Raw genomic sequence first — 56,189 nt, 5'->3', positions numbered from 1 at the left:
GAGAATGGCCGCTGTCAAACAGATGACTGCGGCCATTTTGGCAGAAAGCGTAAAATCCCCGGGATCTGGCCTAAAAACCGCCCACTGAAATCAGGCGCGTTTTTCGCCGATTGTCGCGATACCCAGCACATCCAGTACTTTTGCTTCGATATGCTCGGCATTCATTCCGGCCTCGGCATACATATCCGCCGGGTTGGCCTGATCGATGAACGTGTCAGGCAAAACCATCGAGCGATACCTGAGGCCGAGGTCGAACACCCCTTCGTCCGAAAGCAGTTGCGCAACGTGGCTGCCGAACCCGCCGACTGCGCCTTCTTCGATGGTTATCAGGGCCTCGTGATCCTCAGCCAGCGACAGGATCAGGTCCCGATCCAGCGGTTTGGCAAAGCGGGCATCGGCAATGGTCGGCGAAATCCCCTTGGCTGTCAGGGATTCTGCAGCCTTCTCTACCTCGGCCAGGCGCGTGCCAAATGACAGCAACGCCACGCGCGCGCCCTTCCGGATCATGCGTCCCTTGCCGATTTCCAGAACCTCGCCGCGTTCCGGCAGTTCAACGCCAACACCTTCGCCACGCGGATAGCGGAACGCGATGGGGCCGTCGTCATGGGCTGCGGCAGTCGCAACCATATGCATCAGTTCTGCCTCGTCAGCGGCGGCCATCACCACCATGCCTGGCAGATTGGCCAGGTAAGCGATGTCAAACGAACCGGCATGTGTCGCGCCATCCGCGCCCACCAGCCCGGCGCGGTCGATTGCAAATCGCACCGGCAGCCGCTGGATGGCAACATCGTGAACAACCTGATCATACCCACGCTGCAAAAAGGTCGAGTACATCGCGCAGAACGGTTTCATCCCGCCTGCAGCCAGTGCGGCGGCAAATGTTACCCCGTGCTGTTCGGCAATCGCCACGTCAAAACAGCGCGATGGGTAGCGTTCGGCAAACAGGTTCAGGCCCGTACCATCCGGCATTGCCGCTGTGACCGCGACGATCTTGTCGTCACGCGCAGCCTCTTCCACAAGCGTTTTGCCGAAAACCGAAGTGTAGGACGGCGCGTTGGATGGTGCCTTTTTTTGTTCGCCCGTCACCACGTCGAATTTCGCCGTCGCGTGCCCCCTGTCGCGGGCCTGTTCGGCCGGGGCGAAACCTTTGCCCTTCTTGGTCAACACATGGATCAGGATCGGCCCGGTTGCCCGCGCCTTGACGGTGCGCAGCACCGGCAGCAACTGGTCCATGTCATGCCCGTCGATCGGTCCCACATAGGAAAAGCCCAGTTCTTCGAACAGCGTGCCCCCTACGGCCATCCCCTTCAGCATCTCCTTGGCGCGCTTTGCGCCTTCACGGAACGGTTCCGGCAGCAGCGAGACCGCGCCTTTGGCGGCAGCTTTCAGATCATGGAAAGGTTCTTCGGCGTAAATTCGCGACAGATAGTTGGAGAGCGCACCAACCGGTGGCGCAATGCTCATCTCATTGTCGTTCAGAATGACGATCAGGCGTTTCTTCAGATGGCCGGCGTTGTTCATCGCCTCAAAGGCCATGCCCGCCGACATCGACCCGTCGCCGATCACGGCAATCGCGTCACCCAGACCTTCGGGTGTTACTCCGCCCAGATCGCGCGCCACGGCAAAGCCCAGCGCCGCACTGATCGATGTACTGGAATGCGCCGCGCCAAAGGGGTCATATGGGCTTTCGCTGCGCTTGGTGAACCCGCTCAGGCCATCTTTCTGGCGCAGGGTCCGGATTCGGTCGCGGCGTTCGGTCAAAATCTTGTGCGGATAGCACTGATGGCCGACGTCCCAGATGATCTTGTCGCGCGGTGTTTCGAAAACCGCATGCAACGCCGTGGTTAGTTCGACCACGCCCAATCCCGCACCCAGATGCCCGCCGGTGACGGAAACCGCCGAAATCGTCTCGGCCCGCAGCTCCTGCGCCACCTGATGCAACTGCGCGTCCGAGAACCGCCTGAGGTCCGCAGGGCGGTTCACAAGGTCCAGCAGGGGCGTATTCGGGCGGTCAGACATTTGGCGCGTTCCTGGCTTAGCTGTCCCGGGCAATAACGAAGCGGGCGGCGTCCTTCAAGGTTTCTGCCTGCGGACCATACCCATCCAGCGCGGCACAGGCCTGATTTGCCAGGTCCACGGCACGAGCCTTGGCCGCGTCCAGACCCAGCAGCGAGACAAAGGTCGCCTTTCCGGCCGCCGCATCCTTTTGCAGGCGCTTACCGGCTTTTTCGGCGTCACCTTCTACATCCAAGATGTCATCAGCAATCTGGAAGGCAAGTCCAAGGGCACGGGCATATTGGCGCATCGGCTCTGGGTCGATCTGCGCCAGGCGCGCACCCGCACAGGCGGACCATTCGATCAGTGCGCCGGTTTTGCCCGCCTGCAGGCGCGTGATTTCATCCAGTGTCAGCGGCGTTTCCGCCGTTTCCGCCGCAATATCCAGCGCCTGACCCAGAACCATCCCCTGCGCGCCACTCGCCTTGGCCAATGTCACGGCAAGTTCCGCGCGCACCTCGGCGGTTCCAACCTCAGGCCGGGTGCACAAGTCAAAGGCCAGTGTCTGCAGGGCATCGCCGGTCAAAAGGGCAGTGCCTTCGTCCCATTTCACGTGCACTGTCGGGCGACCTCGGCGCATATCATCGTTGTCCATGCAAGGCAGATCGTCATGGACGAGTGAATAAGCGTGCAACGCCTCGATCCCGGTTGCGGGCCAGATCGCCTGCGCGGCGTCAATTCCATGTAACCGTGCGCTTTCCAGTACCAGGAACCCGCGCAGGCGCTTTCCGCCCTCGGTGGCATAGGCCATCGCGCGGGTCACATCCAGATCGTCCAGCGCCCCCAGCACCAGATCGAACTGGTGCTGAATCCGCGCGGCATCCTGCGCCAGAATGTCCTGAAACATCTACAGACCTTCGACAGAGGTCGTCCCGGTCGGCTGCCCGTCGGCGTCCAGAGTGATCGCAGCCACCTTTTCCTCGGCCCGCTTCAGCTCGTCCTCGCAGCGCTTCTTCAGCTGCGCGCCACGCTCATACAGCGCGATGGATTGGTCCAGCGCCACGTCGCCGCGCTCCAGCTGGCCGACCACGGCCTCAAGCTCTTTCATCGCCTGTTCGAAAGTCATCTGCTCAACTGGGGTATCGGTCATCGTGCTGCCTTCATCAGTTCTTCCACATGGGCGCGTGTCGCCTCGGCCAGTGCGTTCAGATCATATCCGCCTTCCAGAGTCGAGACGATGCGGCCGCCGCAAACCTCATCGGCGATCCTGCACAGTTCGGCCGTGATCCAGGCGAAGTCGCCGGTCGACCAATTGAGATTGGCCAGGGGATCGTTCTGATGCGCGTCGAACCCGGCCGAGATAATGATCAGTTCCGGCTTGAATGCACGCAAACGCGGAAAGGCCTGCGTTTCGTAGGCCCTGCGCATTTCAGGGCCACCCGTACCGGGCGCCAGCGGAATATTCAGGATTGTCTCGAAGGCGCCGGTCTCATCCGGACGACCCGATCCGGGCCACAATGGCATCTGTTGGCTGGTGATCAGCAACGCGCGCCGCTCGTCCCAAAGCAAATCCTGCGTACCGTTGCCGTGATGTACATCAAAATCCACCACCGCCACCCGGCCAAGACCATGATGGTCCAGCGCATGTTTGGCCGCCAGCGCAGCGTTGCCGAACAGGCAGAACCCCATGGCCGTGTCAGTTTCGGCATGATGCCCGGGAGGTCGGATGGCGCAGAAGGCATTGCCGGCGTCTCCCTCCAAAACCATGTCCACGGCCCGAACAACCGCACCGGCGGCGCGATAGGCAGCGTCGATCGAACCCGGAGACAGAAACGTGTCCCCGTCAATCTGGGCAAACCCGTCGACGGGGCGCATTTTGCGCAGGTCGCTGATGTAGCTTTGCGGGTGTATGCGCAAAAGATCGTCATCCGCCGCCAAGGGGGCGGTCACCCGATTCAGGTCCAGGGGTTCAAGCGCATGCAGAATATGCTCCAGCCGTGCGACACGTTCGGGGTGCCCGTCGGGTGTTACATGCCCAAGGCAATCCGCGTGGGTCAAAAGGGCTGTTTTCATGGGGATCCCTTCTTCATCTGGCTAAAAATATCCTCGCCGAAGGCTTGAAGTCGCCGCGCAGCGGCACCTCTCAGTCCGGCGCCAGCATGTACCCGGCCCCGCGCACTGTCTGAAGATAGCGCGGTTGCTTCGGGTCCTGTTCGATCTTGCGGCGCAGGCGGGTGATCTGCACATCCACCGCCCGCTCCTGTGCCTGGCCTTTGTCCCGGCCCAAATCCTCGACAAGTTTGGCGCGGCTGATCGGTTCACCCGGCTGGGCCGAAAAAATCTTCATCAACTGGCTTTCCGTCGCCGTCAAGCGTACCGGGTTCTCGCCCTGCCACATCTCTCCGCGCTCGATATCGTACCGAATGGGTCCAAGATGCAAAATCTTGGTTGCGCTGTCCTGTGCAGGCGTGTCTGGCATCCGCCTCAGGATCGCATTGATCCGCAGCAGCAGTTCCTTGGGCTCAAAGGGTTTGGACAGGTAGTCGTCCGCGCCCGCTTCCAGCCCGGAAATCCGGTGCTCGGTCTCACCCTTTGCCGTCAACAGCAGGATCGGTGTCGCATGAGTTTCGCGCAGAGACCGCGTCAGGCTGACGCCGTCCTCGCCGGGCATCATCACATCCAGCACGATCAGGTCAAAGTCCAGTCCGGACAGCACCCGCCGGGCGTGCGCCGCATCCCGGGCCGCTGTGACCAGAAATCCGTTACGCATCAGGAATTTCTTGAGGAGATCACGAATGCGCTCGTCATCATCGACGATCAGCAGATGGGCGTCCATTTCGCTCATGAAGTCGTATCCCGCAATTTCGTATATGCATGACGCATATCAGCATCCATCATCGCTTCAAGCACTTTGCGAAAACCCGAGACCGCCTCGGGTCCGGCTTCCTTGTAAGCCGCGCGCATCCGAACGCGCTGCGCCTCGGACAGCGTCGCCTCCAGTGCCCTGCCATTCTCTGTCAGAAATAGGTGTCGTTCCCGTTTGTCCACTGTTCCGACCCGGCTTTCCACCAAGCCGTCTTCGATCAAAGTGCGTAAGACCCTGTTCAGAGACTGTTTTGTCACCCCCAGAATGGCCAGCAGATTATTGACCGTTGTCCCCGGCGCGCGGTTGATGAAATGGATGGCCCTGTGATGCGCACGGCCATAGGCCATCTGCGCCAGAATGCGATCCGGATCGGCGGTAAAGCCGCGATACGCAAAGAACATCGCCTCGATCCCCTGCCGCAACTGCTCGTCAGTCAGAAACAGCAGGCTTTCTCCACCAAAGACCTGAGCCGGGCGGGTGTCGGACATATTGCGCCTCATTCGTTACTCGGGTTGACTTTATGTCAGTGATATTGACATTCCAAGTGCACACAGGAATCGATTCCCAGTTTTTGCGCAATTTCATGTCCATTTCAGGCAAAACTTGCGCAACAATCGGAAACAATTACCGGCTCAGGAGGTTCGCATGGCGGGATATGACGATCGTGACGGTGTCATCTGGTTGGATGGCAAACTTGTACCCTGGCGCGAGGCCAATGTGCATATTCTGACCCACGCGATGCATTATGCCTCGTCCGTATTCGAAGGCGAACGGGCGTATAACGGCAAAATTTTCAAAAGTCGCGAGCATTCCGAGCGTCTGATCGCCTCGGCCGAGGCGCTGGACATGCCCATGCCTTATGACGTTGATCAGATCGAAGCCGCCAAGGAAGAGGCGCTGAAAGCCAGCGGTCTTCAGGATGCCTATGTACGCGCACTGGTCTGGCGCGGTTCGGGTGACGATATGGGTGTGGCTTCGGCCAGAAACCCGGTGCGGATGGCTGTCGCGGTCTGGCCCTGGGGCGCATATTATGGTGACGCCAAGATGCAGGGCGCCAAGCTGGACATCGCCGAATGGAAGCGGCCCAGCCCGGAAACCATTCCGGTTCACGCCAAGGCAGCGGGCCTCTACATGATCTGCACGATCTCGAAACACAAAGCCGAAGCCAAAGGCTGCTCGGACGCCCTGTTCATGGATTGGCGCGGGTTTGTGGCCGAGGCAACCGGCGCCAACGTGTTCTTCGTCAAGGATGGCGAGGTCCACACTCCGTTGGCCGACTGCTTCCTGAACGGCATCACCCGCCAAACGGTCATTCAGATGCTGAAGGACAAAGGCATCACCGTGCATGAGCGGCGGATCAAACCGGAAGAGATGGCCGATTTCGAGCAATGCTGGCTGACCGGCACCGCTGCTGAGGTCACCCCGGTTGGGCAGATCGGCGACTATACGTTCGAAGTTGGCGATCTTACCCGTGAAATCGCGGCAGACTACGAAGCCCTCGTCCGCGCCTAATCCCGAGCCCGAGAACCATTGAAACCCTCGCTTTTGGCGGGGGTTTTTCTTTGCAGGTTGTCCGGATTTCCTTGCTGAACGTTCAGCCGGATGGACGATTGCGCAAGGACGTGTACAGTGCTGTCATGTTGGACCTGCTCAGCGATATCCTCACGCGCCTGTCCCTGCGCGGGACGTTCTATTTCCGGACATCCTTTACGCCCCCCTTTGGCATTCAGGTTCCGGCCTTTGAAAACGTGGCCCGTTTCCATTTCGTGCAACGCGGGGAATTGAAGGTTCATGTGTCTTCAACCGGAGACACATTGCGTCTCAAACAAGGGGATCTGATCCTAGTTCCGCATGGTGCGGCCCATGCGTTGTTGTGCAACGAGGTCAGACCATTCCATGCGCTGCCACTGGAGCAGGTGCTGCAGCAGTCCGGCTATCAGGGTGACGGTGTTCTGGTCTATGGGGGCGAGGACAAGGATCGCGACACGCAGCTGATCTGCGGGCATTTCTCTTTCACCGGGCCACCGGGGCGACGCGGAACAGGACATATGCTAATTGATCGGCTGCCGCCCTACATTCTGATCGAAAATTACGGCGAAGAGGCGGGCGCCTGGATCGAGGCTACCCTGCGCATGATCGGGTCAGAAGTGAGCGGGGCCCGGATCGGGGGCGACCTGATCGCGCTGAAACTGTCCGAGGTCCTGTTTGCACAGGCAATCCGTGCCTATCTGGAACACCAAAGCCCCAGTAACGCCGCTCTGGCGGGATTTGCCGACCAGCGGGTTTCGCGCGCGCTTACCGCGTTTCACCACGCCCCCGCACAGGAGTGGAGCGTGGAGACACTGGCCCGCGAGGCAGGAATGTCGCGCACGGCATTCGCACAGTTGTTTGCCGAGAAGATGGGAACGACACCCATGCAATATCTGACCAACTGGCGCATGCAGATTGCCTGCCATGGCCTGACCGAAAGCCGATGGAACGTCGCTGATGCCGCCGCCGAAGTGGGTTACGCCTCCGAGGCTGCGTTTTCCCGCGTTTTCAAAAAACAGATCGGCCTGTCTCCCGCGGCCTATCGGGCGATGAACTAATACCTCGATCTGCTGAACGATCTGCAAAGAACTGCGAACGCCAAGAGCTAATACGTCCTGACTTGCACCCTTATCTTGGGGCTACTCCAAGCAAGGAAAGGAAACATCATGTCTCTTCGTTTCGTAACGCGCACCGTGCACGCCTATCTTGATTACCCGGTCGCCCTGGCCCTCATGATCCTGCCTTTTGTTCTGGGATTGGGTCAATCAAACCCGATCGCCTTGTGGCTGTCCGTCACAACGGGCGTCGCCGCATTTGTTCTGACCGTTCTGACCGATCATCACCTTGGGATCTGGCGGGTCCTGCCCTACAAGCTCCATCTCACGGTGGACCTGATTGTCGGGACCACCTTTCTGCTGGCACCCAGCCTTTTTGGTTTCACCGGGCTGGACGCGGTCTTTTACTGGCTGAACGGTGCGGCCGTGGTTGTTGTCATTTCACTCAGCGCACCCGAACAAGGCGTCACCGCCTGAGCGCAAATTCAGACTTGAGTATTCCGACTAAAACAGTCAGATTATTAAGAAGCGCCGGATGCATCTGTTTCGGCATCAGGTTTCGGGGCGGTCTGCGAGCTTAGCGCAGCACAAGGTGACGGCACGCCACCGCCCCGAAAACGACTATGAGAGGTTTGGGATGTGTCGCCCGTTTGATGAACTCATGTCCAAACACGAGGCCGCGACCTCCTGCGGGTGTGGCTGCAATGAAGATTATGCCGCCTATCTCGATCAGAACGGGCCAATCAGTAAAGATACAGACACCCGAGTTTCCGAAGAAGAGTCAGCCCGTCTACGCGAGTCAGTGCGCCGTGTGTTTGAAGCCCGAGCCGCGCGAAGCGGCCCGGCGAGTGATTGACCAAACCGACCCGATATCAGAAATCGACGCCGCGCTGGGCTTTGATACCGGCCTGAAACGGGTGTTTTTCCACGTTCATTTCGGTGACCAGATCGGCATAGTCCCGCAGCGCTTGAGGCGCGTCGCGACCTGTCAGAAAGACGCTGGTACGCTCTGACCGGTTCTTCAGCCCGTCGATCACCTGTTCGACCGAAAGGTACTCGTAGCGCAATGCGATGTTGATCTCGTCCAGCACGACCAGATCATAATCTCCGCTGCTCATCAGCTTGCACGCTTTGTCGAAAGCGGCGTTTGCGGCGGCGATATCGCGTTCCTTATCCTGTGTATCCCATGTAAAACCTTCGCCCATGGTGTGCCACGTCACCAGATCGCGCTCTTCGAAAAAGCGCCGTTCACCGGTTTTCCATTTGCCCTTGATGAACTGTACGACGGCAACCTGCTGACCCCAGCCCAGCGCCCTGATCACGACACCGAATGCGGCCGAGGATTTGCCTTTGCCCTTGCCTGTGTTGATCAGAACCAGGCCGCGTTCGGGATCGACCGCCTCGGAAACCTTCTTACGGTGCTCAGCCTGCACCTTTTGCATCTTTTCCTTGTGATCCTGTGCGTCACTCATCGGGAAACCTCGTTGTTTGTCGCGCCCAAACTAGGGAAAGATGGCGAAAGGTAAAGTCACGCTTTGGGGTCCGTGACAGATCTGGCCTTGCCGCGCTCCAGCCCCAACTGATGCTCGCGCCAGATCACCACCGCATTGCCGGCGATGACCAGAACTGCCCCAAGCAGAATGGCCAGCGTGGGCAGCTCATCGAACCAGAAATAGCCGATGCCGATAGCAAACAGCATGGTCGTGTAGTCATATGGGGCCAGCATCGAGGCCTGGCCAAACCGGTACGAGGACGTCACAAGGATTTGCGCGACCCCCCCGGTCAGTCCCATCGCAATCAGTATCGCCAGCTGCTCCCATGTCGGCACGGCCCAGCCCCAGAATACCGTCAGCCCGGACAGGGCGGTCGCCGTAACCGAAAAGTAGAAAACGATCGCAGCCGGATGGTCGACCTGAACCAATTGCCGAATATGAATCTGCACAAAGGCCCGCGCGATTGTCGCGCCCAGCACGCAAAGCGCACCAATTGTGGCTGCCAGTTCCAGGTCGGTGCTGCCAAGCCGCGGCCACAGCATGATCAGAACACCCAAAAGGCCCAGAACGACGGCACCAATACGGATCAAACGGATACGTTCGCCCAACATGACCGCTGCGAGAACGAGGGTGAAGATCGGGGTCGCGTAGCCAATGGCAGTCACTTCGGGCAGCGGCAGCAGGCTGAGCCCGGTGAAAGTCAAACCCATTGCGGTCGTGCCCAGAACACCGCGCCAGAAATGACCCATCGGCTTTTTGACCACGAAGCCCTGCGCCAGTTCCCCACGCGATACCAGCCAGATGATGATGACCGGAATGGCAAAGAGCGACCGAAAAAAAACCAGCTCACCCGGAGGAAAATCTTCGGACAATGCCTTGACCAGCGCCGACATCGAGGTAAACAGAAAAAGGGCGCTGAGTTTCAGCGCCACGGCCAGTACGGGTCGATGCGATGTTAAGGGTTTTGCCATCGGCGCGACCCTGCGCCTTTGCGGCGCAAAGATCAACGGCTGGAATCAGCGGTCTGTCCAGCTTGGCGGCAAGGTGCTGCCGATCTCTTCTGCGAATTCTTCAAGAAAACGGATCATCCGGCCGATCCGCTGCTGCGCGATCTGTTTTCCGGTCTCGGTCAGCATGTCATTCGGCAGGCTGAGAAGCTTGACTTTCCAATGGTCGACCGAGAAGTGCAGGTCATCCAGAGGCCGGTGTTCTGCAAACGGGTCGGCCGGGTCATAAAGCGACCGCCCCAACGCGCCCGAAACGGAAAAGTTGCGGGCTACGCCGATCGCGCCCAACGCATCCAGCCGGTCGGCATCCCGCAGAATACGGGCCTCATCCGTTTCAGGCGTGATGTTGGCCGAAAAGCTGTGGGATTCAATTGCGTGCTGAATGGCGCGGATCTGATCCGGGCGATAGCCCAATTCCCTCAGAACAGTCTCTGATTCCGTCGCGGACCGGCGCGAGGCCAGATGCCGGCAAGGGTCATCTTTTGGCAGGTTCACCAGATCATGCAGATAGCTTGCGGCCAGAAGCACGGCCATATCCGTTTCGCGATCCGCGATGGCCTGCGCATTCACCCAGACCCGGTCTAGGTGGGCCAGATCATGGGCAGGGTCGGTCTCCATCCGCTGCGCAACGATGCCGCGCAGGCGTGTCCGCAGATCAGCCGATCCGTCCACGGTTCTCTCCGATCTGGCCGCGGTGCAGCAGCAGGTGGTCTAGGATCACGCAAGCCATCATCGCCTCGCCTACCGGGACAGCGCGAATGCCGACGCAGGGGTCATGGCGGCCTTTGGTGATGATTTCGGTCTCTTCCCCGGATTTGGTGATCGTTTTGCGAGTGGTCAGGATGGACGAGGTCGGCTTGACCGCGAAACGGACCACAATGTCCTGTCCGGTCGAGATACCGCCGAGAATACCGCCCGCGTGGTTCGAACTGTATTGCGGGCCGTTCTGGCCCATGAAGATCTCATCGGCATTGGCCTCTCCGGTCAGTTCCGCCGCGGCCATACCCTCGCCGATCTCGACGCCCTTGACCGCATTGATCGACATCATCGCGGCGGCCAGATCAGTGTCTAACTTGGCGTAAACCGGCGCACCAAGACCGGCAGGAACGCCGCGCGCCACCACTTCTACCACGGCACCAACCGAGTTTCCGGATTTGCGCAGATCGTCCAGAAAAGCCGCCCAACCCTCGGCCGCATGCGCATCCGGGGTCCAGAACGGATTCTGTTCGATCTGGGACCAGTCGAAATTGTCGCGGTCGATCTTATGCTGTCCGATCTGCGTCATGTAACCGGTGATCTGAACATTGGGGGCAATCTGTTTGATCGCCTCACGCGCCAGACCTCCGGCCGCAACACGAGAGGCCGTTTCGCGCGCCGAACTGCGCCCGCCACCGCGATAATCGCGGATGCCATACTTCTGCCAGTAGGTGATATCGGCGTGGCCCGGGCGGAACTTGTCCATGATATCGCCGTAATCTTTCGAGCGCTGATCGGTGTTTTCGATCATCAGCTGCACGGGGGTCCCGGTGGTCTGGCCTTCGAACACACCCGAGAGGATTTTCACCTGATCCGGTTCACGCCGCTGAGTGGTGAACTTGTTCTGCCCCGGTTTGCGCTTGTCCAGCCAGTGCTGGATCATCGCCTCGTCAATCGCGACGCCCGGCGGGCAGCCATCGACGGTCGCACCCAAGGCGGGTCCGTGGCTTTCACCCCAGGTGGTGACGCGGAAAAGATGGCCAAAGCTGTTCATCGACATGAGGCGTGCTCCTTTGCGCGATGTGATTAGCGGTCGCGGGGCCCGGCCTCAAGCGGATTTGCTGATTGGCCCCGGGTGGCGCTGCCCGATGGGCAGCGCGTTTTGAGTATTTTTGAAAAGATGAAGTTCAGGCGACTTGCGCAATCTCTGCACGGGATTCGGTGATCTTGAGAGCGGCCTGTGCGGCTTCGCGCCCTTTTTGAACGAAATGCGCACGATAGATGGCGTTGTGGTGGTCGGTTTCCTGATACTGGTGCGGCGTGAGCGAGACCGACAGGACCGGAACGCCCGTGTCCATTCCGGCGCGCATCAGCCCGTCGACCACGGCCTGTGCCACGAAATCATGCCGGTAGATGCCACCATCCACGACAAAGGCGGCGCAGGCAACAGCGGCGTAGCGCCCGGTTTGGGCCAGATCGCGGGCCAGCAGAGGCATCTCGAACGCGCCCGGCACGTCGAAAACATCGACCTGATCGGCAGGGATCAGTTCCAGAAACCCGTCGAGCGCCCGGTCAACGATGTCCGAATGCCAGTTGGCTTTGACGAATGCATAGCGGGTGTGTGTCATCAAGATCTCCTTTCGGTTTGGTTGCCAACTGGCTGTCACGAGAACCGGTTCCCACTTTTCGCTGCCAGCCCGGCATGACACGTCACCCAAGGCGATCACGAGCCGCCGCGCCGTTTGGCGGCGCGCCAGCACGTTCTCTTTCATCCGGACTGTAACCGTCGGCTCTGGCCTCTCACCAGATCTGCTGACACCCCGGTCGCCGGGGCCGCTCGCGGGCTTGCGGGTCGTGACCCGCATACCGCCGGTGGGGAATTCCGCCCCGCCCTGAGAACGCGCGGACCTTGCCAAGGTGCGGGCGGTTCTGCAAGAGATTTCGCAGGAGGATAGACATGCACCCGAACCCTGCCTTCCGCGCTGAAGACACTGCGCGCCATATCGCCTTTGCCCGAGAACGGGCGTTCGGGGTTCTGGCCCTTTCTACAGATCAGGCGCCGTTGCTCAGCCATGTGCCTTTCTTAATCGGCGAAGATGGGGCCGTTGCCGACCTGCATCTGGTGCGATCGAACCCGATTGTGCACGCACTGAAACAGCCGCGTGTTGCCCGGATCGCCGTGTCCGGGCCGGACGGGTACATCTCACCCGATTGGTACGGGGCCGAGGACCAGGTGCCGACATGGAACTATGTCGCCGTGCACCTGACAGGCCGGATCAGGGTACTGCCACATTCTGAATTGCGGGATTTGCTGGATCGCCAATCCGCTTTCTACGAAGAGCGCCTGCGGCCCAAGCCGCGATGGACCGCCGGAAAGATGAGTTCGGGCGCGTTGGAGCGCATGATGCGGATGATTGTCCCGTGCAGAATGCAGGTGGACGACATTCAGGGAACCTGGAAGCTGAATCAGAACAAAACCGACAAGATGCGGCATTCTGCGGCCGATTACGTTGAAGCGGATGGTTATGGCAGCGAGACCGGATTGCTGGCCACATTGATGCGGGGAACATGACCAGCCGGATCGGTCATTCGCTGAAGGTCGCCAGATAGGCCGCGATATCGTCGGCGCCCTTTTTCAGCCTGACGCTCATGTTCGGACGCGCGGTTTCGTCATTAAGATACTCCCTGATAAAGCCAATCGGATCTTGGGAGTAGGCAGAAATGTTCTCTTCGGTCCAAACCAGCCCTTCCTCGCCCGCCCGTATCATGTCGTCGGTAAACATGCCAATTGGCAGACGCTCGCTGCCATAGCGATAATCATTTTCGGCTCCGGCAACGCGACCTACGACACCAAAGAGATTCGGACCGGTTATGCCGCCTTTGACCAAAACCTCGCCATCTTTGATGATTGCGTGGCAAGAAGAACAGCGGTTGTAGAGTTTTTCGCCTTTTTCCGGATCGCCGGCGGCAGTGGCCTGAGATGCAGCGGCCAGCGCCAGGGTCACGACGGTTGCAAAGAGCTTTGACATAGAGAACGTCCTGTTGCGGGTGAGGTTTCCCCCGCCCTTCCGGGATTCCCGTTAAAAGTGCAACCGAAAACATTCACATCTATGCCGTTGAAAAATATCTATTTTCGACTCAAAAAATACGTGACGGTGGAGGCCCATAAAGTGGAAATTTGTGCGGCGAAATCTGGTCAGGAGTATGCAGACCGGGGACCTTGTGGCACGTCCAGTGTCAGCATCAGGACAGGTTCCCCGTTTCGATATGTGACCCCGAATCACGTTGCGCCCGATCTGCGGTGATCGGCAAATTTCCCTGCTTAACCCCACTGGTATCTTGAAAAAATGCCCCTTCGTTGTGACATGAATGCCCAGATGCGGCGTAGTGCGCGCCTATGACCGCTGGACGAACCGTTTTCTCCCGGATAGATAGCCGCGATGAGACGCCGTATTTGATGCGGTGCTGATGCATGTTTGCCCGGTCCACCCGGGCGTCGGAATCGGAGAAAACCTCGTGTCCCACGCAGAAGACCACGAAGGCACCCGCAGAGATTTCCTCTACTACGTCGCTGGCGGCGCAGGTGTCGTTGCAACGGGGGCGGCCGTCTGGCCCCTGGTCAACCAAATGAACCCATCGGCAGACGTTCAGGCGCTGTCCTCGATCCGCGTGGATGTCAGCGGGGTTGAGCCGGGTACGCAGCTGACAGTCAAGTGGCTGGGCAAGCCCGTGTTCATCCGTCACCGCACCGGTGCCGAGATCCAGGAAGCGCAGGAGCAGGACGCCGAAGGCGTTGACGCTCTGCCGGATCCGCTGGCCCGCAACTTCAACCTGAACGCTGATGCGCCGGCAACCGACGCCAACCGCGTCATGCCTTCGCCCGAAGGCGAAGCACCGGGCGCATGGATCGTTCAGATGGGCGTCTGCACCCATCTGGGTTGCGTACCTTTGGGTGATGCCGGCGATTTTGGCGGCTGGTTCTGCCCCTGCCACGGTTCGCACTATGACCTTGCCGGTCGTATCCGCAAAGGCCCCGCGCCTGAAAACCTGCCCGTTCCGCCTGCGGAGTGGACGGATAACTCCACCATCAGACTCGGCTAAGGGAGACCCAGATGTCCGGAATTCCCCACGATCACTATGAGCCGAAGACAAACGGCGAAAAGTGGCTGAACAGCCGCCTGCCCATCGTCGGCCTGCTGTATGACACCCTCATGATCCCGACCCCCAAGAACCTGAACTGGTGGTGGATCTGGGGCATCGTTCTGGCGTTCTGCCTGGCGCTGCAAATCGTCACCGGCATCATCCTGGTGATGCACTATACTCCGCATGTCGATCTGGCCTTTGCCAGCGTCGAACACATCATGCGCAACGTGAATGGCGGCTACTTTATCCGCTATCTGCACATGAACGGCGCGTCGCTGTTCTTTGTTGCGGTCTACATTCACATGTTCCGCGGCCTGTTCTATGGCTCGTACAAAGCCCCGCGTGAGATCACGTGGATCATCGGTATGCTGATCTACCTGATGATGATGGGCACTGCCTTCATGGGTTACGTTCTGCCCTGGGGTCAGATGTCCTTCTGGGGTGCGACCGTGATCACCGGCCTGTTTGGCGCGATCCCGTTCATTGGCGATGCGATCCAGACCTGGCTGCTGGGCGGACCCGCCGTGGACAACGCCACGCTGAACCGCTTCTTCTCGCTGCACTACCTGCTGCCATTCATCATCGCGGCGCTGGTCATCGTTCACATCTGGGCCTTCCACACCACCGGAAACAACAACCCCACGGGTGTTGAGGTGCGTCGTGGCTCGAAGGCCGAGGCAGAGAAAGACACGCTGCCGTTCTGGCCCTACTTCGTGATCAAGGACCTGTTTGCGCTGGCCGTGATCCTGGTAATCTTCTGGGCGATTGTCGGTTTCATGCCGAACTACCTGGGCCACCCGGACAACTACATCGAAGCCAACCCGTTGGTTACGCCTGCGCACATCGTTCCCGAATGGTACTTCCTGCCGTTCTACGCGATCCTGCGTGCGTTCACTGGTGAGGTCTGGGTTGTTCAGTTCGCCAGCTTCATCACAGGCGGTATCGTCGACGCCAAGTTCTTTGGTGTGATTGCGATGTTCGGTGCGATCCTGGCAATGGCTCTGGCACCCTGGCTGGACACGTCGACCGTGCGTTCGGGCAAGTACCGCCCGATGTTCAAATGGTGGTTCTACCTGCTGATCATCGACTTCTTCGCCCTGATGTGGCTGGGTGCGATGCCCGCGGAAGAGCCTTACGCAACCTTCTCGCTGATCGCGTCCGCCTACTGGTTCGCCTATTTCTTCGTGATCCTGCCGATCCTGGGTGTTATCGAAAAACCCGAAGCGCAGCCGGAAACCATCGAAGAAGACTTCAACGCGCATTATGGCAAGGCTGACGCCGACGCCACGCCGGCCGAGTAAGAAGAGGGACCGGAAACATGTTCAAGAAACTTGCAATCGGTGCCGCGTTTGCCATCGCCCTTACCCCTGCTGCGTCCTTCGCGGCAGGCGGCGGCGAGCAGCACATCGAAGACTTCGACTTCTCGTTCGAAGGCCCCTTTGGCACCTGGGATCAAAACCAGCTGCAGCGTGGTCTTCAGGTCTACACTGAAGTCTGTGCGGCCTGCCACGGCCTGAGATACGTACCCCTGCGCGACCTTGAGGCGCTGGGATATTCGGAAGAAGAAGTCATCGCCTATGCGGCTGGCAACTTTGAAGTGTTCGATCCCGAGCTTGACGATTTCCGTCCGGCAATCCCGACTGACCACTTCCCGGCCAATGACGGCGTTGGCGCACCGGACCTGAGCCTGATGGCCAAGGCCCGTGCCGGCTTCCACGGCCCTTACGGGTTGGGCATCAACCAGCTGTTCAAAGGCATGGGTGGTGCGGAATACATCGCCTCGCTGCTGGATGGCTATACCGGTAAGGAAAAGGAAGAGGCAGGTGCGGTTCTGTACGAAAACACCGCCTTCCCGGGTGGCTGGATTTCGATGGCACCGCCGCTGGCCGAAGATCAGGTGGAATTCGCCGATGGCCACCCTGCCACCGTCGAAGCCATGTCCGAGGACATCGCCGCCTTCCTGATGTGGACCGCCGAACCGAAGATGATGGATCGCAAGAATGCCGGTTTCGTTGGCGTTCTGTTCCTGTCGGTGCTGTCGGTTCTGCTGTATCTGGTCAACAAGCGCCTTTGGGCACCCCACAAAGGCAAGAAGCTGCACTAAGCACTGACCCGCAAAGAACGAAGAAACCCCCGCGCCATTGGCAGCGGGGGTTTTTTGTTGTGATCGGAGGGAAGGGGCCAGCCCCTTCTTGGCCTGCGGCCAATTCAACCCCGGGATATTTCTGGCCAGATGAAAAGCGGATCAGGCTGTCAGTTGAGTGTCCGTGTTGCCCCTAATGGTGGCGGTCACGATCTTGCCTTCGGTTTGCGGTGTGGAAAACGTCACTTCGGTGAACTGCTCGGTCCGGCCCATGTTCGGGTTCTCCATCAGGATGTGATGGGTTCTGCCGATCTGGGCGGTCAGGTGTTTGGAGACCTGAACCGCTCCTGCCGCGCGTAAACGGGCGGCGCGGTCTTTGATGACATTGCCGTTGATCTGCTGCGGTATATGGGCCGCCGGCGTGCCATCGCGTTTGGAATACGGGAAGACGTGCAGCCAGGTCAGGTCGCAATCTTTGACCAGCTTCAGCGAGTTCTCGAAATGCGCTTCGGATTCGGTTGGGAAACCCGCGATTATATCGGCGCCAAAAGTCATATCGGGGCGCAGTTTGCGGGCCTCTTCCGTGAAGCGAATTGCATCATCGCGCAGGTGGCGGCGTTTCATGCGTTTGAGAATCAGATCGTCGCCATGCTGCAACGACAGGTGCAGATGTGGCATCAGGCGTGGCTCGGTCGCGATCGCTTGCATCAGGTTTTCATCCACCTCGATGGAATCAATCGAACTGATCCGCAGGCGCGGCAGGTCCGGTACCAGCTTCAGGATGCGCATCACCAGATCGCCCAGCTTGGGCTGCGCCGGCAGGTCTGCCCCCCACGAGGTCAGGTCAACACCCGTCAAGACAACTTCGTTATACCCCCGCTCCACCAGCCGCTTGATCTGATCGACTACAACGCCGGCTGGCACGCTACGCGAATTGCCACGGCCATAAGGGATGATGCAGAAGGTGCACCGATGGTCACAGCCATTCTGGACCTGCACATATGCGCGCGAGCGCGTGCCGAACCCGTCGATCAGGTGCCCCGCGGTTTCGGTCACGGACATGATGTCGTCGACCTGCACGGATTCGGTCTCGCCGATGAAGTCGGCAGCCATGCTTTTCCATGTCGCGGGCTGCATTTTTTCGGTATTCCCGATCACCGCGTCGACCTCGTCCATACTGGCAAATGTCTCGGGCTCGGTCTGGGCCGCACAACCGGTGACAATCAGACGCGCATTGGGGTTTTCCCGCCGAAGCTTGCGGATTTCCTGCCGGGCCTTGCGCACCGCCTCGGCCGTGACAGCACATGTGTTCACGACAACAGCATCTGTCAGTCCCGCCTCCCGCGACAGTTCTTTCATCGCCTCGGTTTCATAGGCGTTCAGGCGGCAGCCCAGCGTGGTGAATTTGGGCGGTTTCATCCCAGCGCCCTCAGGAATTCAGGCGTCAACGTACCCGAGAAGACGTGGCAGGTCGGCCCGGTCATCCAGACGCCATCCTCGCGCCAGTCGATCCAGATTGTTCCGCCGTCCAGTTCGATCTGAACCTTGCGCCCCGTAAGGCCCCGGCGCGCGGCTGAAACGGCCGTCGCGCAAGAAGAAGAGCCCGAAGCCAAAGTGATACCCACGCCACGCTCCCACACGCGCATACGCAGGTGATCCGGTCCGATGACCTGCACCACCTGTACATTGGTGCGTTCGGGGTAAAGGGGGTGATGCTCGTATCGCGCGCCGAACTCCGTCAGGGGAACCGCCTCGGCGTCCTCGACAAAGAAGGTGCAATGCGGGTTGCCCATACCGGTGGCGCTCGGGCTGCCCTCGATCGGCAGTTCCAGCGTATCGACCTCTTCTGCGAGCGGAATCTCATGCCAGTCCAATTGCGGAGGCCCCATGTTCACTGCAGTCAGCCCGCCGCCCACATCTCGCGCAACAAGCGTACCGCGTTCGGTTGTCAGGGTCAGGTTGGATTTTCCGGTCTCCTCCATCAGAAACCGGGCAATGCAGCGGGTGGCATTCCCGCAAGCCGCAGACGTCGACCCATCTGCATTGTAAAACACCAGATGCGCGTCTTCTTCGCCTTGCTGAATGACGGCAAGCTGGTCGAAACCCACACCCATCTGACGATGCCCGATTCCCCGCGCCAGGGCGGGCGTCATCTCCACCGACGCCGCACGTGCGTCGAGAATGACGAAGTCATTTCCCAGCCCGTGCATCTTCATGAAGGGCAATCCGGTATCGAGTCTCAGCTGCATGGCGCGCATATAACCCTGCGCAGGACATGAATCCAGCCTGACAGGAAGATTCGTGAAAAAAGGGGTTGACCCCCCTGCGCCACCTGCCTAATTAGGCCGCCTATCGGGTCGCCTGAAACACTGATTTTTCAAGCGGAACGAGGTGCAAAAAAGGTCTTGAACCCAACCGGGAACTTGCCTTAAAGAGCGCCACGGATCGACGAGATCCAAAAAAGAGTGGGCCGTTAGCTCAGTTGGTAGAGCAACTGACTTTTAATCAGTGGGTCGCAGGTTCGAATCCTGCACGGCTCACCACTTTTCATAATTATTCCCTTCCCTTCAATGGGTTGTGAGGTTGTTTGGCGAACCTAGCGTCAAGGTTCACCATGTTTTGTTCTTCATTTGAGCTCGAAGCAAGTTTGCTGACAGCTGAATCGGCCATCGCTTTACGCTCTGCTTCTTTTGTGTACAGCTCAACCAAGGACAAAGTTTTGTGTCCTGTGACAGACATGATTTCGTGGGTGGTAGCTCCAGCTTCAGCAAGTCGCCGTGCGCATGCTTTACGTAGGCCATGTGCTGTACATTCGGGCAATCCGGCTTTGTCGCACCACTGCCTCATCATGTTGCCCAAGGAATCTGATGATCGAACTGAACCTTTTCGGGTAGCTAAGAAAGGCCTGTCCTTCGGCAACTTTTTCAACACTTTTGCTAGGTCAGGGTGCAATGGCATGGTCACTTCAACGCCACCTTGGCCTGCTGTCTTTTGCCGATAGTAGGTCAGCCTACTTTCTTTGATGTTGAACGGGCCAAGCTGAACTGCATCCACTCTTGCGGCCCCAGTGTGCAACATCAAGGTCACTGTGGTATGAGCAAGAGTTCCAGGTTCGTGGCACTCAAAGAATTTTGCAATCTCGCTCTCACTCCACGTATGGAATCCGCGAGTGGAAATTTTTTTTGCTTTAGTCGCGCGAACGGGATTGTCTTCGCGCAATTCAATCGCAACTGCGTGATCAAACAGTTGAGCTAGGCGCTTTCGAAGGTTGCTGGCTGCGCTCGGCGTTTCAGCCTTCTCAGCCAAAATTGCGTTTACATGCCTAAGCCTCATTTTGGCGACCGGTTTGGTGCCGTGCTTAGTCCGGAAAGGGTCTAACACGCCTCGATAAACTCTTTGCGTGCTCTTTGCGAGACTGAGAAATTCTAAGCTCTCGTACCATGAATCCACTAGGCCTGCGACCGTACCCTTAAGTGCTTTTCTGCGCGTTTCACCGGCTGGAGATTTCAGGCCAAGTAACGCTTCCTCGTAGCGCCTCACAAACTCCGGGCTTCCGTACTTCGTGCCTAGCTCAGTCGAAAAGCTGCCTTTCCGGTATCGCCAGCGACGAACCCCATGTCGGTCCCTGTAGGCGCTAGCACCAGGAAACTCTTTTTGGACTTTTGAGGCCATCTTATGGTTCTTTTTTAGTCCCATGGGTTGGCCTCCTCTTCGGGCTCAGCGCACGATGGCGTCACTGTGAGCTTGTTTGGCTCGATAACAATAATGGGCGTAGGAAGGCCCGCATCGCGATATGACTTGAGAACCTTTGTCATGTCGCTTTGTTTAAATGTTGAGACTCGTTTCATCTCTTTCCCCTGCCTCAGCAAAAAATAATTCGAACTTGCGCACCCTGGCGGGCGCCGGTTTCGTCATATTTTTGGGTGTGGCGTGAGATGTTGCATCATTCGGTCCAATCTTCGTTGACTTCGGAATGGCATTATTATAGAACGTATGCGCGATAATCAAGATGTTTTTGTGGCAAGGTGCTGAATTTATGTTTTTTTTCTTTTTTCCAGAGTTTCTGGGAGACCTTCCCAAGGATGTGACTGATTTTTTGAGCAACGACAGTCTTACTTGGGATGAGTTGGAGACATTTCTGTCAGCATGTCGGCGAGAGAGGCCCGATCTGACAGTGGGCACTCTCAGAACATTTCTCTTTGTTGCTAGACGTGCTGCAACCAAGGCAGATCAACAGCCAAAAATACGGGATGTCGCAGATGCACTGGGCATTGGTCACGGAACCGCAAGGCGACACTGTGAGATATTAGGCGAAGGACCTTCGGGTAGGTCTGGTTTGGGCTGGGTAGTAAAGAAGCCCGGTAGCGATGCGCGCGAAAAGAACCTGAGTTTAACGTTTGCTGGCGTGGAATTTCTAGCGTCTGTAATCACAGAGATGTCGAAATCGCAAAAGTCAGTGTCGATAGAGCGGCCCGAAAAAGGTAACACCGCTTAATCGTTCAGCATGTCGGTTCATTGCTGAGCTGGGCCTTAATTCGATACACTGTGGAGAGATGAATTTTCGCTAGCTTGGCGACCTGAATGGGTTTGAGACCGCTATTCAAAAGATGTTGAATCTCTGCCCGGTTGTCCGCTGGCGGTCGGCCACGGTAGCGGCCCGCTTTCTTGGCTTTCTCAATGCCCTCGCGCTGCCGTTGCAAGATGAGAGCTCTTTCAAATTCAGCTATGGCTCCAAGAACTTGGAGCATTAGTCGCCCAGTTATGTCAGCTTCTGCGGTGCTAAACGTAAGGCCTTCTTTCATGAAGTGAATAGAGGCCCCGCGGTTTGAAATCTCGTCTACAATGTCGGTAAGGTCTTTTAGCGATCTAGCCAACCGGTCGATTGACCACACAAAAACCTCATCCCCTGTTCGTGTACGTTTCAGCAGTGCGGCGAGTTCTGGTCGACCACTCCGGGACTTACCGCTAGAATTTTCTTCATAGATGTCGTCCGCGTGGATATCTGTCGGCAACTCCTGCCTGTCAGTGTTCTGTTCATCTGTCGAAACTCGTTTGTACCCTAGCTTTGCCATCTTGTTATATTTTCCATTCGCGGTTGGGTTCTAAGATAAACGCGAAAGGTTGGTCTCAGATTAAAATTGAACCCAAATGCGAAAATCGAATCTAATGTTGCTTGGGCTGGCGACGTTCGCGTTTAACCCTACCCAAAAGAGGAAGTAGCGTAGAAGGCACTTCGTTCGCTGGTACGGACCGCATGTTTCTCGGATCTTGGATGACCCCAATGACTTCGTGACAAATTGCGGAAATCACCCGGAAGCTGGCTGCCCATTTCCCTCTTTTAGAAACAGTGAATTTGCAGGATGCCCCCTCGAACTCCCCTTACCCGATACCTCGACACCACGAGACCAAATACCCGACACCTCGACACCCATGGGACATAATTTCTTGCAACAAATATATAAGGTTAGAAAAGATTGTTTGGCAAATAAATTCCAACTCAACATCTGAGTCTGACAGACAACGTGTTCACTTATTTTTTAAATTGACCATCTACGTGTTTATCCCAGGTGAAATTTGGCGCAACTTGGCATTCGACTTTTGTGATCCCTTGAGCCATAGTGGGTTCATCGCGAAGGCCACGAATGCAGCCGAGGGTCCAATCCCAGTTGACCATTTGGAAGCTTGTGCAAGTCGAGGTCACTAGTGAGGCCATTAGCGAAGGGGGCGGTCTCCAAAACCGCCCCCGTTATTAACCAGGAGAATGAACGTGGTAAAGCGAGCGCACCGAAGCATCTTAAAACGGCAACTAGAAGCCAGAGCAAAACTCTGGCCGAAACTAGAAGAACCAATGCTTTGGAATATGGACAATGAGGGCTGGGTTGCAGTTCCCAGGCTTATGCCGTTGCTCATGAGCATCATGGACGACATGTCAGGTAAAGGGCACCCTGTCAGCCGAACCTACTTTGAAATGTGGTCAAGGCTGCGCGAGGAGCAGTTTCTTACTTTGAATCGGCCGGAAGAAATGGCTTTCTACGCCGGTTTTGATGGTCAACGTGCGCTCAGGACCTGGAAAGATCGGGTGCATCGTTTGGCGGAATTGGGCTTCATTGAATTGCAGGTTGGCCCAGTTGGTGAATTGTCTTTTGCGTTGTTCTACAATCCTTATCACGTTGTGAAGCGTGCCTATCTGGCGGGAAAGGTACAAGAACGTAAATGGCAAGCATTAATGATTAGGGCAAATGAGATTAATGTCTTTGATTTGGACGACATAGACGACGATGGAAACTTAATTGTCCCTGAGGAAGAACCGCTAAAGTCAAAACGCAAACCTTCCCGCGCAAAGAAGTAGGACCGCAGCTGCGTCGAGTTGCAAAAATGTTTTACCTCTTTCCTGGAACAGCAGGCGTTTACGCTTGTTTGCCAGCGATGATGCATGCTCGGCTGGTATTGGGAGCCTCTGACGTGTTTTGAACGTCAACTTGGAGTATATTCAATCGGAAATTCACGAAGCATTAACTTAGCTACATCAATCATAACATCCATGATTTGGGCATGTTGCATCGCTTCCGATAACTACACCGCCGACCCACCAACCGGTGCGGTAATTGCAAACGCTGAAGCTGAGGCGTTCGCGTTGATCGGCCATCCAGATACTAACCTTAATGCGCTTCTCCAGGATACCAGATGGCCGGGAGAGGACAAAAGCCTCTGGTAGGCCAAAGGGTTACGCTGTTAGTGTCTCAGAATGGCCGAAACACGAAATCCCCCTTGGACACGCGACGAGTTGCTGCTTGCGCTCGACTTCTACCTCGAAAACGCCGATGACTACTTTTCTCCAACCGGGGAAGGCGTTCTCGATTTGACCGCTAAGATCAGTCAAGTCGCCAAAGCGCTTGGCTTATCTGGGGCTGATACCCTACGGAACGCCAATGGTGTTTCGATGAAACTGTTGAATTTTCGAGCGCATGACCCAAACCATGACACGAAAGGACTGAGTCGAGGCAACAAGCTGGAGGAAGTTGTTTGGAAGGAGTTTGCGGGCAATCCTACTGGCTTGAAAAAGGTGGTGTCGACAATCCTTTCTGTGAGCCAAGCGGCTTCTAGTGACGACACGCCCATTTTGCCGAGCGACGATCAGATTGAAGCGCGCGAAGGACAACTGCTGACTCGGGTGCATCGGGTTCGGGAGCGCAACTCTGCCATCGTCAAACGTAAGAAGGCATCATACCTTAAGAAGAACGGACACCTCTGTTGCGAGGCCTGTAGGTTTGACTTCCGGGCGGTTTACGGCGACAGGGGTGACGGGTTCATTGAATGCCACCACACAAAGCCTGTGTCGGAGCTCGTGGCGGGCGAGAAGACCAAATTGACCGATCTGGTGCTTCTTTGTGCCAACTGCCACCGTATGATCCACGCAGCGCGCCCTTGGTGGTCTGTGGATGAACTCCGGGCAGCGCTCAGCATACAAAAATTGTGAATACTCAAAGGTGCGGGAAAGATGCAGCTTAAAATCCTCTCTTAGTTGCGTGATAGTGATGGCTTTTCAAAATTTTAGACGCTAAACAGCAACAAAAAGTTTGAATATCGGAGAGCCCATTTGACTCGCTTTAGAGTAGATTTGAACACAAAGGTTATTTCCAATGACGCCCGCGTTTTTCTTGCACGTGCAGGTAAGCAGGGGCACTTATTTCAACAGGTGCTAAACTACAATGCGATTGGGCCGGACCTCCCGATGCTTGGTCTCGACTTGCGGAATGGCATTGATGGGGACCCCAATGTTGAAGCGAAAATTAAGCGTGCAAGGGCGTTTAGTAGCTGGCTGCGGCGATCCCGAGATTCACGGGGAGAAAGGCCATCTGAAAGTGTGAACGACTATCATGCGGCCAACAAGCGGCCTGGGCATGCCCAAATTGATGGTATTGTTCGCTCGTACTTTGGCGATTTGAAAGGCGGGGATATTTTGGTCATCCCCAACCCTTCCTACTTTGGCGATGCAATAATTGCCGAATTGCTGCCATTAGAAAATGACACTGTAAAGATACCCGGAACTCGGCGTTTCGAAGGTTTTGAGTTTGATGGGCGCCGATTTGGCTATCACAAGATGGTAAAAATGGCTGATCTGCCGAGATCAGTAATAGACCTAGCCAAGGTTCCAACCGGTCTAGCCGAAATCCGGACACCCGTTGTTAAGCAGCGGATTTTTGAACTGGGTTACGACGACTTCGTTTTGGATGATCGGTTCGTTTCCCGAATTATGACAACTAAGCGCGACTTTACCTCATTTGACGGAAATGTGTTGAATGCCTTAGTCACAATGGTCGCTGAGAATGTCGACAGGCTTGAAACCAATGGGGAGGACGCACAACTACTAAGCCTGGTGCAGGCCGCCTTTGAACAACTCGAGCATGATGATCTTCAGGTAAAGATCGACATTAACTCGCCGGGGTTCTTAGCGGTCTTCGACCGCTCCGTTGTGCCTTTGGTAATTGGTGTCGTGTTATCCGTAATGGTGTCCGTTGGATTTGACGCCGCAGCGTTTGCCCAGGACACATCAGTAGTGGTCGAAAACAGCCGTTCGGCCCTTGTAGACGACGTGTGTAGTCAAGAAGTAGGCAGACTAACTGAGAGTATGCTAAAGTTGCTGTCGACAGCGGAAGACGAATTCCAGCGCACCTGTAGCCTTTTGAGAGAGGCTCACGAGAACACGGGCGCGCGAACGAATGTAACAGTTGAGGTTGAAGGTGATTAACTTACCGAACTCTCGAGAGGACTGGATTGCTCTTGGCCGCAAGGTCGGGTGGGGTTTGGTTCGCTTCCAGGTTCTGGGTATGTTGATCGGTGCATTCCTGACCATCTTCACTCAGCTTCTCACAGGCTTTTGGGAGTTCCGCTCAGCACACGAACAGCAACTTCGTAATCAATGGACTGCGGTCGTTGCTGCGCAAGAAGCCTTCGAGAGTCAGCTTGCTAAAATTGATGTAGTTTTGGCTGGCCAGGCACTGCCAGAGGCTGGGCGAGAATACGCTACCGCCGCCCAGTCGTATATACGCTCGATGGAGGCGGTTAGCCGCTCATTGCCTGAAACATCAAGCGAAATCGCAGATTACATTGAAGCCATTGCCGCGCTACGAAAATACTACGATGTAGGCAACCCTCCAGTTCCAGAGACTGATGAGTGGATGTTGTTCTATGGAGAGTTCAGGCAGGACTTTGACCAGTATGTCACTGCACGTGAGAAGTACTTCAATGTACTTGCGGCAGAATTGGGCGACTACGCTCGCTACATCACCAACTCCTAGATTTTCAACTTTCCTTGATCCATCGAAGTCAATAATCCTCAATCGCTGTTTCGCTACAATGGACATCTGAGATAAGCCAGGCGTCTAGGTTTACAAACTCAATAGACCTTTGGCGCAAATGAGGCAGGCCTACCACCGCCTTGGAGCTTTCTGACAAGGGCGGCCGTATTCTCAAGCTGTCGTTTTAAGATCATGGCCAGCTTGCGCATCAAGTTTGGGTCATTGATGTCAGGGTTCGGCTCAAGAACTGTGCTGTTTAGCGAAACTGAGTTGCTATTCGTGAGCTTGGTGGCTTCTAAGCTCAGGTCTTCTGCGGCTGCTACCAATTCCTGGCTTTCTGCGATTAACTCTTTGTAATAGAATGGAAAATCTTCAGAAGTGTATTCATGCGCAAGATCATTTCCCGATTGCTGGCTTGAATTTCGCACTGACCTTGGATGATCTGCGACAGTAAATCCCGCAAGGTCTGATCTGGGTTCGGCTGTCTTTTCGAGTCTGATGTCATGTAAAATCTCCTTGGTTTTGTTGACGAATGATGCGACGTTTTCCGCCCTAATTTTCAACGTCCTGTTTACGTTGTGCGGCTTTAGGCCGTTCGCTAGTTCGATGTTAATTCGGCTGCGACCTCGACCTTTCACAACAGCGTCTTGCAGCTCTAGTCCCATACCGTTAATCAGCTCAGCCAGTGCGCGGGGCTGTTCTGAACGATTGAGGTCCGCGAGCTCTTTCAAGCTCTGACGCAAGCCCGGCAAATCGAAGCCCTGTCGTTTTGCAGCTTGGTGATCGTGCGAAGAAAAAGCCGCTCTGGGCGTTTCCAGATCGCTGAAAGCCTCGGCCAGCCTGTCAGCGAGCCGGTCGTGACCTTGCTCTCTGAGTCTCATTTCTGCGAACGAGTTGTTCGCGCCACTAATAAGCTGATGTCCGAATTTCAGTTCGCACAGGCGGCTTACGGCCTCGTCTTTTGCTTTGCTGCGAAACAGCTTGTACGTGCGGCCTGTTTCGCTGTCTTGAGCTGGTCGGATCAAGTGGTAATGATCTTGCAGGGTGCCGTCAGCTCGTCGGCTCAGATGGCGGGCCAGCGTTTGGGAGTCATTTGGATTAAACTGAAACTCGGCGTTGATCGCCTCGATAGCCTGGTGCAACTCGCAGGATGTCAGCTCTTGATCGGGCGAAATCGTGATGTGAAGCAACCCATTTTTTCGACCTTTGGCACTAGCAAATTCGTCACTGATTAGGAGCAGCTCGTTCTCGTTTTGAAGAACGTCAACGCCCTCGTTGTCGGCCTGTGCAACAGCGTAGCTCGTGATGCGGGGGCCATCGCCCGAAGCTATGCCTTTGCTTTTGATAATCACTCGACCGGCCTGATTTTCTTCAATTCGTCGCGCAGCTCGCCCATTGGCTCAAGCCAAAGGCGGCGACCTTCGACAATCGCATTGTACATGGCGTCGAATTGCTCAGCATTTAGAGTGCCAGAACTGCGAGCTTCGTTGATTGTCTTCTGGCACTGATTCAGGTTCGCACCGATCCCGGCAAGCTGGCGACAAATAGCCTCCAACTTACTAGCATTTGGTGGAGCGTAGGTTGTACGGCCATAGATCATAAACCGAACGTAATCAGCCTGCGAAATCTCGTTTTCGTGCGCCCAGCTTTTTAGTTTCGCGGCTTGTTCTGGAGTGAGTCGCATTTTGAAGTGATGCGGTCGTGCTGGCTGTCGACCGGTCAGTCCCGTAGGGGTCACAGGGTGCATAAAAGTCTCCTTTTTTGGACCCTTAGGGAGGGGGTGAAGGGGGAGGCGTAGCCTCTCCTTTACAAGTGTCTGGTGGTCCGCAAGGGTCAACCCGTCCCACTTGCTAATTTGCTACCATCCCCCGCTTTGGGCATTTCTTCTTAAGTTGCATTGATCAACGAAAATGCAAATTTCTCCGCGAGAAGTGGTCCCTTCGAGGCAGGAAACAGAAATGAACTTTGCTGGAAATCTATGCGGCGGCTGTGCGAGAGCTGGGCAAATGAACACATTTGCGATGATGTTGAACCTTGCTTGGTTGATATGTTTGAACTGAAAAAGTTTCTACCTCAGGTGCGGTAGGTTCCAATGCCGGGTTTCGACGCAGCAATACGACAGTCGCTGCAAGCGTTGTCTTTCTACTCACCTATGTTGTGCAACAACGAGCAAAAATGGATATCTCACTGCCACTTAGTAGGTGCCCTAAATGGACAGGCTGGGTTCGACTTCAGCCAGCTCGCGACGAATGATTTCATCAACATTGATACAATTGCCGCCCTCGTCATCAACGGCCGCGGCCTTCTCCGCTTCGATTTGTGCTGGCAGCTCTTTGAGGTAGAAGAACCTGCTGGTTGCATAGCTTTGCCCTACGAGCCAGCCAACAGCTCGGATCCAGCTATCGCTGTTTTTCTTGAAATACTCGCTGGCTACCTGCTCGCCCTTGTTTCGGCTCAAAGGGTGATTTCCGAGTTCGATGTTCGCGGCCCTAATTTTGCGTACGGCTTGTTTGCTTGCTTTGAGCTGAGCCAAGGCATTTCTCATGACAGTGTATCTGATGTGCGGATTACTATATTCTTTGTTGGCCATGACTAGGAATTTAGGTCGACCTTGTAAAAGTGACGTTTAGAAGTCCAATTCAGCCGCCCGAAGGCGGCTGAGCAAGTCATCTGGTCATACCTGCTGTTGGTTGGGCGTTTTCTTCGATCTGGCGGCATAGCTTTTCGATACTAGTCAGCGTGATTTTCCCCATTGCGATGATCAGCTTTCGAATTGCAGCGTGGATTTTCTTGCGATCAGATGGTGAGAGCTGCGATGCCATCTGTCCATCAAGCAAACTCTGTAACGCAAGAAGGCTGGCATCCAAGTTCTCCAAGGCTTCAGCAATCTTGGGCACATAATCGTTGGGCTCGTCGCTCTTAACCATCATTGCTACTAGCGAAACTAATTTTTGGATCTGGTTTTCAGCTTCGTGAATCGTCTCTTGGACTTCGGGGTGCATATTTTTCCCTTTGATATTCGTAGAGGTTGCTTTTTGGTATTTAGTGGGTCTTTCAAGGCCTTAGGCTTTTGGAGATCGAATAGCGACCCTTTCGGTACGAATTGCCTTCAATAACTCCTTGTGGAGCATCATATTTGTCTCCTTTGATACGACCTCCAAAAGTCTTCCCGCGTTCCATTTTATAAATGTTTTCCACAACTTTCCCACGAAACCGTCTCTGCGAAGGTTCGGCTTTTGCAAGGTAGGCAGCGAGCCAGTAGCCGCTGAATTCTGCCGCAGTGCCCGGTACTTCAACCCCGAGGTGCCATTCACCGCCCGTGCTACATGCAATTTCGCCTTTCGAGCGTTCTTTGAGTGGCCTTCGGTGCTTTGCGGCATGCTCTCCCAACGACCGTCCGAGGAAGCAAATAAAGTTTCTGTGGTGTTCAGTTGGTAGATGTAAAGCCAGGTGAAAATGCTCGCCTGCCTCGGTTGTGGCTTCTCTAACCCAAATGTATGCAACCGGGCATTTACGTTTTGCTCTGGTCAAGAATTTTCTGATTCTTTCGACCAGAGACTTTGCTCGCTCATAAGGGTGCATGTTTGACCATGCGTTGTCCGAATTCTCAAGGAGCTTTGACCAATTTACAGTCAATATTGCGTTTAGCGGATACCCATTCACAAATCCGACATAGGCGGCCGAGATGAAGTGACCCTGAGTTTTCGTTGGTAAATTGGATGTCCTTTTCACTGTCGACTGCGAACAGTCCGTGTGGCGAAAGCCTCGTAGATCATTCCCTAATTGTTGGGTATCCAAACATGGGTGATACGAACAATGAAACGCGCGTTCCTTATTATAGAGGGGTGTCCGTAAATCGACTTTTTCAACTTCCCTGCGTTTCCATCGAAGGAACCTCCTCGGGGCAAACCGCAAGATGAATCTGGTTCGCGGTCCATCACTCAAACACGTAATGGAAGCCGAAGACCAGAGCCGGGTGAGAATGGTCAATTCAGGGCATGCAAGTGTTCCCAGAACAACAGGCCACACTACGCTTTGGGTGAACGAAATCGAGCCACTTTCGGTTGCCGAAAAGTTCGTCAGTCCTGGGAATTCTGTATTAGAATCAACGAACCATTCTGGCGGGTTCGCCAAAAAAAAGTCTTTAAAATCAAAGGTAGGTAGATTCCTGCACGGCTCACCACTTTTTCAAAATCAGGCCTGCACGCAGATGGCTGAGGTGAAGTTGAAACCCGGTCGCTCCGTGTCGTGAAAGTCAGCTTCCGAAAGTTCACGCCTTTGGTCTTGATCAAGCGCTGTTTCCCAAACACCGAACTCGTAGTGCCTAGCTTTCCTTTCGATTTGAACGGCATCCGAACCAGATAGTCCGCCTCGAATTTGAAGGCTGTGTGATACCGATCTTCTTCGATTGACCCTAAGTTTTTGTCATCATCCGGCGGGGGTGTGCCAGCACCTCTCTCAGAATTCAGCCATGATGACATCGGTTCATTCGGTATACTCCCTCAGTAATGGCGCACTGAATTTATAAGAGTCTGCATCTAACGGCTGTCTCCGCGGGACTTCACATCTAAACATCTGAAGTTCCTGGTTAGTGCAATAGGGAATTTCCAGAACTTTTCAAGATCGCCAATTTTTCGTAAATTAGTTTACAAAATTTTGTTTCAAATCCAGTTATTTATTGTGAAATTTTCCACCCGCTTTCCATTATTGAAATGCACATAAGTGCGCTTTCGTCTGCTGGAAGAGGAGCCAGACGGCGAAAGAAAGGGAAATGGGAGGAATTAATGACCAACAAATCTGTCACACGCCGCGGCGTGCTGAAGTCTGGTGCCGTTGCAGGTACCGGTCTGGCCCTGCCTACGATCTTCACGGCTTCGTCGGCTGCTGCTTTTACCAACGAACCGACGGGGTCATCCGTCACCTTGGGCTTCAATGTCCCACAAACCGGGCCTTATGCCGAGGAAGGCAATGACGAACTGCTGGCGCAACAGCTGGCGGTCGAGCATCTGAACGGTGAGGGTGATGGCGGCTGCCTGAACACCTTTACGTCCAAGGCGCTGAAAGGGAACGGCATCCTGGGCAAGAAGGTCGAGTTCGTCACCGGCGACACGCAGACCAAGTCAGACGCCGCACGCGCATCGGCAAAGTCGATGATCGAAAAAGACGGCGCGATCATGATCAACGGTGGTTCGTCCTCGGGCGTGGCCGTTGCCGTTCAGGGTCTGTGCCAAGAGGCAGGCGTGATTTTCATGGCGGGTCTGACCCACGCCAACGACACGACAGGCAAGGACAAGAAAGCCAACGGTTTCCGCCATTTCTTCAACGCATACATGTCGGGCGCAGCACTTGCCCCCGTGCTGGCAGCGGAAATGGGCAAGGAACGCCGCGCCTACCACCTGACGGCCGACTACAACTGGGGCTGGACCCAGGAAGAGTCGATCGTCGCATCGACCGAAGCCTTGGGATGGGAAACGGTCAACACGGTCAAGACACCACTCGCGTCAACGGACTTCTCGTCCTACATCACGCCGGTTCTGAACTCGGGCGCAGACGTTCTGGTCCTGAACCACTACGGCGGCAACATGGTGAACTCGCTCACCAATGCGATCCAGTTCGGCTTGCTGGACAAGGTGGCCAACGGCAAGGACTTCAAGATCGTCGTGCCGCTGTATTCGGAGCTGATGGCCGCCGGTGCGGGCGAGAACATCAAAGGCGTGCTGGGTTCGATGAACTGGAACTGGCAGCTGCAGGATGAAGGCACCAAGGCCTTCGTGAAGTCCTTTGGCGAAAAGTACGGCAAACCGCCGTCCAACTCGGCACAGACCTGCTATGCGCAGGTGCTGCTCTATGCAGATGCCTGCGAGCGTGCGGGTACCTTCAATCCGTGCGGTGTTGTTGAAGCTCTGGAAGACTTCGAGTTCGACGGTCTGGGCAACGGTCCAACCTGGTATCGCGGCGCCGACCATCAGTGCTTCAAGGACGTGCTGGTCGTTCGCGGCAACGAGAACCCGACCAACGCCTACGACACGCTGGAAATCGTCGAGATCACGCCGCGTGCGCAGGTCGAGTACGATCCGGAGCATCCGATGTTCGCCGGTGGCGCGCTGGGAGAATGCAACCCGGGCGCGTAAGTCCCTGTGTCTGAGTCTGGCCGCCCCATCGGCGGCCAGACATTCGCGGCAGGGCTGATCCTGTCGCTCCACACTCCACACTGACCAAGCCTGAGGTGGGCCAATGGACGCCATCCTACTGCAAATCCTGAACGGTCTGGACAAAGGCTCGGCCTATGCACTGATTGCCTTGGGACTGACCCTTATTTTCGGAACGCTGGGCGTTGTGAACTTTGCCCACGGGGCTCTGTTCATGATCGGTGCGTTCTGTGCCGTAACCCTGCAAAAGCTCATGAACCTGAGCTTCGTGACCATCGACGAAACCCAAACCGACTTTCTGGGCAACCCGCTGAAGGTCGAAACACCCTATGTCGAGGCCTGGTTTGGTCCCGAGTTCGGCGCGACGATCATCGACTGGTCTGTTCCGCTGGCCATCCTGTTCGCGATCCCGATCATGCTGTTCGTCGGCTATGTGATGGAGCGCGGGCTGATCAAGCATTTCTACAAGCGCCCCCACGCGGACCAGATCCTTGTCACCTTTGGTTTGGCGATCGTGTTGCAGGAAATCGTGAAGTATTTCTTCGGCGCCAACCCGATCCAGACGCCGCCGCCCGACGCACTCAGCGGCTCTGTCGACCTTGGCACAATGATCGGCTTCGATCCCAACGCGATCATTTATCCGATCTGGCGCCTGGTTTACTTCGGATTTGCCGTCGCCATCATCGGTGCCGTCTTCTCGTTCCTGCAGTTCACGACCTTTGGCATGGTTGTCCGCGCCGGAATGGCCGACCGCGAGACGGTGGGCTTGCTGGGTATCAATATCGACCGCCGCTTTACCATCATGTTCGGCATCGCGGCCGCTGTGGCTGGCCTGGCCGGTGTAATGTACGGGCCGCTCAACCCGCCAAATTATCACATGGGGATGGACTTTCTGGTCCTCAGCTTTGTTGTGGTTGTTGTCGGCGGCATGGGTTCGCTGCCCGGAGCGGTGCTGGCTGGCTTTCTGCTGGGCATTCTTGAAAGCTTTGCCTCAACGACCTGGGCCACCACAACAATCCCCGGAATCAACCAAATCATCATCTACCTTGTTGCCATTATCGTGCTGCTGACACGCCCGCGCGGGTTGATGGGACGCAAAGGCGTGATGGAGGAATAATCGATGTTGGGACTGAACAAGAAAGACACCAGCCTTCTGATCATCGTCGGCCTTCTTACCCTGCTGGCCCCCTTCATCCTGAACCCGTTCCCGGAAGGCAGCGCCATGGCGCAGTTCAACGCGGGCTATCCGGACCTGATGCAGCGCTTTGTTATCTTTGGCATCTTTGCCATCGGGTTCAACATCCTGTTCGGTCTGACCGGATACCTGTCCTTCGGTCACGCGGCCTTTTTGGGCGTGGGGTCGTATTCGGCCGTGTGGATGTTCAAGCTGCTGAGTTACAACATCATCCCGGCTATCGCGCTCAGCGTTGTGGTGGCAGGGCTATTCTCGCTGCTGATCGGGTTTGTCAGCTTGCGCCGGTCCGGCATCTATTTCTCGATCCTGACGCTGGCCTTTGCACAGATGAGTTTTGCGCTGGCCTATTCGGTGCTGTCGAACCCCAAATTCAACCTGACAAACGGGGAAACCGGTCTGCAGGTCTATGCCGACGATCCCCAAATTCTGCAGGGGGCCAATTCGCCGGATCTGCCACACCTGTTCGGCCTGCCGATGCGCGCGACCTACACGATGGATGTCGGAGCGTGGAGCTTTGACTTCAACGCGGGTTATTACCTTTGCGCGATAGTCATGATGGTTGTGTTCTATCTTTCGATCCGCATTTTCCGCTCACCTTTTGGAATGATGCTGCGCGCGGTGAAATCGAACCAGCAGCGGATGAACTATACCGGCCTGAACTCCAAACCCTACACCCTGGCGGCCTTTGTCATTTCGGGTATGTATGCCGGCCTGGCCGGCGGTCTGATGGCGGCAATGGACCCGCTGGCAGGGGCCGAGCGGATGCAATGGACCGCCTCGGGCGAGGTTGTTCTGATGACCATTCTTGGCGGCACCGGCACCTTGATTGGTCCGGTTCTGGGCGCTGGATTCATCAAGTATTTCGAGAACATCTTCTCGAAGATCAACGACAACGTCCTGCATAGCTGGTTCGCCTTCCTTCCCGACGGGCTGGAGGACGCGGTGGTGTTCCTGATCCACCCGTTCATCGGCAAAGGCTGGCACCTGACGCTGGGCATCCTGTTCATGCTGGTGGTGATCTACCTGCCGGGTGGCCTTGTCGAAGGCGGTCAACGATTGCTGAACCGCTTGAAGCGCAAGAAATCGGGTACCGACGATGCGCCGTCGGGCAAAACGGAACCGGCGGAGTAAGGGGCGGACCATGGCAATTCTAAGAGTCAAAGATGTCAGCAAACGCTTCGGTGGCCTCAAGGCGCTGACGGATGTGAACCTCAATGTCGAGGAGAACACGGTTCACGCAATCATCGGACCCAACGGGGCGGGCAAGTCGACCCTGCTGAACTGTCTGGTGGGCAAACTGATGCCGGACACTGGTTCGGTGCTGTTCGACAATAACTCGGTGCTGGGGCTTGAACCCTTCCAGATCAACCAGATGGGCATCAGCCGCGTGTTTCAGACGCCGGAGATTTTCGGCGAACTGACGGTGATGGAAAACATGCTGATCCCGATCTTTGCAATGCGGGACGGCGCGTTCCGGATGCACGCCTATGAGACCATTGCCAACGAAAAGGCCATAGTCGAACAGGCCGAGGCGATGCTGGAAGAGATGAACATGGCCGACAAGCGCGAGATGCACGCTGCCGCACTGTCGCGTGGCGACAAACGGCGGTTGGAGATCGGCATGTGCCTTAGCCAGAATCCCCGACTGTTGCTCTTGGACGAACCGACGGCGGGCATGGCGCGGGCCGATACCAACAACACGATTGATCTGCTGAAGCAAATCAAGGACGAGCGCGACATCACCATCGCCATCATCGAACACGATATGCACGTGGTTTTTAGCCTGGCCGAGCGCATCACAGTGCTGGCGCAGGGCACGCCCCTTGTTGAAGACACTCCGGAAAACATCCGCGGTAATCCCAAGGTCCGCGAGGCCTATTTGGGCGAGACTGCTGCGTAAGGAAAAGCTATGAACGAGAAACCTGACTTTTCAAAAAACGCCAATTTGGCCAGCACTGCGCCTGCGTTTCTCTCGGTGTGGGACATGCACTCCTACTACGGAGAAAGCTATATCGTGCAGGGCGTCAGCTTCAACGTGCACGAAGGCGAGATTCTTGCCCTGCTCGGGCGCAACGGTGCAGGAAAAACTTCGACACTCCGTTCCATTGCCAGAGTGGGCGAGCCGGAAGTGCGGCATGGCGAAATCTGGCTGGACCATCAACCGCTCCACAAAATGACAAGTTACGAAGCCGCGGCGGCTGGCCTTGGTCTGGTGCCTGAAGACAGAAGAATCATCCCAGGCCTGACTGTCGAGGAAAACCTGCAGCTTGCGCAGATTGCGCCGCCAATCGGCTGGTCACTGGACCGGCTTTACGAGTTGTTCCCACGACTGGGCGAGCGCCGGAAACAAGAGGGAATAACCTTGTCGGGCGGTGAACAGCAAATGTTGTCCATCGCCAGAGCCTTGGCCAGAGACATCAAGGTCCTGCTTCTGGACGAACCTTATGAAGGTTTGGCCCCGGTCATCGTCGACGAAATCGAAAAAACGCTGATCCACGTCAAGCAGCAGGGAATGACTACGATCATTGTCGAGCAGAACGCAGTTCGTGCTTTGGAATTGGCGGACCGGGCCATTATCCTGGATACGGGAACCATCGTATTCGACGGCACCGCCAAAGAGGTGCTTGAAGACACCAATCTTCGTGAAGAGTATCTGGCGATCTAAATTTGCCTCGAGCTTGAAGGCAAGCGCAATTTTCGGACTACGAGCGGGATTTCTCGAAAGCTCTCGATCCCTGGTCCGGACTGTTCTGGTTTCCTCGGCAGACTGGTATCAACGCGACAACAGCGATGGCTGAAAGACAGGCTGTCGGGGGCGTGTCATCGTTGGTTCGTGCGCAGACCTGATCAGTTTAGGCGACACTGAAACCTGGTTCTCGTTACGAAAACCGGGTCTGTTTATGCTGTTTCTTATCACGGTTTTGGTACGCGGACCGTCTGTTATGCGGGCGCTGCTGCATATTTTGTGCACGGGCCTTGCTCAGCCAAGATCAACGCATTGACAGTTTTGAATAAGTTTTTTTCACTTGTTGAGCCCGCATCCTGGGTTTTTTGCAGAGCTACGGAAGGAAATTTTCAATGACAAGATTCAGCATATTTACTTTGCTGGGCGCAACGACTTTGGCGCTTTCTGCGTGTGACGAGACCAGTGGCACAAGCGGGTCCACCGAAGTCACTCCTGCGCAACAAGCCTGTTTGCGCGACGTGGCCGCCGCAACCAACAACACGCAAGTTGTTGTGCTTTCGTCCGAGTTCAGCGAGGCCGGAACCCTGGTAAAAGTTGGCGTGGGTCCGGATCAGGCACCATGGAATTGTATCGCTTACAGCGATGGTGCAACGGCGGGTATTGAATCGCTCAGCGACGAAGGCGCGCTTTGAACGTTTGCGTGACTGTCGCAACTTCGAGGCTCGGTCTAGCCGCATGAGACCGTGCTCTTGGCTTTCCAACCCCGGAAAGACGAAGCGAGCGCTTTTGCGGCCTCGCAGGTGCGACACGCTTCGCCGCGTGAACGCGTCGGGACAACCTGTCCGCCAAACAGAAGGGAATTGTGATGTTTAAGAAGTTCTTTTGGGCGCTTGCGCTTTTCCCCATGCCCGCGTTTTCCGACATCTCTGATGAGGCGAACGCTTGCATCGATGAATTGATAACCCGCTTTGGCAATGTAGGCGGTGAGGTCCTTGGCCAGGAATTCAGCGAAGCCGCCATCATGGTCCGGCTTCGTGATGGCACCGGTGTCGAGTATGAGTGCATCGTTTGGTCCGGACCCGAAGTCGCCGATTTACGACGCGTGGGTGAAAACACTGACACTGCTGATGATGGAGGCGGCGCATTGGATGGTGCCTCTGACACTGCGCCGACAGTTTCAGGGGATCAGGTCGTCAAGTTTGATACCGGCACAAGTGGCACGACCCTAAGCGCCACACTTCAGGCCGGCACGTCCGTACGTTACATCCTGGGGGCAAACGACGGGCAATTTTTGAACGTGGATGTCGGATCACATGGTGGCGCTCTGGACTACAGGATCTTCAATCCCGACGGCACTTTTCTGTTGGACTTGATTCCTTCGGAGACGCCGTATCAGGGTCAGCTTTGGCAGTCGGGCGACCATATCATTGAAGTTGTGAACGCGGGCGCACAACCGGTTGCCTTTGACATCGGGATCGGCATCAACTGACGCCGGAACGACTTGGGCAATTTGACATACTATCAAAGGGCCGCTCCCCCCAAGCACAATGTTGAATCCGCCTGTTCTTGCCAAAGTCGGGAAGAGATTTGGCTATCCCCAGAACGCCTTCTGCACCTCGGCCCGCCGATCCCCGGTGGGAGTTTGAACCGCAAGCACCGTCCCGGCGTCCCAGTGGCTGGCATCGACCATGCCAATTGCAACATTTGTTTCGAAGTCAGGCGACCAGGCGGCAGACGTGACCTGCCCAACCCGCTTTCCGTCTTTGTACAGCGGCCAGGCCGACCGGGCCGGCGGCACCGGATCACCGGGGATGGAAATCGCGCGAATTTGCCGCGCCGGACCTGCGGCGGCCTCTCGCGATAGCGCGTCCCTGCCGATATGGTCGCTACCCTCTGACGGATTGCAGAATTTGCCCAATCCGCATTCCAATGGCGAGTTCTCCATTGTCATGTCGTTGCCATAGCTCAGCAGGCCGCCTTCGATCCGTTCGATCAGGTTCGGACAGCCGGGGCGCACATTCAGATCTTCGCCTGCCTCGAACAAGGCGTTCCACAGTGGCATCCCATAGGCACCATTCTCAACATAGATCTCGTAACCGCCTTGTTTGGAATACCCGGATCGCGCCACCACAAAGGACGTGTTCTGAAAGGCCAGCCGCTTGTAGCGGAAAAAGCGGATGTCACGCACCTCGTCTCCAAAGACCCGCGCCATCAGGTCATCCGACTTTGGCCCCTGAACGGCCAGGGGTGAAACGTCGGGCTCGAACACCTGCACGTCCATGCCCGCACCCACAGCCAGCCCCTTGACCCACAAAAGCAGGTCGCTGTCCGCAATGGAAATCCACCAGCGATCCTCGCTGTGCTTGATCGCCACCGGGTCGTTCAACATGCCGCCATTCTCATCAACGATCGGCACGTAATAGCACTGGTCTTCCTGCATCTTCTCCAGGTTGCGGGGGGTCAGCCGACGCATCAGCCGGCCAGCATCCGGACCGTTCAACTCGATCTGCCGTTCACAGGACACATCCCAAACTTGCACATGAGATTTCAGGTGCCGGTAGTCGGCCTCGACGCTCTCAAACACCGTGGGCAACAGCATCCGGTTGTAGACGGTGTAGGCGGTGACGCCCTTGTCTTCGACCCCTTCGGAAAAGGGCGTTTGGCGCAGGCGGCGGGATTGGGACAGCAGACGCATATCAAAGGTCCATTGATTTGATACGATCCCGAAGCTGGAACTTCTGGATCTTTCCGGTGGAGGTTTTGGGAAGGGTTTCGAATACAACAACCTTGGGGGCCTTGAACCCGGCAAGGTGATCTCGGCAGAACGCAATGATCTCGTCAGATGTTGCCCTGGCGCCTTCACGCAATTCGACAAACGCGCAGGGGACTTCGCCCCATTTCTCGTGCGGCATCGCAACCACGGCCGCGGCCTGCACGGCGTCGTGACGATAAAGCACCGCTTCGACCTCGACGGATGAGATGTTTTCTCCGCCCGAGATAATCACGTCCTTCAGGCGGTCGCGGATCTGTATATAGCCGTTTTCGTGCACGACCGCACCGTCACCAGACCAGAACCATCCGTCTTCGAAGGCTTTGGCGGTGGCCTCGGCATCCTTGTAATACCCCGCCATGACCGTGTTGCCCCGGATAGCAATCTCGCCCTGGGTGGACCCATCGCGCGAGACCGGCGTGCCGCTGGTGCGGTCGAAAACAGAAACGTCTTCGACCATAGGAAAGGCAACGCCCTGCTGCGCCTGTAACTCGGCCTGTTCTGCGGGGCTAAGATCGTCCCACTCATCCTGCCAGAGACACTGTGAAATATGTCCGTAGGTTTCGGTCAGGCCATAGACCTGCATGACGTCAAATCCCATGGATCGCGTCTTTTCCAGCACCGACGGCGGTGGCGGTGCTCCGGCCGTCAATACGCGGATCGCGGGATCAAAGGGGGCCGCACCGCTTTCGGCTTCGGCCAGCATCTGCAACACAATGGGCGCCGCACCAAAATGGGTCACACCATGGGTGCGGATCGCATCCAGAATACGGTCTGCTGCCGGAACGCGTGTGAATACAACCGTCGCCCCAAGCATGGCCATCAACCAGGGGTGCCCCCAACCGTTGCAGTGGAACATCGGCACCACCGACAGATAGACCGGATAGGGCGGCATCTGCCACGCTGTCCCGGTGCCAAGCGCCATCAGATAAGCTCCGCGGTGGTGATAGACGACGCCCTTGGGGCGCCCGGACGTGCCTGAGGTGTAGTTCAGCGCGATCGCATCCCACTCATCTTCGGGCAGGTCCATCGGCAAAGGGGCGGCGTTGGTCAGCGCCTCATAGGTCTGGCCACCAAGGCTTTGGCCTGCTGCAGCGGGATCGACGATCTCGACCACCGGCAAGGTCCGACCAAGCAGATCAAACGCTTGGGACAGAAGCGGCACAAGCTCCCGGTCCACGATCGCCAGTTTCGTGTCCGCGTGATCCAGGATGTAGGCGATGGTTTCCGGCTCCAACCGTGTATTCAGAGTGTTGAGCACTCCGCCTGTCAGCGGTACGGCAAAGTGCAACTCGAACAGCTCTGGGATGTTCGGGCTGAGCACCGAAACCGTATCACCTTTCTGCACACCAAGTGCCGCCAACCCACCGGCCACCGCGCGAACGCGGGTGGTGGTCTCAGCCCAACTTCGCCGGATGTCGCCATAGATTACCGCCGTGCGGGCTCCATGCAGGTTTTCCGCGCGGTGCAGAAAAGACAACGGCGACAGACGCACATGGTTGGCCCGTGTCTTCTGAAGAGCTTCGAAATGGTGACGCATCCCGGTACCGCCTTTAACAGCTGTTAGGCCGCACGCGAGCGGCGGTCTTGTTGGCGAAGGCTTCCAGCCGTTCGCGGGCGGCGGGCTGGGTATTGACCACTCCGCCCACCACAGCTTCTGCATACGCCGCGTCCATGCCGGACATGTTGTTCAGGTGGCTGATTGCCGAGCAGATTGCAAAATTGGTCAAAGGCAGGTTCTGCGCAATTTGTCCCGCCAGCTCCATCGCCTTGGCCATGCTGCCGCCTTCTTCGGTTATGTATTGCGCCAACCCCAGATCGACGGCCTCTTGCCCCTGATAGACACGGCCGGTCAGGATCATGTCGATCATGCGGTATTTGCCGATCATATCCGAAACCCTGATGGTTGCCCCGCCCCCAGTAAAAATCCCACGCTGGCCTTCAGGCAAGGCAAAATAGGTGCCGGGGTCGATCACACGGATATGCGCCGCGCTGGCCAGTTCCAGTCCTCCGCCCACTACCGCGCCCTTCAGCGCGGCGATGATCGGCACACCACCATATTCCATCTTGTTGAACGCTTCATGCCAGCGCAGACAGACATGCATGAAGTCATCCGGGCTGCGGTCGGCCTTCCAATGCTCGACCAGATCAAGGCCCGCGCAGAAGTGGTTTCCTTCGCCGGCCAGAACCACAGCTCTGACACCGGCCATACGCGCGCCGCTGAAAAAGCGGATCAGTTCCTCGATCGTGGCCACATCCAGTGCGTTGCGCTTAGAGGGACGGTTCAGGGTCACGACGTACAGACCGTTCTCACGCTCGGAAATCGCAAGGTTCTCATATGTGTCGGGGTTCACGACGTCATTCATGGGTCAGATCCTATCCAGGCGTTATTCGGGGAAAGTCGCGTCAAGCAGACTGCGCGAGCCATGCAGGATGCGGGCGTGTTCGGTTGCACATTCAGGCAGAATGTGCTGGGCAAAAAACAGGGCAGTGGCGATTTTCTGGGTCATGAATTGTGTATCCTGCCCGGCGTCCAGTGCACTTTGCGCAGCCACGGCACCCTTTGCCAGTTTCCACCCTGCCGCGAGTGTCCCGGCCAGCATAAGGAACGGGACAGAGCCTGCAAAGGCAGCGTCGATATCCTTTCGGCTGTTTTCCAGCAACCAATCCAGCGCGGCCTCAAATGCGCCGCGCGCCTGAGCAAGACTTGCGCCAATTGCCTGCGCGCTGGCATCTCCTTTTGCCAGTTGCGCTTCAGTCTCGGCTATTCGGGCGGCGAACCGGCGGGCGGTTTCTCCTCCGTCGCGCATCACCTTGCGGCCCAGAAGATCGTTGGCCTGAATGGCTGTGGTGCCTTCGTAAATCGGCAGAATGCGGGCGTCGCGGTAGTGCTGCGCGGCTCCTGTTTCTTCGATAAAGCCCATGCCGCCGTGGATTTGCACGCCCAGCGAGGCGACCTCGACCGCGCGTTCCGAGCAGAAGCCTTTGACCAGCGGGACCATGAATTCGGCCAGCGCAGCGATTGCCGGATCGTCCTGAAGATGCGCGATGTCCAGCAGGCCTGCCGTTGCGGCCGCCATAGCCCGGCCACCTTCGGTCAGGCCGCGCATCCGCATGAGCATACGGCGTACGTCCGGGTGTTCGATGATGGCGACCGCGTCTTTGGCCTGACCATTCACGGGACGGCTCTGCACCCGGTCGCGCGCATAAGCCAGAGCGCGTTGGTAAGCCCGTTCAGAGGTCGCGATGCCCTGAACCCCAACAGAAAACCGAGCGGCGTTCATCATGATGAACATGTATTCCAGTCCGCGGTTTTCCTCGCCGATCAGGAAACCGGTGGCGTCTTTGTATTCCAGAACCGCCGTCGGGCTGGCACGAACGCCCAGTTTGTGTTCGATGCTTATGCAATTGACCGTGTTCTCGACGCCCGGAGTGCCATCCGGCCCCACCAGTTTTTGCGGAACGATGAACAGGCTCAGCCCCTTCGGCCCGTCAGGCGCGTCAGGTGTGCGGGCCAGCACCAGATGAATGATGTTCTCGGTCAGATCGTGCGCGCCATATGTGATGAAGATCTTGGTGCCAGAGACGCCGTAGCTGCCATCCCCACGCTGCGCCGCCCTGGTCGCCACGCGGCCCAGATCACTGCCTGCCTGCGGTTCGGTCAGGTTCATCGTGCCGGACCAGCGCCCTGCGATCAGCGGTTCCAGATAGGTGGCTTTCTGTTCGTCCGAACCGGTCAGCAGCAACGCCTCAATCGCCCCGTCGGTCAGCAGCGGGCAAAGACCAAAGCTCATATCAGCGGCATTCAGCATTTCAACGGCAGCCGCGCCGACGGCACGCGGCAATCCCATCCCGCCATATTCCACCGGATGGGTCAGCGCCTGCCACCCCATTTCGACGAACTGCGCGTAAGCTTGCGCATCACCTTCGGGCATCGACACGCGGCCACTGTCGAACTGCGCGCCCAGCGTGTCCCCGATATGTGACAATGGCGCGATCTGTTCGCTGCAGAACCGGGCATATCCCTCGAGCGCGGCACCAATATCCGTCAGGTCGTATTCCGAATACACTTCCACCCGAGACACCTTTTCCCAGTGGGACAAGTGTTCGATGCAAAACATCAAATCCTGAACGGGCGGCTGATAGGACATGCCAGGCTCCCCTGCGGCGACTATGGTTTCGCGTCATCTACCCGCCCAATGGTTTGCCGATAAGCTCATTTCTTGACAAAATGGTATCCGATCACGCCAACCTGAGGTTCAGATGACGAGCCATGACCCCATATCTCTGACGACTGTATCGGCGGGATTTATCCAGGATTGGCTGGATGCGCTGAAGTCCCGTTGCACTCCGGCTGAGATGACATCGCTGTTGGAGCGTTCGGGCCTGCAGGCCAACCAGATGGCACCTTCTCAACGCGTCACACTGAATGAAATCGCCCGGCTTTATCAGCTTGCCGCGCCCGAAACCGGGGACGAAATGATGGGCCTCTGGAGCCGTCCGATCCGGCCCCGCGCCCTGCAGCATCTGGTGACTGTACAGCGCGAAGCGAGCAGCCTGGCCTCGGCACTTTATCGTTTCTCGACATTTTGGAACCTGCTTCTGGATGACTTCCACCTGGACTTGCACAGCAAATCCGACGCGGTGGAACTGGCGTTGGTCCCATATTCGGACGACACCCGCCCGCAGCGTTTCGGCCACATGCTGATCCTGAAACTGGCGCATGGGCTTTTGTCCTGGCTTGGCGGGACGGAAACACCGGTAAAAGCCGTTCGCTTTGCCTTTGCCCGCCCGGAGTTTGCCGCCGACTACGCCGTCGTCTTCCCATGCGCGGTCGAGTTTGACGCTCGGCAGACCAGTATCCTTTTCGACCCGCGTCTGTTCACCCGCCCGGTAACCCGCAGTTCGGCTGAGGCGTCCGTGTTCCTTGAACGCGCGCCGCTGGACTGGATCTTTACTGGTTCGCGCGCGCATACAAACAGCCTTCGCGTCCGCGCGTTTCTCTACGGCGCAACATGGCAAACCTGCCAGCTTCCGGATGCAGCGCGTGCCCTGAAAATGACGCCGCGGACCTTGAACAGGCGTTTGAAAGAAGAAGGAACTTCTTTTCAGGACATCAAGGATGCACTGCGCCGCGACATTGCCATCCGCGCGCTTCAGCAAAGTACGCTCAGTATTGAACAGATCGCCTTTGACACCGGATTTTCGGCTCCGGCGAATTTTCACCGCGCCTTTCGAAAGTGGACCAGCCGGACCCCCGGGTCATACCGTGTGCACGCGCAGGCTTCCTGACGACGGCACTTCGTCGCGGACGTTCGCATACCTCGTGGGAACAGATCATTCACTTGGGCTGACAATCCGCCCGTTCCGCAGTTCCAGCGTATCCGGCGCCAGTGCTTCCCGAAACGATGGTGCGTGGCTGACCAGCAGAATTGCCTGCGGCAGGCCACAAAGAATCTCTAGAAGTCGCGCTTCATTTTTGGCGTCAAGCGCATTGGTGGGCTCATCCAAAAGCAGCGCCTCGGGCTCCATCGCCAAAACGGTTGCAAGGGTCACAAGCCGCTTCTCTCCACCAGAGAGCTTGTGCGTAATGCGATCACGCAGACTTGACAGATCCAGATCGGAAAGCACTCTGTCGACTATGGCCAGCGCCTCGGACTTGCTGCGCCCGAGGTTGAGAGGACCAAATGCGATGTCTTCCGCCACTGTCGGACAAAACAGCTGATCATCAGGATCCTGAAAAACCAGCCCGACCTGACGGCGGACTTCGTGAAAATCCGCCTCGACGCGCCTTTCCTTTCCCAGGACGGTCACGCGCCCGGCGCTTGGTGTTTGCAGGCCAAGGGCGATGCGAAACAGGGTAGATTTTCCCGCGCCATTCGGGCCCGCAATCGACAGGCGCTGCCCCGGTTCAAGCTGCAGCGAAGCGCCGTCCAGCACTGGTGGCTGGCCGGGATATGCAAAACAAATGTCTTCAAGCTTGAGGATCGTCATAGATAATCCAGGAACAGCAGGCCAAGGCAAACGGTGCACAGCATCGCGGCGAACATGTGATCGCGTCGTGTCATGTTAAAGTCCTGCAGCAACAAAAGACGCCCGGAAAACCCCCGGCATTTCATCGCCGCCAGAATCCGCTCGGACCGTTCAATCGCGCGCACCAGCATCATGCCGACCAGATACCCGAAGCTTCGGTAGGTGTGCCAGTTTGTGCCGGGGCGAAATCCGCGGATCTTCATCGCGCCGCGCAGGCGCAGGTATTCTTCCCGCAACACCTCGATGTAGCGGATGGTGAACATCAAAAGGTGCACAAGCGCCTCGGGGCAGCGCAGCTTGTGCAAAGCGTGTCCAAGCGTCACAGGTTCCATCGTTCCGACCAGAACCATCAGCGCAAGGATGACCGCGTTGGCCGTCAGTGCAATCTCGACAGCTTTCCAAAGGCCCTGCCAACTGGCCGGAAAGCCAAAAACCGTGAACATCGCGTCACCGGGCATTGAGAATGGCAGCAACACCAGCATGAAGATGATGAAGCTGTCCATCATGGCCATACGCTTGAGGGTCCGGCCGACTGGCAAGCGTGACATCACCAGTAACCCAAGCGAGACGGACAAAGCGCCGATCAGCGCCGGAATGCTGTTGAGGGCAACCGTGACGATGGCAAAGATGCAGGCCAAAACGATGCGCATACGGGGATCGTAGTCTCCGATCATCCCGAAATGGGCGGCTTTGCCTGCCTCGGCCAGTGTTTTGGCCTGTGGTTCCAGCGCATGTGCCATCAGGTGGCCATCTTTTTTCGCGCGGCCAGGTAAAAGCCGATGCCGAACAGACCAATGATATAGCCAATACCACCCAAGATGTTCTGCAGATCATTGTGCTCGCGGTAGGCGGCGATCTCGCGCCGCAGTGGGCGGGTTTCGTCGCGCACCGCTTTGGCGATGGCGGCGCGTTCCTCATCCGAGAGCGAGGCCACAGTCACCGCTGCCGCGCCATCCGCAGATGCAACCGGCGTGGCTGTTTCAGAAAGCTCGGCTTCGACCCCCATGATTTCTGCCACTTCGTCGGCCGACATGGCAACTTCGGCGACGTGCCCTGCACCCAGATCTGCCTTGAATGTATGAGTCACCGCTCTGGTCGGGCTGTAGAGAAAGAAACCGTCCGTATCGGTTACTGTGCGTCCCAGTTCAGAGCCGTCGGGGCCATAGACGATGACCTCCTGGTCTGCGGCCATATCGCCATTGGAAAACCCCAGCTCGCCTTCGATTGCGTCGCCTGCCGGAAAAACGCCTGCAATAACCTTATGCGCAAGAGCCGGGAGCGGGGCGAGAGCAAGCGTACAAACAAGGATCAACTGTTTCATGTGGACGCAACCTTTACAAAAAGTTCCGGTTTGACCTTGCGGGCCAGAAGAACGGCAAAACCTGTCAGCACGGCCTCGATAGCCATGACGGGAATGTGGGCGAAAAAGACAAGCTTGGCAGCGGGCAGGAACTCATCGCCGGACAGCGCCAGCGAGACCGCGACAAAAGCCGTCGTGGCGGCGATCGAAAACGCACCGCCGATGCCGCCCCAGATCGCCCCCTGAACAGGCGAGCCACGTGCGATCAGACGACCAAAGATCATCCAGGTCAACACCGCCGGAAGGGCGATATTCACCGTGTTGATCCCCAGCACGGTCAATCCGCCAAAACCGAAGAACACGGCTTGCAGCAGCAAGCCGACAAAAAGGGCCGGAAAGGCGGCCCAGCCGAGCAGAAGCCCGGCCAGACCGTTCAGAATCAAATGCACAGACGACGGGCCAATCGGCACATGGATCAGCGAGGCGACAAAAAAGCTGGCCGACAACACGCCCGCCGTGGGAATGCGATCCAGATCCAGCGATTTCAGGCCCAATGCGATCCCGCCAGCCGCGGCGACCGCACCGCCGATCACGACAGGGTTTGAAAGGGCTCCGTCGACGACGTGCATTCAGGCTTACTCCAGATCCCAGGCGCGGATCCAGATGACCGCATCCTGGCTCAGCTCTTTGCCTTCATGCTCGGTTTCCGGACCCACGCCCAAAGCGGCGAAGCCCCAGTACCCGGCTTTTGGCACACCAAAAGTGAAATATCCGTTGTCATCCGAAATCGCGACCAACGCGCCGCCCGGCAATGGGGACACGGTGGCGTCCTTCGCGCCGGTGCCGGTCATGTCCGGTGCTGCGGCGATGTACTCGATTTCGATTTCTGCGCCGGCGACGGGCTGTCCCTCGCTCAACACGCGACCGGTAAAGGTTGACCCGGCGATGATGTTGTAAGGTTTGTTCAGCGGCAGAATCTCGGTGGCCAGCCCCTGCGGCTGATCCCAGTCGGTCGGCAGTTCGTTTCGGTTGAGGTAAGCCTTGGTGATTTGCTGGATATAGATATCCTCTGATTCTTCGTAGTAAGGCGCAGGAACTGTAACCACCACATAGTCACCCGAGCGTTTAACCTGAATCGAGCCCAGGAACGCTTTGGCGATGTTGTCCGGTCCTTCAAAAGTGGTTTCTTCCAGCGTATCCATCAGATCGGTTTTTTCACCGTTGTGGATTACAAAGAATTCTTCCGGTCTTTCCAGGGTCATCACGTGACCAGCTTCAAACGGGTGCCAGAAAACCAGTTTGACCGGAACGTCACCGGGGCGTTCGATCATCGTGTCGTCGGTATATTCCAGCAGGAAATGGGCCTGCGCCAATGCAGGCATCGCCAAAGCAGCCGTTGCAGCCACCAGCAGTTTTTTCACAAATCGAGTCCTTCTCACGTCGCGCCTTCCCCGGCACAATTCTGCTTTGACGATGGGGAACGCGAAGCCATCTGCCTTGTCGGGCAAACAGATCCGGCGCACACCCCGTCGCCGATGATGAACGCCCCTTCCAAGGGCGCATGTTCGGCAGGTCTCCTGACTTGCGGGTCAAAGCGCTAAACTAACCTTCCCGGGATACCCCAGTGGCATTATCAGCCGCGCTCGCCGCCTACAGTTGCGGGGGCAGTTGCAGAGTTGGCGAAATGTGCCGCACTGCATTCCCTATTGCTTCCGAGGATGTCCCCGGAACCGAACATGGCCCGTTCATGCCAGAATATGTAAGACACGGTCAACAATTGATTGCGGCGTTGCATGGGCCATTTGCGAAATCAGAAATTGCATGTTCGCGCTTGCTACGCGGTTTGGTATGCGCCACCGCGAGTGTGTGTATTTTCTTAGATATCTTTCCGCGTTCAATAGTCGTCGGTTCAGTTCGCGGACTTGAGATTTTTAGGCCTGAAACTGCGGGCGTTGACTCGCGTTTAAAATTGAACTCGCCGCAAATATGTAGGGTCGCTCCGATGCACAAAAGGTCCGACCGGCCCAGCGCTCGATGCAGAAGCAGAGTTGTTGTATTTGCCGCCGTGTTCACGCTACCATCGGGCAAAACAACAGTGCAGGTGCCTCGTGACCACAGAAACAAAACGCCCGCTTACCCTTCGCGATGTCTCGGAAGCGTCGGGGGTATCCGAAATGACGGTCAGCAGGGTCCTGCGCAATCGGGGTGATGTATCAGATGCGACCCGAACACGGGTTCTGGCCGCCGCAAAAGAGCTGGGATACGTGCCCAACAAAATTGCGGGTGCGCTGGCATCCAGCCGGGTCAATCTGGTCGCTGTCATCATCCCGTCACTGTCCAACATGGTCTTCCCCGAGGTCCTGACCGGCATCAATCAGGTGCTGGAAGACACCGAATTGCAGCCAGTGGTCGGCGTGACCGATTATTTGCCGGAAAAAGAGGAAAAGGTCCTTTACGAGATGCTCTCGTGGCGGCCTTCGGGCGTGATCATCGCGGGTCTGGAACACACGGAAGCGGCCCGGGCGATGCTGGATTCCGCGGGCATTCCGGTGGTCGAAATCATGGATACCGACGGCAAACCAGTGGATGCGATGGTCGGCATTTCGCACCGCCGTGCCGGCCGCGAAATGGCGCAGGCCATACTGAAGGCCGGATACCAGCATATCGGTTTCATGGGGACCAAGATGCCTTTGGACCACCGCGCGCGCAAACGATTCGAAGGCTTTACCGAGGTTCTGGGCAAACACGGGATCGAGATCGAGGACCGCGAGTTCTACTCGGGCGGGTCGGCACTGGCCAAGGGGCGCGAGATGACGCAGGCGATGCTGGAACGGTCGCCGGAACTGGATTTTCTGTATTATTCCAATGATATGATCGGCGCTGGCGGGCTGTTGTACCTGCTGGATCAGGGGATAGACATCCCTGGTCAAATCGGGCTGGCAGGGTTCAACAATGTCGAACTGCTGCAAGGTCTGCCTCGCAAACTGGCAACCATGGATGCCTGCCGGCTGGAAATTGGCCGTCAGGCCGCAGGGATCATCGCGGCACAGCTGGCCGACCCGGAAGCCGAGATTGAAACCCGCGTGACACTGACGCCAAAAATCAGCTACGGCGACACACTGAAGCGGCGTTAGAGTCTTGGCACTGCCGAAACTGGACAACCGGACAGCCCGTGCGGCGTTCATGGATCGTCACTTGCTGTCCGAAACCCCGTCGGGCAGCGCAAAGGGCGCGGATCTTCTGGACCTGATCCGACGGCTTGGTTTTGTTCAGTTGGACAGTATCAACACCGTGGCCCGCGCCCATGACATGATCCTGTTTTCGCGCAGGTCCACCTATCGCAGCACACATCTGAAGCGCCTGTATGAACGGGACAGGGCGCTGTTCGAGCATTGGACACATGACGCCGCCGTTATTCCGATGGAGTTCTACCGGCATTGGCACCTGCGCTTTCAGCGCGACGCCGATTTGTTGAAAGCCCGCTGGAAGAATTGGCGGCGGGATGGATTTGAACAACAGTTCGCCTCGGTTCTGCTGCACATCCGCGATCACGGTCCGGTATCCTCGTCCGATGTGGGAAAGGACGAAAAGAAAGGATCGGGCGGCTGGTGGGACTGGCACCCGTCCAAAACCGCGCTGGAGTTCTTGTGGCGCTCGGGCGCGCTGACCGTCATTGGCCGGGACGGCTTTCAGAAACGCTACGACCTGACCGAACGGGTGATCGAAACTCATCTGTGCCCCGGTCATGCACCATGCGATGCCGAAGGAACGGTGGACTGGCTGTGCAACGCCGCCCTGGACAGGTTGGGGTTTGCAACATCGGGCGAACTAGCTGCGTTCTGGGATACGGTCGGCGCGGCCGAGGCGAAAGACTGGTGCGCCGCGGCCCAGAAAAACGGCGCAATTGAGGAAGTCGAAATCAGTTGCGCGGATGGGCGTAAGAGGAAAGTGTTTTCCCGCCCGGGTTTGGTTGAAGAGGCCCGTGAACTGCCCGCGCCACCGGGCAGGATTCGCGTGCTCAGCCCGTTTGACCCGATGCTGCGGGATCGAAACCGCGCCGAACGCCTGTTCGGGTTTCACTACAGGATCGAAGTGTTTGTGCCCGCACCCAAAAGAACCTACGGCTATTATGTCTTCCCCCTGCTCGAAGGTGATCGGCTGATCGGCCGGATCGACATGAAGGCCCACAGGGATTGCGGCGAATTGCGGGTACAATCCGTCTGGCCCGAGCGAAAGTTGCGCTGGTCAGAGGCGCGCACCCGCCGTCTGGAGGCCGAGCTGGACCGGGTGCGCAGGTTTGCCGGCCTTGATCGTGTTGAGCTTGCCGACGGCTGGCTGAAAGACCCTAAATAGGCTCTATTCAGCCTTTGACAGGGTCAGGTGGATCGGTTCAAGACCGTCAATTCCGCCATCAATCACATCACCGGCCTGGACCGCACCAACACCGGCCGGGGTGCCTGTCATGATCAGATCGCCCGGACGAAGGTGATAGTAATTTGAAAGATGGCTGACGATCTCATCTATTTTCCAGATCAGCTCATCCAGGGTCGCATCCTGCCGGACTTCACCGTTGACGCTCAGATGAATGCGTTTGTCTTCGTCCGGCGACCAGTTCTCTGACCGGGTCAGCGGCGCAAAAACGGCACCGTTTTCCAGATCCTTGCCCAGATCCCACGGGCGCTGCTTGTTCCGTTCACGGATTTGCAGGTCGCGGCGGGTCATGTCCAGCGCGCAGCCATAGGCAAACACCGCGCCCAAAGCCTGCTCGCGACTGACGCGGAACACCGGCTGACCGATCGCAATCGCCAGCTCCATTTCGTGATGATAGTTTTCGGTGCCCGGCGGATATGGCACGGTCGCCCCGGTCAGGATGGCGTTTGGTGCGGACTTGGTGAAATAGAACGGCGCCTCGCGGTCCACAGTATTTCCCATTTCAGCCGCATGGGCCGCATAGTTCCGCCCGACGCAAAAAATCCGGCCCACCGGATATTCGGCCTGCTCGCCGACAACCGGTATCGCAACAGGGTCGGGAAAAGAAAACAGCTTGTCCTGCATGACAGCCCCCAGTTTGAAACATCGCCGGGCATCTTAGGTGTCTTCCCATCACTGGCAAGACGTTGGCGACCGGGATGCACACCGTTTTGACCTGACATTCAAGACTTCGGGTTTCTTAGACGCATTGACCTTTCGCTCCGGATAACTCTCACTGCCCCGGAAATTCAAACACCCGGGACATCCCGGATCAGACGGAAACACGGGGAATAGCATGCAGTGGAACGAATTCGCGGAATGGGGCCGAAAAGTCGCTGACTGGACGCAGAACTATCACGAAACCGTTGGCGACAGGCCCGTCCGGGCACGGTGCGAACCGGGTGAGGTCTTGAATGCGTTACCGTCTGAACCGCCCGAAACCGCCCAGCCCATGGAAGACATCTTCCGGGATTTTGAGCAGATCGTAATGCCCGGCATCACCCATTGGCAGCACCCCCGGTTCTTTGCCTACTTCAACTCCAACGCCTCGGCCCCGTCGGTTCTGGGTGAGTTTCTGGCCAGCGCCATCGCACCGCAATGCATGTTGTGGCAAACCTCGCCTGCCGCGACCGAGATGGAAACCCGGATGATGGATTGGTTGCGGCAGGCTTTGGATTTGCCGGACGGATTCGCCGGTGTGATTCAGGACTCGGCCTCGTCGGCGACGCTGGCCGCCGTTTTGACGATGCGGGAAAAGGCACTGGCCTGGCAGGGCAACAAACAGGGGCTGTTCGCGCAGAAACCCCTGCGCATCTATTGTTCATCCGAGGTTCACACCTCAATCGACAGGGCCATCTGGGTTGCCGGAATTGGCGAAGACAACCTTGTGCGCGTTCCCATCAAGGGCGACTGGCGCGGAATGGATCCCGACGCGCTGGAAGCGGCCATTCAGGCAGATTTAGACTCTGGTTTGCAGCCTGCGGGCGTCATTTTGTGCGTCGGCGGAACTGGCGTCGGGGCAACCGATCCTGTGGATCGTTGCTTAGAAATCGCCGCCGAATACGGCCTCTATTCCCATGTCGATGCAGCCTGGGCCGGGTCGGCCATGATCTGCCCCGAATACCGGCACTACTGGCCCGGGATCGAACAGGCTGACAGCATCGTCTTCAACCCCCACAAGTGGCTGGGGGTACAGTTCGACTGCTGCGCGCATTTCCTGAAGAAGCCCGAAGATCTGGTCCAGACGCTGGCTATCAGCCCGGAATACCTGAAAACACATGGTAAAGACGGGATCGTCAATTACTCGGAATGGTCCGTTCCATTGGGGCGTCGCTTCCGCGCGCTGAAACTGTGGTTCGTGATACGCACCTACGGGCTGGAAGGCCTACGCCAGCGGATGCGAAATCACGTCAACTGGTCCAAAGCGCTGCATGACAAACTTGCGTCGGAACCGGATTTTCAGATCACGACGGCGCCGATGTGGTCACTCTGGTCCTTTCGGTACATGCCCGAAGGCTGCGCCGACCCGGATGATCTGAATTTGCGGTTGGTCAACGCCATCAATGATGACGGACGGATTTACCTGACACAAACACGTGTGGATGGCGATCTGGTCATCCGGTTTCAGGCCGGACAATTCGAAACCACGGAACAGGACGTGATGATGGCCTATGACGTCATAACGGACATTGCCCGGGGCCTGACACCTTAGAGACTAAGCCCTCATCCCGGCGGCGGCCTGGGCGTAACCGCCGGATGCGCCGTCAACAAAATGAACGTGATCATCGCGAACGGCAGAGGGCACAAAACAGGTCATCATCGCCTCGTCCTGAGCATGGATGCCATAGCGGATCTTGCCCTGCTGGCGCGCCTGTTCCAGCATCTGCCGGATGCGTGCCAGCGTGGCCTGGTCGCAATCCAGCGTCATCTTGAGGCCGTCGTCGAATTTGCGGAAATCCGCATTTTTGCTGACCATTTCTTTGTAATGTTCGGGCTCGAAACTGCCCAGTCGCCTACCGGACAGAAACAGCAGAAAGATGAACAGGTTTTCACCCAACATCTTCACAGTGTGCCAAAGAATGTTGCCGCCGGCGCGCATGACACGCGCATTGATCGCAATACCCGGCGGCGGCCACGAGATTGGCGGCCCGTTGACCGGCACCGGGTGGCCCGCGCGATCCAGCGCCTCGGACACGGACAGCACCGACTGCGCCAGATCGGCAAAATCGATTTCTGTCGCGGTCGCGGTCGGTTGCACAACCAGCGATACGATCTGGCCATGTTTCGCCGGGCTGTTGGACCACCGGCAGGACAAGCCCGTCAGATCCGGTTGCGCGCCGGGTGCCGCATCGGGAACGGCGTATTGCCCCGACTTCATCTGCGTCTCGGCCCAGGCCAGCCCACCGCCCGAAAACATCGCGTAGTCCACGCCCGAAGATGGCGCATAGCGGGCAACGCGCAAATCCCGCCCCGCATTCCGGATATCCGCAACCGGCACCACGGCGCCGCGCAGGGAAATCGAAAACTCTTCATGCGCCCAGCGCTGCAAAGTGGACAGGGTGGCGCGGGCTGTATCCGCTGCGCTGGCCGGGACAGCGAAACCCGCGCCGTCGCCGCCAAAGATATAGGGAAACAGCTTGCCGCCCACTGCGTTGATCATGCCCGAAATCACCGCCGCACCGACCATATTCACGGTTTTGTACCGGCCCCGCGCGATTTCACCGGTCGAATCGACGATATCCGCAACCCCGACGACCCAGTCATCCGGTACTGGTGTAAACCGCGCAGGCTTTGCAAGTTCGGTAAAGTCCCTCAACAGCGGCAGGGATTCATAGAAATCGGAATGAACGTCTTTCATTGTCCCCTCAGCGTTGGTGCCTTGTGTCGGTTCCTGATTTGAACAATAGCCCGATTGTGATGTCTGTCCGCCAAATTCAGCATAGCACACGCGCTTGTGCATGATGGCACGACATGCCAAGCATGGCCCGTATTCAGGTTGAGGGCAGATCATGCAGGCAGGATTGGTGGTTTTGTGTCTGGCCTATGTGCTCAGCCAGTTTTTTCGCGCTTTTCTGGCTGTGCTCAGCGTGGATCTGGGCCGCGACCTGGGGGCCACGCCCGAGGACCTGGCCTTTGCCTCGGGCCTGTGGTTCTTCATATTCGCCCTGATGCAGATTCCGGTCGGCTGGGCGCTTGACCGGATCGGACCCCGCCTGACCGCTTCCTTGTTGCTAATGATCGGCGGTGCAGGAGGGGCCGCTGTTTTTGCGATGGCAACTGCGCCGTTGCATATCAGTATCGCGATGGCCCTGATCGGCATCGGGTGTTCTCCGGTGCTGATGGCCTCGTACTATATCTTCGCGCGCGAGTTCCCACCCGCCCGTTTTGCCACGCTGGCCGCCGTCATGCTGGGTGTCGGTTCCGTCGGTAATCTGGTGGCCTCGTACCCGACGGCACTGGCGGTCGAACTGATGGGCTGGCGCGCAACGCTGGCCGGACTGGCGGCGATCTCGGGCTTTGTGGCGATTGGAATCTGGCTGACGGTCCACGATCCGCATAAGATCGAAACAGAACAGAAAGGATCGTTGCTGGATCTGCTCAGGGAACCAGCGCTCTGGACGATACTTCCGTTGATGCTGGTGGCCTATGCGCCTTCCGGGGCGCTGCGAGGATTGTGGGCCGGGCCGTACCTGCAGGACGTCTTTGGCCTGGGCACCGCGCAAATCGGGCAGGCAACCCTGGTAATGGGTGCAGCGATGATTGCGGGAACCTTTGTCTATGGCCCGCTTGACCGGATTCTTGGCACACGCAAATGGGTGATCTTCGGCGGCAACGCGCTCAGCGCTGTGTCCCTGATCCTGTTGTGTATCTGGGTCGCCGACGCGGTCTGGGTGTCCGTCATCCTGCTGGCCCTGATCGGATTTACCGGCGCCACATTTCCCGTGATCATGGCGCATGGCCGCGCGTTCATCCCCCCGCATCTGGTCGGCCGGGGCGTCACCCTGCTGAACCTGTTTGGAATTGGCGGCGTTGGCGTGGCGCAGTTTGCCACCGGGCGGCTTCATGCCGCTACAGAAGGCGCGGGGCACGCTGCGCCCTATACGGCCATTTTCGGGTTCTTTGCCATAACAGTTGCGATTGGCTGCCTGATTTACCTATTCAGCCGCGACAGCATAGACTGATGCCAATCAACCCTGAACAGGAGATCACAGTGCGGGAAATCGAGGTCATCGCGCCCAACCTGAAACACAGCCTGTCAGGCGTGACCACAACGATCATTCGGCTTTTACCGATCCAACGCGACATGATCGAAATTCGCGCGACAGGACCCGGACTGCCCGACGATCTGCCGCACATCCGGCTATGGAAGGTTCCGTTTCTGTCAAACCGGGTGCAACGGGTCTGGCATGCCCGGCGCAACACCGAGATGCTGGCAGGACTGGCGCTGAAACATCTGTTCCGGCGCAATTTCCGCCTGCTCTTCACTTCGGCCGCGCAGCGCGATCATTCGGGGTTTACCAAGTGGCTGATCTCGAAGATGGATGCGCTGATCGCGACCACGCCGCAGGCGGCTTCGTTTCTGAAACACCCGGCAACTGTCATCATGCACGGAGTGAACACGGACCTGTTTCATCCCGCACAATCCAAGCAAGCCCTGCGCCAGAAGCTCGGTCTGTACGATGGCGTTCTGATCGGCTGTTTTGGCCGTATCCGCCCGCAAAAGGGCGTGGACCTTCTGGTGGACGCCGCAATCGAGGTTCTGCCGTCCCACCCTGATGCGCAGATTATCTTCACCGGCCGTGCCACCAATGAGTTCGAAGGCTTTCAGCAGGAACAGGAACAAAAGCTCAAGGCCGCCCGGTTGGCGGACCGGGTGCATTTTCTGGGCGAGCGTCCGTGGGAAGAGATCGTGGAAACC

The 56,189-nt window shown here is 57.2% G+C and carries 58 protein-coding genes, 1 tRNA gene and 2 riboswitches (1 of these 61 cut by a window edge); of the genes, 27 read left to right on the top strand and 32 right to left on the bottom strand.

The genetic code is table 11. The features are described 5' to 3' along the window. Positions 1–90: 90 nt before the first annotated feature. The 6 genes from dxs to ACR1XU_RS11040 form a co-directional block, all read right to left on the bottom strand. A complete protein-coding gene (gene dxs, locus ACR1XU_RS11065) occupies positions 91–2,019 on the bottom strand; it encodes a 1-deoxy-D-xylulose-5-phosphate synthase (RefSeq protein ID WP_480906615.1) in 1,929 nt (642 codons plus the stop codon). Between the two features lie 16 nt (positions 2,020–2,035). Further along, positions 2,036–2,902: a polyprenyl synthetase family protein gene (locus ACR1XU_RS11060; RefSeq protein ID WP_480906618.1), complete on the bottom strand. Its 867-nt coding sequence runs from the start codon at positions 2,900–2,902 to the stop codon at positions 2,036–2,038. Further along, positions 2,903–3,145 (bottom strand): exodeoxyribonuclease VII small subunit, encoded by a 243-nt coding sequence (locus ACR1XU_RS11055; protein WP_170612539.1) that lies wholly within the window; start codon positions 3,143–3,145, stop codon positions 2,903–2,905. Then, entirely contained in the window at positions 3,142–4,068 is a 927-nt protein-coding gene (locus ACR1XU_RS11050; RefSeq protein WP_170612540.1) for a histone deacetylase family protein, read from the bottom strand. The genes ACR1XU_RS11055 and ACR1XU_RS11050 overlap by 4 nt, the downstream gene beginning before the upstream one ends. Positions 4,069–4,138: 70 nt before the next feature. Next, the gene (locus tag ACR1XU_RS11045) at positions 4,139–4,840 is read right to left on the bottom strand and encodes a response regulator (protein ID WP_480906621.1); all 702 of its coding nucleotides are present in this window, start codon (positions 4,838–4,840) and stop codon (positions 4,139–4,141) included. Further along, positions 4,837–5,349, bottom strand: coding sequence for a MarR family winged helix-turn-helix transcriptional regulator (locus tag ACR1XU_RS11040; RefSeq protein WP_170682641.1), 513 nt, complete (start codon positions 5,347–5,349; stop codon positions 4,837–4,839). Before ACR1XU_RS11040 ends, ACR1XU_RS11045 begins: the two co-directional genes overlap by 4 nt. Before the next feature lie 157 nt (positions 5,350–5,506). Here ACR1XU_RS11040 and ACR1XU_RS11035 point away from each other — a divergent pair, with 157 nt between their 5' ends. The 3 genes from ACR1XU_RS11035 (at position 5,507) to ACR1XU_RS11025 (ending at position 7,923) form a co-directional block, all read left to right on the top strand. Continuing rightward, positions 5,507–6,373 carry a branched-chain amino acid aminotransferase gene (locus ACR1XU_RS11035; RefSeq protein ID WP_480906624.1) on the top strand — a complete coding sequence of 289 codons (867 nt, stop codon included), beginning with the start codon at positions 5,507–5,509 and terminating at the stop codon, positions 6,371–6,373. A gap of 125 nt (positions 6,374–6,498) precedes the next feature. Beyond that, positions 6,499–7,449, top strand: coding sequence for an AraC family transcriptional regulator (locus ACR1XU_RS11030; protein ID WP_480906753.1), 951 nt, complete (start codon positions 6,499–6,501; stop codon positions 7,447–7,449). Positions 7,450–7,557: 108 nt separating this feature from the next. Continuing rightward, on the top strand, positions 7,558–7,923 hold the full coding sequence (locus tag ACR1XU_RS11025) for an SPW repeat domain-containing protein (protein WP_480906625.1): 366 nt from the start codon (positions 7,558–7,560) through the stop codon (positions 7,921–7,923). 395 nt (positions 7,924–8,318) lie between these two features. Here the strand turns inward: ACR1XU_RS11025 and cobO are convergent, their stop codons facing one another. From cobO to ACR1XU_RS11000, 5 genes are all read right to left on the bottom strand, one after another. Then, positions 8,319–8,918 (bottom strand): cob(I)yrinic acid a,c-diamide adenosyltransferase, encoded by a 600-nt coding sequence (cobO, locus tag ACR1XU_RS11020; RefSeq protein ID WP_170612551.1) that lies wholly within the window; start codon positions 8,916–8,918, stop codon positions 8,319–8,321. 56 nt (positions 8,919–8,974) lie between these two features. Beyond that, positions 8,975–9,910 (bottom strand): DMT family transporter, encoded by a 936-nt coding sequence (locus ACR1XU_RS11015; RefSeq protein WP_480906628.1) that lies wholly within the window; start codon positions 9,908–9,910, stop codon positions 8,975–8,977. Positions 9,911–9,955: 45 nt separating this feature from the next. Beyond that, the gene (locus ACR1XU_RS11010; RefSeq protein WP_170612555.1) at positions 9,956–10,618 is read right to left on the bottom strand and encodes an HD domain-containing protein; all 663 of its coding nucleotides are present in this window, start codon (positions 10,616–10,618) and stop codon (positions 9,956–9,958) included. After that, a complete protein-coding gene (gene aroC / locus ACR1XU_RS11005) occupies positions 10,602–11,702 on the bottom strand; it encodes a chorismate synthase (protein ID WP_480906629.1) in 1,101 nt (366 codons plus the stop codon). Before aroC ends, ACR1XU_RS11010 begins: the two co-directional genes overlap by 17 nt. A gap of 127 nt (positions 11,703–11,829) precedes the next feature. Then, complete coding sequence (locus tag ACR1XU_RS11000) at positions 11,830–12,270, bottom strand: 6,7-dimethyl-8-ribityllumazine synthase (protein ID WP_170807186.1); 441 nt, start codon at positions 12,268–12,270, stop codon at positions 11,830–11,832. A gap of 128 nt (positions 12,271–12,398) precedes the next feature. Continuing rightward, a riboswitch (FMN riboswitch) is annotated at positions 12,399–12,546 on the bottom strand. Between the two features lie 53 nt (positions 12,547–12,599). On the opposite strand from ACR1XU_RS11000, the gene ACR1XU_RS10995 reads away from it, so the two are divergent. Continuing rightward, positions 12,600–13,214 (top strand): FMN-binding negative transcriptional regulator, encoded by a 615-nt coding sequence (locus tag ACR1XU_RS10995; protein WP_480906631.1) that lies wholly within the window; start codon positions 12,600–12,602, stop codon positions 13,212–13,214. A gap of 13 nt (positions 13,215–13,227) precedes the next feature. Here the strand turns inward: ACR1XU_RS10995 and ACR1XU_RS10990 are convergent, their stop codons facing one another. Next, entirely contained in the window at positions 13,228–13,671 is a 444-nt protein-coding gene (locus tag ACR1XU_RS10990; RefSeq protein ID WP_170612563.1) for a cytochrome c family protein, read from the bottom strand. A 487-nt stretch (positions 13,672–14,158) separates the two neighbouring features. On the opposite strand from ACR1XU_RS10990, the gene petA reads away from it, so the two are divergent. From petA to ACR1XU_RS10975, 3 genes are read left to right on the top strand one after another with little or no spacing between them, the layout of a single operon-like run. Then, entirely contained in the window at positions 14,159–14,743 is a 585-nt protein-coding gene (gene petA / locus ACR1XU_RS10985) for a ubiquinol-cytochrome c reductase iron-sulfur subunit (protein ID WP_170612564.1), read from the top strand. 11 nt (positions 14,744–14,754) lie between these two features. Next, positions 14,755–16,086, top strand: coding sequence for a cytochrome b (petB, locus tag ACR1XU_RS10980; protein WP_170612566.1), 1,332 nt, complete (start codon positions 14,755–14,757; stop codon positions 16,084–16,086). A gap of 17 nt (positions 16,087–16,103) precedes the next feature. Then, positions 16,104–16,889 (top strand): cytochrome c1, encoded by a 786-nt coding sequence (locus tag ACR1XU_RS10975; protein ID WP_170612568.1) that lies wholly within the window; start codon positions 16,104–16,106, stop codon positions 16,887–16,889. Positions 16,890–17,030: 141 nt separating this feature from the next. On the opposite strand, the gene mtaB is transcribed toward ACR1XU_RS10975, so the two are convergent. Continuing rightward, entirely contained in the window at positions 17,031–18,287 is a 1,257-nt protein-coding gene (gene mtaB, locus ACR1XU_RS10970) for a tRNA (N(6)-L-threonylcarbamoyladenosine(37)-C(2))-methylthiotransferase MtaB (RefSeq protein WP_480906635.1), read from the bottom strand. Beyond that, positions 18,284–19,126: a diaminopimelate epimerase gene (gene dapF, locus ACR1XU_RS10965; RefSeq protein ID WP_480906638.1), complete on the bottom strand. Its 843-nt coding sequence runs from the start codon at positions 19,124–19,126 to the stop codon at positions 18,284–18,286. Before dapF ends, mtaB begins: the two co-directional genes overlap by 4 nt. Positions 19,127–19,335: 209 nt before the next feature. On the opposite strand from dapF, the gene ACR1XU_RS10960 reads away from it, so the two are divergent. Then, a tRNA-Lys gene (locus tag ACR1XU_RS10960) sits at positions 19,336–19,411 on the top strand. A gap of 10 nt (positions 19,412–19,421) precedes the next feature. On the opposite strand, the gene ACR1XU_RS10955 is transcribed toward ACR1XU_RS10960, so the two are convergent. After that, positions 19,422–20,564, bottom strand: a complete 1,143-nt coding sequence (locus ACR1XU_RS10955; protein WP_480906641.1) for a tyrosine-type recombinase/integrase — start codon at positions 20,562–20,564, stop codon at positions 19,422–19,424. A 313-nt stretch (positions 20,565–20,877) separates the two neighbouring features. Between ACR1XU_RS10955 and ACR1XU_RS10950 the strand changes: the two genes are divergently transcribed. Further along, positions 20,878–21,363: a hypothetical protein gene (locus ACR1XU_RS10950; protein WP_480906644.1), complete on the top strand. Its 486-nt coding sequence runs from the start codon at positions 20,878–20,880 to the stop codon at positions 21,361–21,363. A 4-nt stretch (positions 21,364–21,367) separates the two neighbouring features. Here ACR1XU_RS10950 and ACR1XU_RS10945 read toward each other — a convergent pair whose 3' ends face one another. Beyond that, entirely contained in the window at positions 21,368–21,940 is a 573-nt protein-coding gene (locus ACR1XU_RS10945) for a recombinase family protein (protein WP_480906646.1), read from the bottom strand. A gap of 695 nt (positions 21,941–22,635) precedes the next feature. On the opposite strand from ACR1XU_RS10945, the gene ACR1XU_RS10940 reads away from it, so the two are divergent. The 4 genes from ACR1XU_RS10940 to ACR1XU_RS10925 all read left to right on the top strand — a co-directional run bounded on the left by ACR1XU_RS10940 (position 22,636) and on the right by ACR1XU_RS10925 (position 26,167). Next, on the top strand, positions 22,636–23,217 hold the full coding sequence (locus ACR1XU_RS10940) for a hypothetical protein (protein ID WP_480906649.1): 582 nt from the start codon (positions 22,636–22,638) through the stop codon (positions 23,215–23,217). Between the two features lie 396 nt (positions 23,218–23,613). After that, positions 23,614–24,345 (top strand): HNH endonuclease, encoded by a 732-nt coding sequence (locus ACR1XU_RS10935; protein ID WP_480906652.1) that lies wholly within the window; start codon positions 23,614–23,616, stop codon positions 24,343–24,345. A 120-nt stretch (positions 24,346–24,465) separates the two neighbouring features. Then, positions 24,466–25,617 carry a hypothetical protein gene (locus ACR1XU_RS10930; protein ID WP_480906655.1) on the top strand — a complete coding sequence of 384 codons (1,152 nt, stop codon included), beginning with the start codon at positions 24,466–24,468 and terminating at the stop codon, positions 25,615–25,617. 79 nt (positions 25,618–25,696) lie between these two features. Continuing rightward, entirely contained in the window at positions 25,697–26,167 is a 471-nt protein-coding gene (locus tag ACR1XU_RS10925; RefSeq protein ID WP_480906657.1) for a hypothetical protein, read from the top strand. Positions 26,168–26,265: 98 nt separating this feature from the next. Here the strand turns inward: ACR1XU_RS10925 and ACR1XU_RS10920 are convergent, their stop codons facing one another. From ACR1XU_RS10920 to ACR1XU_RS10900, 5 genes are all read right to left on the bottom strand, one after another. Continuing rightward, the gene (locus tag ACR1XU_RS10920; RefSeq protein ID WP_480906660.1) at positions 26,266–27,519 is read right to left on the bottom strand and encodes a hypothetical protein; all 1,254 of its coding nucleotides are present in this window, start codon (positions 27,517–27,519) and stop codon (positions 26,266–26,268) included. Then, positions 27,516–27,914, bottom strand: a complete 399-nt coding sequence (locus tag ACR1XU_RS10915; protein ID WP_480906663.1) for a plasmid mobilization protein — start codon at positions 27,912–27,914, stop codon at positions 27,516–27,518. Before ACR1XU_RS10915 ends, ACR1XU_RS10920 begins: the two co-directional genes overlap by 4 nt. 459 nt (positions 27,915–28,373) lie before the next feature. After that, entirely contained in the window at positions 28,374–28,700 is a 327-nt protein-coding gene (locus ACR1XU_RS10910) for a hypothetical protein (protein ID WP_480906666.1), read from the bottom strand. Between the two features lie 133 nt (positions 28,701–28,833). Then, positions 28,834–29,169: a hypothetical protein gene (locus tag ACR1XU_RS10905; RefSeq protein WP_480906669.1), complete on the bottom strand. Its 336-nt coding sequence runs from the start codon at positions 29,167–29,169 to the stop codon at positions 28,834–28,836. Between the two features lie 52 nt (positions 29,170–29,221). Next, complete coding sequence (locus ACR1XU_RS10900; protein ID WP_480915606.1) at positions 29,222–29,899, bottom strand: hypothetical protein; 678 nt, start codon at positions 29,897–29,899, stop codon at positions 29,222–29,224. 184 nt (positions 29,900–30,083) lie between these two features. Between ACR1XU_RS10900 and ACR1XU_RS10895 the strand changes: the two genes are divergently transcribed. The 8 genes from ACR1XU_RS10895 (at position 30,084) to ACR1XU_RS10860 (ending at position 37,686) form a co-directional block, all read left to right on the top strand. Then, positions 30,084–30,419 (top strand): hypothetical protein, encoded by a 336-nt coding sequence (locus ACR1XU_RS10895; RefSeq protein WP_480915605.1) that lies wholly within the window; start codon positions 30,084–30,086, stop codon positions 30,417–30,419. Between the two features lie 532 nt (positions 30,420–30,951). After that, positions 30,952–32,298 (top strand): substrate-binding protein, encoded by a 1,347-nt coding sequence (locus ACR1XU_RS10890; protein ID WP_170612573.1) that lies wholly within the window; start codon positions 30,952–30,954, stop codon positions 32,296–32,298. 103 nt (positions 32,299–32,401) lie between these two features. Next, positions 32,402–33,433, top strand: a complete 1,032-nt coding sequence (locus tag ACR1XU_RS10885; RefSeq protein WP_170680283.1) for a branched-chain amino acid ABC transporter permease — start codon at positions 32,402–32,404, stop codon at positions 33,431–33,433. A gap of 3 nt (positions 33,434–33,436) precedes the next feature. Then, positions 33,437–34,642 (top strand): branched-chain amino acid ABC transporter permease, encoded by a 1,206-nt coding sequence (locus ACR1XU_RS10880; RefSeq protein WP_170680281.1) that lies wholly within the window; start codon positions 33,437–33,439, stop codon positions 34,640–34,642. Positions 34,643–34,652: 10 nt separating this feature from the next. Continuing rightward, positions 34,653–35,411 carry an ABC transporter ATP-binding protein gene (locus ACR1XU_RS10875; protein WP_480813382.1) on the top strand — a complete coding sequence of 253 codons (759 nt, stop codon included), beginning with the start codon at positions 34,653–34,655 and terminating at the stop codon, positions 35,409–35,411. 9 nt (positions 35,412–35,420) lie between these two features. Next, positions 35,421–36,176, top strand: coding sequence for an ABC transporter ATP-binding protein (locus tag ACR1XU_RS10870; RefSeq protein ID WP_170680279.1), 756 nt, complete (start codon positions 35,421–35,423; stop codon positions 36,174–36,176). A 413-nt stretch (positions 36,177–36,589) separates the two neighbouring features. Beyond that, on the top strand, positions 36,590–36,889 hold the full coding sequence (locus ACR1XU_RS10865; RefSeq protein WP_170612584.1) for a hypothetical protein: 300 nt from the start codon (positions 36,590–36,592) through the stop codon (positions 36,887–36,889). Positions 36,890–37,062: 173 nt separating this feature from the next. Continuing rightward, positions 37,063–37,686 carry a hypothetical protein gene (locus ACR1XU_RS10860; RefSeq protein WP_480906675.1) on the top strand — a complete coding sequence of 208 codons (624 nt, stop codon included), beginning with the start codon at positions 37,063–37,065 and terminating at the stop codon, positions 37,684–37,686. Positions 37,687–37,788: 102 nt separating this feature from the next. Here the strand turns inward: ACR1XU_RS10860 and ACR1XU_RS10855 are convergent, their stop codons facing one another. The 4 genes from ACR1XU_RS10855 to ACR1XU_RS10840 are packed head-to-tail and all read right to left on the bottom strand — an operon-like array spanning position 37,789 to position 43,118. After that, on the bottom strand, positions 37,789–38,892 hold the full coding sequence (locus ACR1XU_RS10855; protein ID WP_480906678.1) for a dimethylsulfoniopropionate demethylase: 1,104 nt from the start codon (positions 38,890–38,892) through the stop codon (positions 37,789–37,791). 1 nt (position 38,893) lies between these two features. Beyond that, complete coding sequence (locus ACR1XU_RS10850) at positions 38,894–40,507, bottom strand: AMP-binding protein (protein WP_480906681.1); 1,614 nt, start codon at positions 40,505–40,507, stop codon at positions 38,894–38,896. A gap of 13 nt (positions 40,508–40,520) precedes the next feature. Beyond that, positions 40,521–41,333 (bottom strand): methylthioacryloyl-CoA hydratase, encoded by an 813-nt coding sequence (gene dmdD / locus ACR1XU_RS10845; RefSeq protein WP_480906684.1) that lies wholly within the window; start codon positions 41,331–41,333, stop codon positions 40,521–40,523. A gap of 21 nt (positions 41,334–41,354) precedes the next feature. Beyond that, positions 41,355–43,118, bottom strand: a complete 1,764-nt coding sequence (locus ACR1XU_RS10840; RefSeq protein WP_480906687.1) for an acyl-CoA dehydrogenase family protein — start codon at positions 43,116–43,118, stop codon at positions 41,355–41,357. Positions 43,119–43,230: 112 nt separating this feature from the next. On the opposite strand from ACR1XU_RS10840, the gene ACR1XU_RS10835 reads away from it, so the two are divergent. Continuing rightward, on the top strand, positions 43,231–44,259 hold the full coding sequence (locus ACR1XU_RS10835) for an AraC family transcriptional regulator (RefSeq protein ID WP_480906690.1): 1,029 nt from the start codon (positions 43,231–43,233) through the stop codon (positions 44,257–44,259). A gap of 45 nt (positions 44,260–44,304) precedes the next feature. On the opposite strand, the gene ACR1XU_RS10830 is transcribed toward ACR1XU_RS10835, so the two are convergent. The 5 genes from ACR1XU_RS10830 to ACR1XU_RS10810 are packed head-to-tail and all read right to left on the bottom strand — an operon-like array spanning position 44,305 to position 47,721. Next, the gene (locus ACR1XU_RS10830) at positions 44,305–44,961 is read right to left on the bottom strand and encodes an energy-coupling factor ABC transporter ATP-binding protein (protein WP_480906693.1); all 657 of its coding nucleotides are present in this window, start codon (positions 44,959–44,961) and stop codon (positions 44,305–44,307) included. Next, a complete protein-coding gene (cbiQ, locus tag ACR1XU_RS10825; protein ID WP_480906695.1) occupies positions 44,958–45,740 on the bottom strand; it encodes a cobalt ECF transporter T component CbiQ in 783 nt (260 codons plus the stop codon). Before cbiQ ends, ACR1XU_RS10830 begins: the two co-directional genes overlap by 4 nt. After that, entirely contained in the window at positions 45,740–46,321 is a 582-nt protein-coding gene (locus ACR1XU_RS10820) for a cobalt ABC transporter permease (protein WP_480906698.1), read from the bottom strand. Before ACR1XU_RS10820 ends, cbiQ begins: the two co-directional genes overlap by 1 nt. Continuing rightward, entirely contained in the window at positions 46,318–46,929 is a 612-nt protein-coding gene (gene cbiM, locus ACR1XU_RS10815) for a cobalt transporter CbiM (protein WP_480906701.1), read from the bottom strand. The genes ACR1XU_RS10820 and cbiM overlap by 4 nt, the downstream gene beginning before the upstream one ends. A gap of 6 nt (positions 46,930–46,935) precedes the next feature. Continuing rightward, positions 46,936–47,721: a DUF4198 domain-containing protein gene (locus tag ACR1XU_RS10810; RefSeq protein WP_480906705.1), complete on the bottom strand. Its 786-nt coding sequence runs from the start codon at positions 47,719–47,721 to the stop codon at positions 46,936–46,938. A gap of 129 nt (positions 47,722–47,850) precedes the next feature. Then, positions 47,851–48,050: riboswitch (cobalamin riboswitch) on the bottom strand. Positions 48,051–48,408: 358 nt separating this feature from the next. On the opposite strand from ACR1XU_RS10810, the gene ACR1XU_RS10805 reads away from it, so the two are divergent. Both ACR1XU_RS10805 and ACR1XU_RS10800 read left to right on the top strand, forming a co-directional pair. Then, a complete protein-coding gene (locus ACR1XU_RS10805; RefSeq protein WP_170612609.1) occupies positions 48,409–49,434 on the top strand; it encodes a LacI family DNA-binding transcriptional regulator in 1,026 nt (341 codons plus the stop codon). A 4-nt stretch (positions 49,435–49,438) separates the two neighbouring features. Beyond that, positions 49,439–50,653: a winged helix-turn-helix domain-containing protein gene (locus ACR1XU_RS10800; protein ID WP_480906708.1), complete on the top strand. Its 1,215-nt coding sequence runs from the start codon at positions 49,439–49,441 to the stop codon at positions 50,651–50,653. A gap of 3 nt (positions 50,654–50,656) precedes the next feature. Here the strand turns inward: ACR1XU_RS10800 and ACR1XU_RS10795 are convergent, their stop codons facing one another. Beyond that, positions 50,657–51,355 (bottom strand): fumarylacetoacetate hydrolase family protein, encoded by a 699-nt coding sequence (locus ACR1XU_RS10795; RefSeq protein ID WP_480906711.1) that lies wholly within the window; start codon positions 51,353–51,355, stop codon positions 50,657–50,659. Positions 51,356–51,566: 211 nt separating this feature from the next. On the opposite strand from ACR1XU_RS10795, the gene ACR1XU_RS10790 reads away from it, so the two are divergent. Then, positions 51,567–52,982, top strand: a complete 1,416-nt coding sequence (locus ACR1XU_RS10790; RefSeq protein WP_480906714.1) for a pyridoxal phosphate-dependent decarboxylase family protein — start codon at positions 51,567–51,569, stop codon at positions 52,980–52,982. A gap of 3 nt (positions 52,983–52,985) precedes the next feature. On the opposite strand, the gene ACR1XU_RS10785 is transcribed toward ACR1XU_RS10790, so the two are convergent. After that, the gene (locus tag ACR1XU_RS10785; protein ID WP_480906717.1) at positions 52,986–54,128 is read right to left on the bottom strand and encodes a DUF3095 domain-containing protein; all 1,143 of its coding nucleotides are present in this window, start codon (positions 54,126–54,128) and stop codon (positions 52,986–52,988) included. Between the two features lie 151 nt (positions 54,129–54,279). Between ACR1XU_RS10785 and ACR1XU_RS10780 the strand changes: the two genes are divergently transcribed. Next, positions 54,280–55,452, top strand: coding sequence for an MFS transporter (locus ACR1XU_RS10780; RefSeq protein ID WP_480906720.1), 1,173 nt, complete (start codon positions 54,280–54,282; stop codon positions 55,450–55,452). Continuing rightward, a protein-coding gene (locus ACR1XU_RS10775; protein ID WP_480906723.1) for a glycosyltransferase family 4 protein crosses the window boundary here: on the top strand, positions 55,452–56,189 show its 5' portion. It continues 330 nt past the right edge of the window; 738 of the gene's 1,068 nt are visible here — the first part of the coding sequence; it begins with the start codon at positions 55,452–55,454; its stop codon lies beyond the right edge, outside the window. Before ACR1XU_RS10780 ends, ACR1XU_RS10775 begins: the two co-directional genes overlap by 1 nt.

Source organism: Ruegeria sp. D1(2025) (assembly GCF_056536425.1).
This window is presented reverse-complemented; position numbering and strand designations above follow the sequence as displayed.

Coding starts and splice junctions, on each gene's coding strand:
- ACR1XU_RS11060 (WP_480906618.1), bottom strand. CDS start 2,902: ATGTTTCAGGACATTCTGGCGCAGGATGCCGCGCGGATTCAGCACCAG.
- ACR1XU_RS10880 (WP_170680281.1), top strand. CDS start 33,437: ATGTTGGGACTGAACAAGAAAGACACCAGCCTTCTGATCATCGTCGGC.
- ACR1XU_RS10850 (WP_480906681.1), bottom strand. CDS start 40,507: ATGCGTCACCATTTCGAAGCTCTTCAGAAGACACGGGCCAACCATGTG.
- ACR1XU_RS11050 (WP_170612540.1), bottom strand. CDS start 4,068: ATGAAAACAGCCCTTTTGACCCACGCGGATTGCCTTGGGCATGTAACA.
- ACR1XU_RS11045 (WP_480906621.1), bottom strand. CDS start 4,840: ATGAGCGAAATGGACGCCCATCTGCTGATCGTCGATGATGACGAGCGC.
- ACR1XU_RS10895 (WP_480915605.1), top strand. CDS start 30,084: ATGAATCTGGTTCGCGGTCCATCACTCAAACACGTAATGGAAGCCGAA.
- ACR1XU_RS11035 (WP_480906624.1), top strand. CDS start 5,507: ATGGCGGGATATGACGATCGTGACGGTGTCATCTGGTTGGATGGCAAA.
- ACR1XU_RS10905 (WP_480906669.1), bottom strand. CDS start 29,169: ATGCACCCCGAAGTCCAAGAGACGATTCACGAAGCTGAAAACCAGATC.
- ACR1XU_RS10925 (WP_480906657.1), top strand. CDS start 25,697: ATGTTGATCGGTGCATTCCTGACCATCTTCACTCAGCTTCTCACAGGC.
- ACR1XU_RS10840 (WP_480906687.1), bottom strand. CDS start 43,118: ATGTCCTATCAGCCGCCCGTTCAGGATTTGATGTTTTGCATCGAACAC.
- ACR1XU_RS10995 (WP_480906631.1), top strand. CDS start 12,600: ATGCACCCGAACCCTGCCTTCCGCGCTGAAGACACTGCGCGCCATATC.
- ACR1XU_RS10855 (WP_480906678.1), bottom strand. CDS start 38,892: ATGCGTCTGCTGTCCCAATCCCGCCGCCTGCGCCAAACGCCCTTTTCC.
- cbiM (WP_480906701.1), bottom strand. CDS start 46,929: ATGCACGTCGTCGACGGAGCCCTTTCAAACCCTGTCGTGATCGGCGGT.
- ACR1XU_RS10860 (WP_480906675.1), top strand. CDS start 37,063: ATGTTTAAGAAGTTCTTTTGGGCGCTTGCGCTTTTCCCCATGCCCGCG.
- ACR1XU_RS10785 (WP_480906717.1), bottom strand. CDS start 54,128: ATGAAAGACGTTCATTCCGATTTCTATGAATCCCTGCCGCTGTTGAGG.
- ACR1XU_RS10795 (WP_480906711.1), bottom strand. CDS start 51,355: ATGCAGGACAAGCTGTTTTCTTTTCCCGACCCTGTTGCGATACCGGTT.
- ACR1XU_RS10875 (WP_480813382.1), top strand. CDS start 34,653: ATGGCAATTCTAAGAGTCAAAGATGTCAGCAAACGCTTCGGTGGCCTC.
- mtaB (WP_480906635.1), bottom strand. CDS start 18,287: ATGAAACCGCCCAAATTCACCACGCTGGGCTGCCGCCTGAACGCCTAT.
- ACR1XU_RS10830 (WP_480906693.1), bottom strand. CDS start 44,961: ATGACGATCCTCAAGCTTGAAGACATTTGTTTTGCATATCCCGGCCAG.
- ACR1XU_RS10935 (WP_480906652.1), top strand. CDS start 23,614: ATGGCCGAAACACGAAATCCCCCTTGGACACGCGACGAGTTGCTGCTT.
- ACR1XU_RS11025 (WP_480906625.1), top strand. CDS start 7,558: ATGTCTCTTCGTTTCGTAACGCGCACCGTGCACGCCTATCTTGATTAC.
- ACR1XU_RS10870 (WP_170680279.1), top strand. CDS start 35,421: ATGAACGAGAAACCTGACTTTTCAAAAAACGCCAATTTGGCCAGCACT.
- ACR1XU_RS10885 (WP_170680283.1), top strand. CDS start 32,402: ATGGACGCCATCCTACTGCAAATCCTGAACGGTCTGGACAAAGGCTCG.
- cobO (WP_170612551.1), bottom strand. CDS start 8,918: ATGAGTGACGCACAGGATCACAAGGAAAAGATGCAAAAGGTGCAGGCT.
- ACR1XU_RS10990 (WP_170612563.1), bottom strand. CDS start 13,671: ATGTCAAAGCTCTTTGCAACCGTCGTGACCCTGGCGCTGGCCGCTGCA.
- cbiQ (WP_480906695.1), bottom strand. CDS start 45,740: ATGGCACATGCGCTGGAACCACAGGCCAAAACACTGGCCGAGGCAGGC.
- ACR1XU_RS10955 (WP_480906641.1), bottom strand. CDS start 20,564: ATGGGACTAAAAAAGAACCATAAGATGGCCTCAAAAGTCCAAAAAGAG.
- ACR1XU_RS10915 (WP_480906663.1), bottom strand. CDS start 27,914: ATGCACCCTGTGACCCCTACGGGACTGACCGGTCGACAGCCAGCACGA.
- dxs (WP_480906615.1), bottom strand. CDS start 2,019: ATGTCTGACCGCCCGAATACGCCCCTGCTGGACCTTGTGAACCGCCCT.
- ACR1XU_RS11040 (WP_170682641.1), bottom strand. CDS start 5,349: ATGTCCGACACCCGCCCGGCTCAGGTCTTTGGTGGAGAAAGCCTGCTG.
- ACR1XU_RS10865 (WP_170612584.1), top strand. CDS start 36,590: ATGACAAGATTCAGCATATTTACTTTGCTGGGCGCAACGACTTTGGCG.
- ACR1XU_RS10820 (WP_480906698.1), bottom strand. CDS start 46,321: ATGAAACAGTTGATCCTTGTTTGTACGCTTGCTCTCGCCCCGCTCCCG.
- dmdD (WP_480906684.1), bottom strand. CDS start 41,333: ATGAATGACGTCGTGAACCCCGACACATATGAGAACCTTGCGATTTCC.
- dapF (WP_480906638.1), bottom strand. CDS start 19,126: ATGCGCGCCATGCAGCTGAGACTCGATACCGGATTGCCCTTCATGAAG.
- ACR1XU_RS10975 (WP_170612568.1), top strand. CDS start 16,104: ATGTTCAAGAAACTTGCAATCGGTGCCGCGTTTGCCATCGCCCTTACC.
- petB (WP_170612566.1), top strand. CDS start 14,755: ATGTCCGGAATTCCCCACGATCACTATGAGCCGAAGACAAACGGCGAA.
- ACR1XU_RS10835 (WP_480906690.1), top strand. CDS start 43,231: ATGACGAGCCATGACCCCATATCTCTGACGACTGTATCGGCGGGATTT.
- ACR1XU_RS11055 (WP_170612539.1), bottom strand. CDS start 3,145: ATGACCGATACCCCAGTTGAGCAGATGACTTTCGAACAGGCGATGAAA.
- ACR1XU_RS10945 (WP_480906646.1), bottom strand. CDS start 21,940: ATGGCAAAGCTAGGGTACAAACGAGTTTCGACAGATGAACAGAACACT.
- ACR1XU_RS10950 (WP_480906644.1), top strand. CDS start 20,878: ATGTTTTTGTGGCAAGGTGCTGAATTTATGTTTTTTTTCTTTTTTCCA.
- ACR1XU_RS11030 (WP_480906753.1), top strand. CDS start 6,499: ATGTTGGACCTGCTCAGCGATATCCTCACGCGCCTGTCCCTGCGCGGG.
- ACR1XU_RS11000 (WP_170807186.1), bottom strand. CDS start 12,270: ATGACACACACCCGCTATGCATTCGTCAAAGCCAACTGGCATTCGGAC.
- ACR1XU_RS10790 (WP_480906714.1), top strand. CDS start 51,567: ATGCAGTGGAACGAATTCGCGGAATGGGGCCGAAAAGTCGCTGACTGG.
- aroC (WP_480906629.1), bottom strand. CDS start 11,702: ATGTCGATGAACAGCTTTGGCCATCTTTTCCGCGTCACCACCTGGGGT.
- ACR1XU_RS10890 (WP_170612573.1), top strand. CDS start 30,952: ATGACCAACAAATCTGTCACACGCCGCGGCGTGCTGAAGTCTGGTGCC.
- ACR1XU_RS11015 (WP_480906628.1), bottom strand. CDS start 9,910: ATGGCAAAACCCTTAACATCGCATCGACCCGTACTGGCCGTGGCGCTG.
- ACR1XU_RS10780 (WP_480906720.1), top strand. CDS start 54,280: ATGCAGGCAGGATTGGTGGTTTTGTGTCTGGCCTATGTGCTCAGCCAG.